Annotated in this window: 59 protein-coding genes and 2 pseudogenes (1 of these 61 cut by a window edge); 29 read left to right on the forward strand and 32 right to left on the reverse strand. The window is 52.0% G+C overall.

Annotated features, from left to right (window positions below; genetic code table 11):
- Window positions 1-653, reverse strand: a 653-nt coding sequence (gene psb29, locus P3X23_RS00665; protein ID WP_300872108.1) for a photosystem II biogenesis protein Psp29, incomplete at its 3' end; no start/stop codon positions are given.
- Between the two features lie 71 nt (window positions 654-724).
- Between psb29 and P3X23_RS00670 the strand changes: the two genes are divergently transcribed.
- The 5 genes from P3X23_RS00670 (at window position 725) to P3X23_RS00690 (ending at window position 6,916) form a co-directional block, all read left to right on the forward strand.
- The gene (locus P3X23_RS00670; protein WP_300872110.1) at window positions 725-1,093 is read left to right on the forward strand and encodes a DUF309 domain-containing protein; all 369 of its coding nucleotides are present in this window, start codon (window positions 725-727) and stop codon (window positions 1,091-1,093) included.
- A gap of 155 nt (window positions 1,094-1,248) precedes the next feature.
- On the forward strand, window positions 1,249-4,074 hold the full coding sequence (locus P3X23_RS00675; protein ID WP_367186453.1) for a cation-translocating P-type ATPase: 2,826 nt from the start codon (window positions 1,249-1,251) through the stop codon (window positions 4,072-4,074).
- Window positions 4,075-4,106: 32 nt separating this feature from the next.
- Window positions 4,107-4,787 carry a two-component system response regulator RppA gene (gene rppA, locus P3X23_RS00680; protein ID WP_300872114.1) on the forward strand — a complete coding sequence of 227 codons (681 nt, stop codon included), beginning with the start codon at window positions 4,107-4,109 and terminating at the stop codon, window positions 4,785-4,787.
- Between the two features lie 12 nt (window positions 4,788-4,799).
- Window positions 4,800-6,173, forward strand: a complete 1,374-nt coding sequence (locus P3X23_RS00685) for an ATP-binding protein (RefSeq protein WP_300872116.1) — start codon at window positions 4,800-4,802, stop codon at window positions 6,171-6,173.
- 131 nt (window positions 6,174-6,304) lie between these two features.
- Entirely contained in the window at window positions 6,305-6,916 is a 612-nt protein-coding gene (locus tag P3X23_RS00690) for a hypothetical protein (protein WP_300872118.1), read from the forward strand.
- Here the strand turns inward: P3X23_RS00690 and thrC are convergent.
- Window positions 6,913-7,974 carry a threonine synthase gene (gene thrC / locus P3X23_RS00695; RefSeq protein WP_300872234.1) on the reverse strand — a complete coding sequence of 354 codons (1,062 nt, stop codon included), beginning with the start codon at window positions 7,972-7,974 and terminating at the stop codon, window positions 6,913-6,915. The two genes, P3X23_RS00690 and thrC, sit on opposite strands and share 4 nt — an antisense overlap.
- A gap of 154 nt (window positions 7,975-8,128) precedes the next feature.
- On the opposite strand from thrC, the gene P3X23_RS00700 reads away from it, so the two are divergent.
- Together P3X23_RS00700 and P3X23_RS00705 are read left to right on the forward strand one after the other, a co-directional pair.
- Window positions 8,129-8,743 (forward strand): histidine phosphatase family protein, encoded by a 615-nt coding sequence (locus P3X23_RS00700; protein WP_300872120.1) that lies wholly within the window; start codon window positions 8,129-8,131, stop codon window positions 8,741-8,743.
- A gap of 518 nt (window positions 8,744-9,261) precedes the next feature.
- Entirely contained in the window at window positions 9,262-9,546 is a 285-nt protein-coding gene (locus P3X23_RS00705; RefSeq protein WP_300872122.1) for a DUF427 domain-containing protein, read from the forward strand.
- On the opposite strand, the gene P3X23_RS00710 is transcribed toward P3X23_RS00705, so the two are convergent.
- Together P3X23_RS00710 and glmM are read right to left on the reverse strand one after the other, a co-directional pair.
- Window positions 9,500-10,432: a methylenetetrahydrofolate reductase gene (locus P3X23_RS00710; protein ID WP_300872124.1), complete on the reverse strand. Its 933-nt coding sequence runs from the start codon at window positions 10,430-10,432 to the stop codon at window positions 9,500-9,502. The two genes, P3X23_RS00705 and P3X23_RS00710, sit on opposite strands and share 47 nt — an antisense overlap.
- A gap of 41 nt (window positions 10,433-10,473) precedes the next feature.
- Entirely contained in the window at window positions 10,474-11,844 is a 1,371-nt protein-coding gene (gene glmM, locus P3X23_RS00715; RefSeq protein WP_300872126.1) for a phosphoglucosamine mutase, read from the reverse strand.
- A 183-nt stretch (window positions 11,845-12,027) separates the two neighbouring features.
- Between glmM and rfaE1 the strand changes: the two genes are divergently transcribed.
- Window positions 12,028-13,050 carry a D-glycero-beta-D-manno-heptose-7-phosphate kinase gene (gene rfaE1, locus P3X23_RS00720; RefSeq protein ID WP_300872128.1) on the forward strand — a complete coding sequence of 341 codons (1,023 nt, stop codon included), beginning with the start codon at window positions 12,028-12,030 and terminating at the stop codon, window positions 13,048-13,050.
- On the opposite strand, the gene P3X23_RS00725 is transcribed toward rfaE1, so the two are convergent.
- A complete protein-coding gene (locus P3X23_RS00725; RefSeq protein ID WP_300872130.1) occupies window positions 13,047-14,741 on the reverse strand; it encodes an N-acetylmuramoyl-L-alanine amidase in 1,695 nt (564 codons plus the stop codon). The two genes, rfaE1 and P3X23_RS00725, sit on opposite strands and share 4 nt — an antisense overlap.
- Before the next feature lie 437 nt (window positions 14,742-15,178).
- Here P3X23_RS00725 and P3X23_RS00730 point away from each other — a divergent pair, with 437 nt between their 5' ends.
- Window positions 15,179-15,403, forward strand: coding sequence for a replication restart DNA helicase PriA (locus tag P3X23_RS00730; RefSeq protein WP_300872132.1), 225 nt, complete (start codon window positions 15,179-15,181; stop codon window positions 15,401-15,403).
- 68 nt (window positions 15,404-15,471) lie between these two features.
- Entirely contained in the window at window positions 15,472-15,750 is a 279-nt protein-coding gene (locus P3X23_RS00735) for a hypothetical protein (RefSeq protein WP_300872134.1), read from the forward strand.
- Here P3X23_RS00735 and P3X23_RS00740 read toward each other — a convergent pair.
- Together P3X23_RS00740 and P3X23_RS00745 are read right to left on the reverse strand one after the other, a co-directional pair.
- Window positions 15,747-16,946: an anion transporter gene (locus P3X23_RS00740; RefSeq protein WP_300872136.1), complete on the reverse strand. Its 1,200-nt coding sequence runs from the start codon at window positions 16,944-16,946 to the stop codon at window positions 15,747-15,749. The two genes, P3X23_RS00735 and P3X23_RS00740, sit on opposite strands and share 4 nt — an antisense overlap.
- Entirely contained in the window at window positions 16,947-17,120 is a 174-nt protein-coding gene (locus P3X23_RS00745; RefSeq protein WP_300872138.1) for a hypothetical protein, read from the reverse strand.
- A gap of 273 nt (window positions 17,121-17,393) precedes the next feature.
- On the opposite strand from P3X23_RS00745, the gene P3X23_RS00750 reads away from it, so the two are divergent.
- Both P3X23_RS00750 and P3X23_RS11865 read left to right on the forward strand, forming a co-directional pair.
- On the forward strand, window positions 17,394-17,699 hold the full coding sequence (locus P3X23_RS00750) for a DUF3155 domain-containing protein (protein ID WP_300872140.1): 306 nt from the start codon (window positions 17,394-17,396) through the stop codon (window positions 17,697-17,699).
- A 742-nt stretch (window positions 17,700-18,441) separates the two neighbouring features.
- Window positions 18,442-18,690, forward strand: a pseudogene (locus P3X23_RS11865) (transglutaminase domain-containing protein); the annotation flags it as partial.
- 23 nt (window positions 18,691-18,713) lie between these two features.
- Here the strand turns inward: P3X23_RS11865 and cax are convergent.
- Both cax and P3X23_RS00765 read right to left on the reverse strand, forming a co-directional pair.
- Window positions 18,714-19,769, reverse strand: coding sequence for a calcium/proton exchanger (cax, locus tag P3X23_RS00760; protein ID WP_300872143.1), 1,056 nt, complete (start codon window positions 19,767-19,769; stop codon window positions 18,714-18,716).
- A gap of 97 nt (window positions 19,770-19,866) precedes the next feature.
- On the reverse strand, window positions 19,867-21,306 hold the full coding sequence (locus P3X23_RS00765) for a DUF3084 domain-containing protein (RefSeq protein WP_300872145.1): 1,440 nt from the start codon (window positions 21,304-21,306) through the stop codon (window positions 19,867-19,869).
- 87 nt (window positions 21,307-21,393) lie between these two features.
- Here P3X23_RS00765 and xth point away from each other — a divergent pair, with 87 nt between their 5' ends.
- Window positions 21,394-22,179 carry an exodeoxyribonuclease III gene (gene xth / locus P3X23_RS00770; RefSeq protein WP_300872147.1) on the forward strand — a complete coding sequence of 262 codons (786 nt, stop codon included), beginning with the start codon at window positions 21,394-21,396 and terminating at the stop codon, window positions 22,177-22,179.
- Here the strand turns inward: xth and surE are convergent.
- Window positions 22,165-22,968 (reverse strand): 5'/3'-nucleotidase SurE, encoded by an 804-nt coding sequence (gene surE / locus P3X23_RS00775; RefSeq protein WP_298615173.1) that lies wholly within the window; start codon window positions 22,966-22,968, stop codon window positions 22,165-22,167. The genes xth and surE overlap by 15 nt on opposite strands.
- Window positions 22,969-23,148: 180 nt before the next feature.
- On the opposite strand from surE, the gene P3X23_RS00780 reads away from it, so the two are divergent.
- From P3X23_RS00780 to lpxC, 4 genes are all read left to right on the forward strand, one after another.
- Window positions 23,149-23,385, forward strand: coding sequence for a hypothetical protein (locus P3X23_RS00780; protein ID WP_300872149.1), 237 nt, complete (start codon window positions 23,149-23,151; stop codon window positions 23,383-23,385).
- A 485-nt stretch (window positions 23,386-23,870) separates the two neighbouring features.
- A complete protein-coding gene (locus tag P3X23_RS00785; RefSeq protein ID WP_300872151.1) occupies window positions 23,871-24,452 on the forward strand; it encodes a thioredoxin family protein in 582 nt (193 codons plus the stop codon).
- A 114-nt stretch (window positions 24,453-24,566) separates the two neighbouring features.
- Complete coding sequence (locus tag P3X23_RS00790; protein WP_300872154.1) at window positions 24,567-26,537, forward strand: BamA/TamA family outer membrane protein; 1,971 nt, start codon at window positions 24,567-24,569, stop codon at window positions 26,535-26,537.
- 11 nt (window positions 26,538-26,548) lie between these two features.
- Window positions 26,549-27,406 carry a UDP-3-O-acyl-N-acetylglucosamine deacetylase gene (gene lpxC / locus P3X23_RS00795; protein ID WP_300872156.1) on the forward strand — a complete coding sequence of 286 codons (858 nt, stop codon included), beginning with the start codon at window positions 26,549-26,551 and terminating at the stop codon, window positions 27,404-27,406.
- Between the two features lie 258 nt (window positions 27,407-27,664).
- On the opposite strand, the gene pstB is transcribed toward lpxC, so the two are convergent.
- The 4 genes from pstB to P3X23_RS00815 all read right to left on the reverse strand — a co-directional run bounded on the left by pstB (window position 27,665) and on the right by P3X23_RS00815 (window position 31,584).
- Window positions 27,665-28,468 (reverse strand): phosphate ABC transporter ATP-binding protein PstB, encoded by an 804-nt coding sequence (gene pstB, locus P3X23_RS00800; RefSeq protein WP_300872159.1) that lies wholly within the window; start codon window positions 28,466-28,468, stop codon window positions 27,665-27,667.
- A gap of 27 nt (window positions 28,469-28,495) precedes the next feature.
- Complete coding sequence (pstA, locus tag P3X23_RS00805) at window positions 28,496-29,455, reverse strand: phosphate ABC transporter permease PstA (RefSeq protein WP_300872160.1); 960 nt, start codon at window positions 29,453-29,455, stop codon at window positions 28,496-28,498.
- Complete coding sequence (gene pstC / locus P3X23_RS00810; protein ID WP_300872162.1) at window positions 29,455-30,468, reverse strand: phosphate ABC transporter permease subunit PstC; 1,014 nt, start codon at window positions 30,466-30,468, stop codon at window positions 29,455-29,457. The genes pstA and pstC overlap by 1 nt, the downstream gene beginning before the upstream one ends.
- Before the next feature lie 99 nt (window positions 30,469-30,567).
- Window positions 30,568-31,584 (reverse strand): PstS family phosphate ABC transporter substrate-binding protein, encoded by a 1,017-nt coding sequence (locus P3X23_RS00815; RefSeq protein WP_367186456.1) that lies wholly within the window; start codon window positions 31,582-31,584, stop codon window positions 30,568-30,570.
- A gap of 257 nt (window positions 31,585-31,841) precedes the next feature.
- On the opposite strand from P3X23_RS00815, the gene P3X23_RS00820 reads away from it, so the two are divergent.
- Window positions 31,842-32,729 carry an alpha/beta hydrolase gene (locus P3X23_RS00820; protein ID WP_300872235.1) on the forward strand — a complete coding sequence of 296 codons (888 nt, stop codon included), beginning with the start codon at window positions 31,842-31,844 and terminating at the stop codon, window positions 32,727-32,729.
- Here the strand turns inward: P3X23_RS00820 and P3X23_RS00825 are convergent.
- The 3 genes from P3X23_RS00825 to P3X23_RS00835 are packed head-to-tail and all read right to left on the reverse strand — an operon-like array spanning window position 32,726 to window position 34,647.
- Window positions 32,726-33,517 (reverse strand): YdcF family protein, encoded by a 792-nt coding sequence (locus tag P3X23_RS00825; RefSeq protein WP_300872167.1) that lies wholly within the window; start codon window positions 33,515-33,517, stop codon window positions 32,726-32,728. The genes P3X23_RS00820 and P3X23_RS00825 overlap by 4 nt on opposite strands.
- Window positions 33,517-34,248 (reverse strand): photosystem II S4 domain protein, encoded by a 732-nt coding sequence (locus P3X23_RS00830; RefSeq protein ID WP_300872170.1) that lies wholly within the window; start codon window positions 34,246-34,248, stop codon window positions 33,517-33,519. Before P3X23_RS00830 ends, P3X23_RS00825 begins: the two co-directional genes overlap by 1 nt.
- Complete coding sequence (locus P3X23_RS00835) at window positions 34,249-34,647, reverse strand: hypothetical protein (protein WP_367186459.1); 399 nt, start codon at window positions 34,645-34,647, stop codon at window positions 34,249-34,251.
- 65 nt (window positions 34,648-34,712) lie between these two features.
- Here P3X23_RS00835 and rpmI point away from each other — a divergent pair, with 65 nt between their 5' ends.
- From rpmI to lgt, 3 genes are read left to right on the forward strand one after another with little or no spacing between them, the layout of a single operon-like run.
- Window positions 34,713-34,910, forward strand: coding sequence for a 50S ribosomal protein L35 (rpmI, locus tag P3X23_RS00840; protein ID WP_300872175.1), 198 nt, complete (start codon window positions 34,713-34,715; stop codon window positions 34,908-34,910).
- Between the two features lie 32 nt (window positions 34,911-34,942).
- Window positions 34,943-35,293 carry a 50S ribosomal protein L20 gene (gene rplT, locus P3X23_RS00845; protein WP_300872177.1) on the forward strand — a complete coding sequence of 117 codons (351 nt, stop codon included), beginning with the start codon at window positions 34,943-34,945 and terminating at the stop codon, window positions 35,291-35,293.
- 14 nt (window positions 35,294-35,307) lie between these two features.
- On the forward strand, window positions 35,308-36,114 hold the full coding sequence (gene lgt, locus P3X23_RS00850) for a prolipoprotein diacylglyceryl transferase (RefSeq protein ID WP_300872180.1): 807 nt from the start codon (window positions 35,308-35,310) through the stop codon (window positions 36,112-36,114).
- On the opposite strand, the gene P3X23_RS00855 is transcribed toward lgt, so the two are convergent.
- From P3X23_RS00855 to P3X23_RS11870, 3 genes and pseudogenes are all read right to left on the reverse strand, one after another.
- Window positions 36,111-36,701 (reverse strand): chromophore lyase CpcT/CpeT, encoded by a 591-nt coding sequence (locus tag P3X23_RS00855; RefSeq protein WP_300872182.1) that lies wholly within the window; start codon window positions 36,699-36,701, stop codon window positions 36,111-36,113. The two genes, lgt and P3X23_RS00855, sit on opposite strands and share 4 nt — an antisense overlap.
- Before the next feature lie 62 nt (window positions 36,702-36,763).
- Window positions 36,764-38,284, reverse strand: coding sequence for a uroporphyrinogen-III C-methyltransferase (gene cobA / locus P3X23_RS00860; protein ID WP_300872184.1), 1,521 nt, complete (start codon window positions 38,282-38,284; stop codon window positions 36,764-36,766).
- A 3-nt stretch (window positions 38,285-38,287) separates the two neighbouring features.
- A pseudogene (locus P3X23_RS11870) lies at window positions 38,288-38,674 on the reverse strand (M23 family metallopeptidase); the annotation flags it as partial.
- Window positions 38,675-40,236: 1,562 nt separating this feature from the next.
- Between P3X23_RS11870 and P3X23_RS00870 the strand changes: the two are divergent.
- Window positions 40,237-40,707, forward strand: coding sequence for a hypothetical protein (locus tag P3X23_RS00870; protein WP_300872190.1), 471 nt, complete (start codon window positions 40,237-40,239; stop codon window positions 40,705-40,707).
- On the opposite strand, the gene ribD is transcribed toward P3X23_RS00870, so the two are convergent.
- Together ribD and P3X23_RS00880 are read right to left on the reverse strand one after the other, a co-directional pair.
- Window positions 40,679-41,818 carry a bifunctional diaminohydroxyphosphoribosylaminopyrimidine deaminase/5-amino-6-(5-phosphoribosylamino)uracil reductase RibD gene (gene ribD, locus P3X23_RS00875; RefSeq protein ID WP_300872193.1) on the reverse strand — a complete coding sequence of 380 codons (1,140 nt, stop codon included), beginning with the start codon at window positions 41,816-41,818 and terminating at the stop codon, window positions 40,679-40,681. The genes P3X23_RS00870 and ribD overlap by 29 nt on opposite strands.
- A 9-nt stretch (window positions 41,819-41,827) precedes the next feature.
- Window positions 41,828-42,142: a DUF6679 family protein gene (locus P3X23_RS00880; RefSeq protein ID WP_298615754.1), complete on the reverse strand. Its 315-nt coding sequence runs from the start codon at window positions 42,140-42,142 to the stop codon at window positions 41,828-41,830.
- Window positions 42,143-42,429: 287 nt separating this feature from the next.
- On the opposite strand from P3X23_RS00880, the gene dnaK reads away from it, so the two are divergent.
- The 4 genes from dnaK to P3X23_RS00900 are packed head-to-tail and all read left to right on the forward strand — an operon-like array spanning window position 42,430 to window position 47,139.
- The gene (dnaK, locus tag P3X23_RS00885; RefSeq protein WP_300872196.1) at window positions 42,430-44,454 is read left to right on the forward strand and encodes a molecular chaperone DnaK; all 2,025 of its coding nucleotides are present in this window, start codon (window positions 42,430-42,432) and stop codon (window positions 44,452-44,454) included.
- Between the two features lie 49 nt (window positions 44,455-44,503).
- Window positions 44,504-45,484, forward strand: a complete 981-nt coding sequence (locus tag P3X23_RS00890) for a J domain-containing protein (RefSeq protein WP_300872199.1) — start codon at window positions 44,504-44,506, stop codon at window positions 45,482-45,484.
- Complete coding sequence (locus P3X23_RS00895; RefSeq protein WP_300872201.1) at window positions 45,444-46,580, forward strand: acyl-CoA dehydrogenase family protein; 1,137 nt, start codon at window positions 45,444-45,446, stop codon at window positions 46,578-46,580. Before P3X23_RS00890 ends, P3X23_RS00895 begins: the two co-directional genes overlap by 41 nt.
- Window positions 46,570-47,139 carry a DNA-3-methyladenine glycosylase gene (locus P3X23_RS00900; RefSeq protein ID WP_300872237.1) on the forward strand — a complete coding sequence of 190 codons (570 nt, stop codon included), beginning with the start codon at window positions 46,570-46,572 and terminating at the stop codon, window positions 47,137-47,139. The genes P3X23_RS00895 and P3X23_RS00900 overlap by 11 nt, the downstream gene beginning before the upstream one ends.
- Here P3X23_RS00900 and P3X23_RS00905 read toward each other — a convergent pair.
- On the reverse strand, window positions 47,130-48,821 hold the full coding sequence (locus P3X23_RS00905; RefSeq protein ID WP_300872239.1) for a SulP family inorganic anion transporter: 1,692 nt from the start codon (window positions 48,819-48,821) through the stop codon (window positions 47,130-47,132). The genes P3X23_RS00900 and P3X23_RS00905 overlap by 10 nt on opposite strands.
- Before the next feature lie 287 nt (window positions 48,822-49,108).
- Here P3X23_RS00905 and P3X23_RS00910 point away from each other — a divergent pair, with 287 nt between their 5' ends.
- A complete protein-coding gene (locus P3X23_RS00910) occupies window positions 49,109-49,408 on the forward strand; it encodes a DUF6825 family protein (RefSeq protein WP_300872203.1) in 300 nt (99 codons plus the stop codon).
- Here P3X23_RS00910 and P3X23_RS00915 read toward each other — a convergent pair.
- From P3X23_RS00915 to P3X23_RS00925, 3 genes are read right to left on the reverse strand one after another with little or no spacing between them, the layout of a single operon-like run.
- Window positions 49,405-50,160 carry a DUF429 domain-containing protein gene (locus P3X23_RS00915; RefSeq protein ID WP_300872206.1) on the reverse strand — a complete coding sequence of 252 codons (756 nt, stop codon included), beginning with the start codon at window positions 50,158-50,160 and terminating at the stop codon, window positions 49,405-49,407. The genes P3X23_RS00910 and P3X23_RS00915 overlap by 4 nt on opposite strands.
- The gene (locus tag P3X23_RS00920) at window positions 50,141-50,905 is read right to left on the reverse strand and encodes an EI24 domain-containing protein (RefSeq protein ID WP_300872209.1); all 765 of its coding nucleotides are present in this window, start codon (window positions 50,903-50,905) and stop codon (window positions 50,141-50,143) included. The genes P3X23_RS00915 and P3X23_RS00920 overlap by 20 nt, the downstream gene beginning before the upstream one ends.
- Window positions 50,906-50,944: 39 nt before the next feature.
- Window positions 50,945-51,121: a hypothetical protein gene (locus tag P3X23_RS00925; protein WP_300872211.1), complete on the reverse strand. Its 177-nt coding sequence runs from the start codon at window positions 51,119-51,121 to the stop codon at window positions 50,945-50,947.
- A 204-nt stretch (window positions 51,122-51,325) separates the two neighbouring features.
- Between P3X23_RS00925 and P3X23_RS00930 the strand changes: the two genes are divergently transcribed.
- Window positions 51,326-51,757: an NfeD family protein gene (locus P3X23_RS00930; RefSeq protein WP_300872213.1), complete on the forward strand. Its 432-nt coding sequence runs from the start codon at window positions 51,326-51,328 to the stop codon at window positions 51,755-51,757.
- On the opposite strand, the gene P3X23_RS00935 is transcribed toward P3X23_RS00930, so the two are convergent.
- The 4 genes from P3X23_RS00935 to P3X23_RS00950 all read right to left on the reverse strand — a co-directional run bounded on the left by P3X23_RS00935 (window position 51,744) and on the right by P3X23_RS00950 (window position 53,331).
- The gene (locus P3X23_RS00935) at window positions 51,744-52,154 is read right to left on the reverse strand and encodes a ferredoxin (RefSeq protein ID WP_300872215.1); all 411 of its coding nucleotides are present in this window, start codon (window positions 52,152-52,154) and stop codon (window positions 51,744-51,746) included. The two genes, P3X23_RS00930 and P3X23_RS00935, sit on opposite strands and share 14 nt — an antisense overlap.
- Before the next feature lie 24 nt (window positions 52,155-52,178).
- Window positions 52,179-52,565, reverse strand: coding sequence for a DUF1257 domain-containing protein (locus P3X23_RS00940; protein WP_300872217.1), 387 nt, complete (start codon window positions 52,563-52,565; stop codon window positions 52,179-52,181).
- A 20-nt stretch (window positions 52,566-52,585) separates the two neighbouring features.
- Entirely contained in the window at window positions 52,586-52,795 is a 210-nt protein-coding gene (locus P3X23_RS00945; RefSeq protein ID WP_300872240.1) for a DUF2997 domain-containing protein, read from the reverse strand.
- A gap of 362 nt (window positions 52,796-53,157) precedes the next feature.
- Window positions 53,158-53,331, reverse strand: coding sequence for a hypothetical protein (locus P3X23_RS00950; RefSeq protein ID WP_300872220.1), 174 nt, complete (start codon window positions 53,329-53,331; stop codon window positions 53,158-53,160).
- A 131-nt stretch (window positions 53,332-53,462) separates the two neighbouring features.
- Between P3X23_RS00950 and P3X23_RS00955 the strand changes: the two genes are divergently transcribed.
- Complete coding sequence (locus P3X23_RS00955; protein WP_300872241.1) at window positions 53,463-54,158, forward strand: Crp/Fnr family transcriptional regulator; 696 nt, start codon at window positions 53,463-53,465, stop codon at window positions 54,156-54,158.
- Here the strand turns inward: P3X23_RS00955 and P3X23_RS00960 are convergent.
- Together P3X23_RS00960 and P3X23_RS00965 are read right to left on the reverse strand one after the other, a co-directional pair.
- Complete coding sequence (locus tag P3X23_RS00960; protein WP_300872222.1) at window positions 54,129-54,647, reverse strand: hypothetical protein; 519 nt, start codon at window positions 54,645-54,647, stop codon at window positions 54,129-54,131. The genes P3X23_RS00955 and P3X23_RS00960 overlap by 30 nt on opposite strands.
- Before the next feature lie 2 nt (window positions 54,648-54,649).
- Window positions 54,650-54,892: the end of an HAD family hydrolase gene (locus tag P3X23_RS00965; protein WP_300872224.1), read on the reverse strand. It continues 348 nt past the right edge of the window; only the last 243 of its 591 coding nucleotides appear in the window; its start codon lies beyond the right edge, outside the window; its stop codon occupies window positions 54,650-54,652.

The following is a 54,892-nucleotide window of genomic DNA, read 5'->3' on the forward strand; positions in this document are numbered from 1 at the left end:
GAACTGGCATCCAGGGCGGGTGGGGGAGAGGTCTCCTGAGCACGGCGCTTGCGTTCTTGCTCGACAAGTTCCTTCATTAGACTGCGAGCCTGATTGATTTTGTCGAGGTTGCTGCGGTAGAGTTCGAGATCGCGTTTGACTTTCTCGATGGGCAGTTTAATCACGGGAGCGAGTTGATCCAATGTTTCGTTGAGAGTTGTCGTTACCTCTGCTGCCAACTCCTGAAGAAAGGCATACAATCCCACGGCATGGAGACGGCTATATTTGCCCTCATGGTTGAGACTGTTGAGGGGGGCACTGGGTTGACCACTGTTGAGTTCTTCAAGGATTTGACTCAAGGAACGGCCTTGGTATTGCTGCCAACTGGCGGCATCCTCCTTCAGCTGTTGCGGGTTCATTTCCTCAGCCACACAAAGGGCATGAAAAATATTGGCGCGATCGCCCTCGGGCTGATAACCCTCCATAAACTGGTTAAAGGCGGTAACCACCCCCAAGGCAAATAGGGGAGAGTAGCGAAACTCTACATTGACGCGCAGCAGATGGATTTCAACCAGCAGTTCTTCAATAAAGCGACGGTAGATCGAATGAATGGGTCGCCTGTGAGTGGCATAAAAGGCGCGTTTGGTATCAGAGACAGTTCGAGGATATTGCACAAGCTCTGCCGATATTCGTTAAAAAATGTCATGATTCTTTACTATTATTGCCTATTGCGCTTTCCCAATCAATGATGCGTCCTGAGCTTGCCCTCGCCATTACTCAATTCAACCGCGGCGAATTCTATGCCTGCCACGACACCCTTGAAGCCCTCTGGTTAGAGGCCGATGAACCTGAGCGCAGGTTTTACCAAGGCCTGCTGCAAATTGCTGTGGCCTGCTATCACCTAAGTCGGGGTAACCAACGGGGAGCAATTTTGCTGTTGGGGGAAGGGCGGCGTCGTCTTGAACAGTGTGATCCGGACTTTTGCGGCCTAGACTTGACAACCTTTTTGATGGCGGTGGCGGAGTTGCAAGCGCAGCTTCAGACCCCCCTTGACCTCAAAACCTTAGCTCCCTTGCTACTGCAACATCGTAGCCCCCTCGATCAGGATACTTGAGCCCCAGGACACACCCTCGTGGAGTTTTGGACGCAGTCTGAGCCGCCCTTGGCACTGAGGGCGCGCTATGAGCACTATTGGCAGTGTTTCGCCACAGCTTCAACTAAATCCCAGAGATAAAGAGAGAATAAAAATAGTTCATTTCCTCACTTGCCATGACATCTTCCAATATGCCCTCCAAAATGAATCTTGAATCAGTCTGGCATGCGCTCAGTGCTGATGACGTGGTTGCTCGCCTTAGGAGCGATCGCCAGGAGGGGCTAAACCTAACAGAAGTGCAACAACGACAAGCACAATACGGCCGCAATGAACTCACTGACAGTGGCCAACGCCCCCGCTGGCAAATTTTCATTGATCAGTTTCGCAATATTATGCTGATCATGCTGCTGGTGGTGGCTGTTATCTCTGGCACATTGGAGATTCTCGAATCCCTTGAAGAAAACGCCCTGCCCTTTCCCAAAGATGCAACCGCAATTTTATTGGTGGTGATTCTCAACGCCATTTTGGGCTACGTCCAAGAATCTCGTGCCGAAGAGGCCCTAGCAGCCCTGAAAAATATGGCAGCCCCCAAGGTGCGCGTCCGCCGCGAAGGAAAGGTCATGGAAATTGACTCCCCTGACCTTGTTGTCGGGGACATTTTCTTTCTAGAGACCGGGGTCAAAGTGGCTGCCGATGGCCGCCTCCTTGAGGCTGTGAATTTGCAAATTCGCGAAGCCGCCCTCACAGGGGAAGCAGAAGCCACCAGTAAAAATGCCGAGAAAGTTTTGCCCGTTGACACAGAAGTGGGCGATCGCGTCAATCTGGTGTTTGCCGGTACTGAAGTCAGCCAAGGTCGAGGGATAGCGGTCGTTACCGCGATCGGCATGGACACTGAGCTAGGGAAAATTGCCGCTGCTCTCCAAGGGGTGGAACAAGAACCCACGCCGCTGCAAAAACGCATGACCGAACTGGGCAATCGCTTGGTCTGGATTGCCTCGGTGCTGGTGGCCATTGTGGTGGTTACCGGTAGTCTCTACGATGTTTCCCTCCTCAGGGAACTGATTGAAGTATCCCTCAGTATGGCCGTAGCAGTGGTACCCGAAGGCTTGCCCGCCGTAATTACCGTCACCCTCGCATTGGGAACGCAGCGGATGGTCAAACGCCATGCCCTGATTCGTCGTCTGCCGGCAGTGGAGACCCTAGGGAGTGTGACGACTATCTGTTCAGATAAAACGGGTACCCTCACCCAAAACAAAATGGTGGTACAGGCGATCGCCACAACCAGTTATCGGGCAAAGGTGAGCGGCAATGGCTATGAACCCAAGGGGGAATTTTACGACGCGAACACCAACGATGCCTCAGCCCTCTATGAACGGCAACTGCTCCTTCTAGCTGGAGCACTGTGCAATGATGCGCTGCTCAAACAACACGCAGCCGAGTGGGTAATCCTCGGCGATCCTACGGAAGGCTCCCTCCTGCCTTTGGCCATCAAGGGGGGAATTGATCTCAAAGCATTGCAGGAAAAGGCTGAGCGAGTGGCGGAATTTCCCTTTGATGCCGACCGCAAGCGGATGAGTACGTTCTACCGCAGCGAATCCATTCCTGAGCTTTCCACCCAAAAACCCTACTGGATGATTACCAAAGGCTCCCCTGAGCTGACACTGGAGCGCTGTCAATGGCGACAGGTGGGGCAGGACGTTCAACCCCTAACCTTGGCGGAGCGCCAGGAAATTTTAGCTGAAAACGATCGCTTTGCCGCCCAAGGCCTGCGGGTTTTGGGGATTGCCCATCGTTACTGGTCAGCATTGCCAGCGGCGGAGAGTGTCGATACCAGTGAGCAGGAACTCATCTGGTTGGGGCTAGTGGGTATTCTTGACCCCCCTCGGCCAGAGGTATTGGAGGCTGTTGCCACCTGTCGCACAGCAGGGATTCGTCCAATTATGATTACGGGAGATCATCAACTGACGGCGCAGGCGATCGCCAGTCAACTTGGCATCTGTGAGTGGGGCGATCGCGCCCTCACCGGTCGAGAGATTGAAAAACTCAGTGCTGAGGAATTGGATGCTGCCACCTCCACTGTGAATGTTTATGCGCGAGTCTCGCCAGAACATAAGCTGCGCATTGTCAAATCCCTCCAACGCAACGGTGAGATTGTGGCTATGACCGGGGATGGTGTCAATGATGCCCCTGCCCTCAAGCAAGCAGATATCGGTGTAGCAATGGGAATGACAGGCACTGATGTTACCAAAGAAGCCAGCGATATGGTGCTCTTGGATGACAACTTTGCCACCATTGTGGCCGCTACCGAGGAGGGGCGAGTTATCTACTGCAATATTCGGCGCTTTATCAAATACATTCTTGGCTCCAACATTGGCGAAGTGATCACAATTGCCTGCTCACCCCTACTGGGCTTAGGAGGTGTCCCCCTAACACCTTTACAAATTCTCTGGATGAACCTAGTCACCGATGGCTTGCCTGCCCTTGCTCTAGCCGTTGAACCGGGAGATCCTAATGTCATGAAGCGGCCGCCAATTAAACCCAACGAAAGTATTTTTGGCCGTGGTTTGGGTTCCTATATGATTCGGATTGGTCTGATCTTGGCCATAGTTGGCATTTCCCTTATGGTATGGGCCTACAGCTACACCTCCGAACACGTAGAAGGGGGACTCGATCCCAGACGTTGGACCACCATGGTGTTCACTACCCTCTGTTTGGCTCAAATGGGCCATGCCCTTGCTGCTCGTTCCAGTACACGGCTGACGATCGAAATGAACCCCGCCTCTAACCTCTTTGTTTGGGGATCAGTTATCTTGACAACCATCCTACAACTGTTGCTTATTTATGCTCCACCCCTGCGGCGGTTCTTTGGCACCTATCTGCTCTCTGAGACTGAGCTAGCCGTGTGTATTGGCTTTAGTACCCTCGTCTTTGTGTGGGTAGAGTTAGAGAAGCTGGTGGTGCGGCTGCTCCATAGGGGGCACACATTACAATTAGGGGAGTAGTTTGCAGTGGCAAAGCTAACTGTTCTTGTTCGATGCGTATCCTATTAGTGGAAGATGATCCTGAGCAGTTGGAACCCCTAAAAACCATTCTTGGCCATCAAGGACACCTAGTCGACGGCGTAAAAGAGGGTGAAACAGCCCAGTGGCTGCTGCAGGAAAAAACCTATGACCTAATCATTTTAGACTGGATGCTGCCGGGAATGAGTGGCTTAGAACTTTGTCGAAACTATCGGCAAGCGGGAAAAGAGACACCAATTCTACTGCTGACTGCCAAGGATACCACCGGCGACAAGGTCATGGGATTAGACGCCGGTGCCGATGACTACCTAATTAAGCCAGTGGAGGTCATGGAACTTCTAGCTCGGGTGCGAGCCTTGGGTCGGCGATCGCCCCGCTGGTTGGGGGATCAATTAAGACTGAACGATTTGGTTTTGCATCTCTCCTCAATGACTCTCCAACGGGGGGCAAAAACCATTTCTCTGTCCACCCGTGAATATCAGTTTTTAGAGTTTTTTCTGCGCCATCCCGGCCAAGTGATTCGCCGTGAGCAATTGGAACTTCATCTTTGGGAGTGGGACAATCAGCCTGAAAGTAATGCTGTGAGCACCCAAATTCGCCGCCTGCGCCTGCGTTTAGAGGAATTAGGTTGTGCCGAGTGGCTCGAAACCGTGTACGGGATGGGCTATCGCTTACAGGCACCCTCCTCGGTATAGGGATAACCACCAATGAACCGCAGGCGGACGTTTACATTTCAAGGATGGCCTCAACTTTCCCCCCAACAGCGGGGCTTTCTCATTATTTTGCTGCCGGTGTTTTGCCTTGTGAGCACCGTTGGTATATTTGTCTGGCTCAGCATGAGCATGAGCGATTACGAAAAGGCGGTGCGCCATAGTCAGCGAGTCCAGTTAGAGGCACGGGAGCTACTGAATCACCTCATTGATGCAGAAACGGGAATACGCGGCTATCATCTCACGCAGCGGGCAAGTTTTCTAGAGCCTTATCACACAGCCCTTGCCCAGTTGCCTGCAACTCTTGAGGAAATAGAAACTCTTCTTAGTTACTCTCCGCAACAGCTAACTAATTTTCAGCACTTGAAAACCCTAGTTAACAGGAGTATAGGGCTACTAACGGCGCAAATGAACCCTCCCCCTAGCGATCGCTGGCCCTTAATTCAGGAAATTGAGCAGTCCAAGCGGGTAATGGATCAGACACGGGCAGCCATCAATGCCTTTATCACAGCAGAAGAACGGCTCTTGGTGAATCGCCAGCAGCAGTTGGAAAGCCTGCGGCAAATGCATGCGATCGCGCTTATTTTAGCGGTTATGGTCGGCTTTCTTGGCAGTGGCCTAGCCGTTCGCCTCTTTGCCAAACTATTTCGGGAACTGGAGCGGCGGCGTCAGGAGTTAGAAGCCGCCTGCAATCGCCTGTCGCAATTTACCGCCAATGCTTCCCATGAATTGCGGGCGCCAATCGCCGCTATTTTAAGCCATGCACAGGTGGGGATTTTGCTGGGTCAACAGCAGCCTGAACAGGCGCTCCTTCGCCTTGAGAAGGTGGCTAGCTTAGCAAAGTCCATGGGACAACTGGTCAATGATTTGCTGTTTTTGGCTCGCCACGAGGGGGTATCGCCCCCGGATTTTACCACTCCCCTTGAGGTAGGAACCTTCATCCAAGCCATTGCTCAGGAATGGCGAGAAACTCATGCCCAAAGCCATACGTTTCATCTGCAACTGCCCTCTGTTCCGCTGCTTATCAAAGGCGATCGCGACATGCTGAAGCAGGTGGTGCTCAATCTCCTCAGTAACGCTGAGCGCTACACCCCCGCCGGTGGCACCATTACCCTACAAGTCAGTCAACGGGGAGAGGAGGTAGTGATTGTAGTGGCGGATACAGGTATCGGGATTAGTGCAACGGCACTGCCGCATATTTTTGACTACTTCTATCGAGATGAGCGGGTACAGCGACGGGGCATTCGTGGCGCCGGTCTGGGGCTGGCCATTGTGCGACAAATTGTCCAACTCCACCGCGGCAGTGTTTTGGTTGAAAGCCAAGAGAATCAAGGCTCAACCTTTACCGTGAAGCTGCCGCTGGCAACCTAGGGGATGTGTCATTCCTCTGTCATTTTTAGGGGGTACGCTGAGGACAGCAGCGGTAGAGAGACAACGGTTCTTTGACCAGTCTCAATTCTCAATCCGCATCACTTTTCCCACTAATTTAGGAGAATGCCCCTATGCTTCGCCAAAATCGATCTCTTTTGGTAGCAACCCTTGTCGCGCTGGTGTTGCCCTTAACAATGGCGCCAACAGTTACTGCCCGTCCCCGTATTCAAGGTTCAGCCGCTGTGGAGCAAGATGCTGAAAAAGCAGTTCGCGATCTATCTAAAGCGCAGTATGAGGCCATGCGGGCAAAGTCTACCCCCAATGCGGATGGCAATCTCTTGAGTTTGGGCGATCGCCTTTTGGCTACGGCTCAATCGCTAGAAAAGGGCGGCAACTACTTCAAGGCCAAAGAAACTGCCAAGGCGGCTGCCCGCGTTTATGAAGCAGCGCGCAATTTGGGAGAAGCCCGCAGTGGTCAGGCACTGCTCTCGCGCAGTTACTACGATGCTCCTTTCCAAGTCGAGCGGGAACGCAGTCGCACTCAGGCGGAAATGACTTACTTTGGTAAAGAAAACGCAACGGTTCGCCAACTCTTTGACCGTGCCCAGCAACTGGCGCAACCCGCCCGCTTAGCCGAGCCTGTCAGTTCTGCTGCCAATGTTGCTGCCCTAGCAACCAATCGCGCGGCCGTCCAACTATTTAAGGCTAGCCGCCATTTGATGCGGGCTGAGCTGGGGTTTTAGAAGCCCATGACCTTGGCAACCGTTTGCTCAGTGGCTGGAATGTGGCGGTGAAAGCGATCGCTCTCCTGTTTAAGGGCTGTGTCTGGATCTTTTAGACCATTCCCAGTGAGCACACAGACCACCGTAGCACCGCTGGGCACCTGATCGGCCAATTTTAAGAGGCCAGCCACCGAGGCGGCGCTGGCGGGTTCACAGAAGATGCCTTCCTCAGAGGCAAGCAAATAATAGGCCTGGAGAATCTCCTCATCCGTCACGGCATTAAAAGCCCCCTGGCTGGCTTCTTTAACGGCGATCGCCCGTTGCCAATTGGCCGGATGACCAATACGAATAGCAGTGGCAATTGTTTCTGGCCGAGTGACCACTTCCCCCTTGACAAGAGGTGCCGATCCCGCCGCTTGAAACCCCATCATGCGCGGCAGGCGATCGCAGCGGTTTTGTTCACGGTACTGACAAAAGCCCATCCAGTAGGCGGTGATATTCCCCGCATTGCCCATGGGGATACAGAGCCAGTCGGGAGCATTGCCCAGACTATCCACCACCTCAAAAGCGGCGGTTTTTTGTCCCTCTAGGCGGTAGGGATTAATGGAGTTTACCAGAGTCACCGGATAGGTTGCCGCCATTTGGCGCACAATCTCCAAAGCCTGATCAAAATTACCTTCAATGGCAATGACTTCCGCTCCATAGAGGAGAGCCTGAGCTAATTTGCCCTGGGCAACATAGCCTTCGGGCACCAACACATAGGCGCGCAATCCCGCTCGGCGAGCATAGGCAGCGGCCGCGGCGGAGGTATTGCCGGTGCTAGCGCAGATCACAGCTTCAGCCCCCGCTTCCTTAGCCTTAGAAATGGCCATCGTCATGCCGCGATCTTTGAAACTCCCCGTGGGATTAAGGCCATCGTACTTAACATAGACGGAGACATTGCGGCCAATACGGGCGGCAATTTGGGGCACTGGAATCAAAGGGGTATTGCCCTCATAGAGCGTCACCACTGGCGTGCGATCGCTGACGGGTAAAAAGGCACCGTAGGCGTGAATCAGGCCATGCCAAGCAGGACGGATGGGGGGGGCAGAAAGTGTTACAGGCACAGGTACGTAGTCAAGAAAGATGAATAAATGAATTTGAGGCTGAGGATAGAGTGCAGCCACGCAGTAGGATAATTTTAGCGATCAGGGGTTGCACTTGCCAATTACTGCCCTAGGGGAGAACTACACGATGCGCCTAATTTTGATCCGCCACGGTGAAGCTGTTGGGAATGCTTCAAAGGTCATGCTGGGACGGCAAGATGTGCCCCTCACCGAACGGGGACGGCAGCAAGCCCTTGCCCTGCGGGAAAAACTCCCACCGCCGAATGCCATTTACACCAGTCCACTGCAACGCTGCCGCGATACGGCGACACTAATGAACCCCTGTCCTGACTTGAAGATTCAAGAGCTAGCGGAGTTGATTGAAATTGATCAGGGGATTTTCACAGGCCTCACATGGGCACAGGCTCAAGCGCAGCATCCCGACCTCTGTGCAGAACTGGAGGAAAGTGATTACCTGATTCCAGTCCCCGAGGCAGAGTCCATGGCCATGGCTTGGCAGCGGGCAAAACAGGCTTGGAAAAAACTGCGGCGTCACAGCGATGAGGACTGCGTTTGGTGTGTTAGCCATGGCGGCTTTCTGCAGTGTCTCATTAGCGTTGTGCTGGGGAGCGATCGCCTATGGGGAATAGAAATCCCGCCCGCAGCTTGGTTTGACTTCTCAGTACGGGTGGATCTGGATGGTCGCTTTGAAGCAGAAAATATCCACTGGTGGCGCATTAATACCTTCAATGGCTGTCCTTAAAAAACACCACCCCTTCTTGCCAGAGGTTTTGGCGAGTAAAATCACTTCTTCTTAATTGAGCGCCTGCGGAATCATTAACCAACAATTGGCGTTATCAACGTTAGCAGAAGTGTTGAATCTTGTACCAAAACTTAATACTCTCAGCCTGCGTCGAGCGGATGCGAGAGGCCACAAGTAACTCTGGCTGCCAATCAAAGCTGTAATCCACTATTGAACACCTGTATTCCTGAGCGATTCAGGCGATAAAACAAGGCGCTCATGCTGTTCAAGTTGGGGTCTAGAACATAGGTCAGCCGGATTTTGCCCAGCAGTTGTGAGTGCCCCACAGGAGAGTCGCAAGGGCTGAGGTGTTTGAGGATAGACTTGACAATACTTGCCAAAGAATGCAACGGTATTTTTTTGTTCTTATTTTTAAGGGAAAATACACTACTTCTTCCTTTTTTTCTCGTCTCTCAAGCTATCGCTCAACACTTCTGTACCTGCCCTATCCTAAAAAGGGAGCAACCGAGAAAAAAGCAATGGCAAAAGCAGTTTGGAAAGGCGCCACCTTGGCCGAGAGCGATCGCTATGAAGTGGTTGAAGGCAATGTTTATTTTCCACCAGAGACGATTAATCAGGTCTATTTTCAGCCCAGCGACACCCACACCGTTTGCGGTTGGAAAGGCACAGCCAGCTACTACCACATTGTGGTCAATGGGGAAGTAAACTGTAATGCGGCGTGGTACTACCCCGATCCGCAGCCGGCGGCGGCCCATATCAAGGGCTATGTGGCGTTTTGGCGAGGGGTGCAGGTGATCCGCTGAGGGGAGGAATCCCTGCGCGGTTGAGAATTTCCGGAATCAAATCCTCACGGCGCACCGCCATTAAGTGCACCCCTTGACAAAGTTCCCGTGCCTGTTGGACTTGTTCGGCAGCAATGCTCATCCCTTCGTCGAGGGGATCAGCGGCGGCAGCGAGGCGGTCAATAATATGCTGGGGAATTGAAGCCCCCGGCACGGCTCGATTGATAAATAGAGCATTTTTGGCAGATTTGAGAAGAAAAATCCCCGCCAGAATTGGCCGACCACAGCCGGCGGCAATCCGATCCATAAATTTAGCGAGCCGCTCAAAGTCTGTAACTAACTGAGTCTGGAAAAACTGGGCACCGGCAGCTAACTTGCGTTCAAACCGTTGTTGGAGACCCGACCAACTGGCAGACTGGGGATCAACGGCTGCTCCTGCAAAAAATTGGGTGGCGCCATCGGGTAAAGGCCGATCTTCGCTATCCACCCCTTGATTCAGTTGGCCAATAATGCGCAAGAGCCGTACAGACTCCAAATCAAAGACAGGTTTGGCTTGGGGATGATCGCCCGCCTTGACAGGGTCACCTGTAAGTGCCAAAATATTATGTAAACCAAGAGCAGCAATCCCCATGAGATCGGCCTGCAGGGCAATGCGGTTGCGATCGCGACAGGCCATTTGACAAATGGGTTCAAATCCCTGCTGTTGGAGTAAATAGGCAGCTGCCCAGGAACTCATTCGCAACACTGCACGACTACCATCGGTGACATTGACAGCATGAACTCGCCCCTTGAGATGGGCTGCTTGGCGCAACATCGTACTGGCATCTCTACCCTTGGGGGGGCAGACCTCTGCAGTAATTAGAAACTCACCCCGCTGACAGGCAGCTTGAAAACGCGAGACGGACAAGGAAATAGCTGGAGCGCGACTAGGCAACTATCATACCCTTCCTAGGCGGCCAAGTGGGCAGTTACCGTCTGCACCAAGGTCTCTGTCCAATAGTCAGCCAGACGCTGCTGCTCTGCCTCCACCATGATGCGAATGACGGGTTCTGTGCCAGAAGCACGCACCAAAACTCGTCCGCGATCGCCCATGTCTAGTTGGGCTTTGGCAATCATCTGTTGCAGAGGTTCACACTCTTGCCAGTGGAGTCGCCGCTGCCGGTCTTCAACGCGGACATTACGAAGAATCTGAGGATAGGGGGTGAAACTTTGGTCGCGCAGTTGTGCTAGCGAGAGACGGGAATCTTGGACAAGGGTTGCTAAGTGTACTGCTGTGAGCAGGCCATCTCCACCGACACTATAGTGACGGCAGAGAATGTGTCCCGACTGCTCTCCCCCCAGCATGGCACCGTGGCGCACCATTTCCGCATGGACGTATTGATCGCCCACCGCCGCCCGCACCAGTTGTCCACCCCGCGCTTGCCAAGCCCGTTCAAAGCCCAAGTTAGACATGACCGTAGCCACAATTAAATCCTTCGGCAGTTGGGCCTGGGCCTGGAGGCGTTGTCCCCAAAAGTAGAGGATGTAGTCACCATCCACCACCCGTCCTTCACTGTCCACCGCCAGCACGCGATCGGCATCCCCATCAAAGGCAAATCCCATAGCGGCGCGGGTTTCACGAACAGCCTGCTGCAATGGCTCTAAATGGGTCGAACCACAGTTGACATTAATGCGATTGCCATCGGCACGATCGTGGAGAGTAATCACCTCAGCCCCTAGGGCATGAAACACCGTAGGCGCCACTGCAACCGCAGAACCCCATGCCAAATCCAACACCACTCGTAGTCCCCGCAGGGGCTGACGCTCCTGAAGGGGTGCTTGCACCGCATGGCGATAGCGCTGGAGTAGCTCTGGGCGATGATGCAGATGCCCCCAATGCTCAGTAGGGGGAAGGGAGAGGCCCGCATTTAAGTGTGCTTCAATTTCTTTTTGTAGATCAGGGCTAAGCTTACTACCATCGCTGCCAAAAATTTTAATGCCGTTATCAGCGGGTGGATTGTGACTGGCGGAAATCATCGCGCCACCCATCGCTTCTGTAGTAGCCGTCAAATAGGCAATACAGGGAGTCGGACACAACCCCACATTCCACACTTCAAAACCAGCCGCAGTTAGCCCTGCAGCCAAAGCCGTTGCCAACATATCGCTGGAGTTGCGGGAGTCTTGGCCAATAATAAAGGGACGGTTGGGGGTATCTGTTGTCTGCCGCAGGACTTCTCCTACCCAATATCCCAAGCTCAAGGCCAAGTTGGGAGTTAGCACATCTCCCGCGCGTCCACGAATGCCATCGGTTCCAAACCGAATCGGCTGCTGCCCGGTCATGGTTAATTCCTCACGCCACACCAACACTCACTATTTTCTAGTCGATCTCCTTGGCTATGCAGGAGGCGATTCTTAACATTAATTTACTTCCTTTGGACTATAGCATCTCTATGAACCTTTGCTGCCGCATCAACGTCCCCCCACAGGAGTATTCTGGATCAGCGGGAACTGAGGACACATGAAATGCTACCACCAGAATTGCGTCAGCAATTGCAATTGTCCCAAGGGCGACTCCTGCACCTTCTGGAGTCCTTTTCCTCGGCACGGGTACTGGTGGTGGGAGATCTCACTCTCGATGAATTTCTTACGGGTCAGGTGGAGCGCCTCTCGCGGGAAGCCCCTGTCCTAATTTTGCGCCATGAGTTTACCCGCCAAGTCCCCGGTGGCGGTGCCAATGCCATCTACAATCTGGCCAAGTTGGGTGCTCGGGTGCAGGCGGTTGGTCTAGTGGGTACAGATGCGCAGGGAGAGGCACTCTGTGGCATTTTTCAAGGGGCAGGGATTGATACTCAAGGAATTTTCCGGGATAGCGATCGCCCCACCGTGACCAAAACACGCATTTCTGGCCATGCTCGCCAATCGGTGACTCAGCAAATTGTGCGGGTAGATCGCAAGTCCGATGCGTTACCTGCCCCAACCCTCCAGGAGGCACTTGCTGCTTTTATTCGTTGTCAGTTGGGCACCGTTGATGCCGTAGTTTGCTCCGACTATGGGGATGGCGTTTTTACCCCCCCTGTCATTGCGGCAGCCCTAGAACATGAGCGCACAATTGTGGATAGCCAACGAGATTTAGGGCGCTATCGCGGGGCTTTCCTATTCACGCCAAATCTACCGGAGGCGGAGGCAGCGGTGGGTTACCCGATTCGCACAGAGGCGGAGGTGCTACGCGCCGGTGCAGATTTGCTGGCGTTGACAGGGGCCAAATACATCCTGATTACGCGGGGCGATGCCGGTATGAGTCTGTTTAGTCGGGAGGCTCCGCCTGACCATTTGCCCGCCTTTAACCGCACCGATGTCTTTGACGTAACCGGAGCGGGGGATACCGTTGTGGCTGCCTTAACCCTCGCCATTATAGCGGGTGCTAGTCTTTGGGAGGCAGCGGTTTTAGGCAATTTGGCCGCGAGTATTGTCGTACGCCAGTTTGGCACTGCAACAACTTCCACCGCAGAGATGGCGGCAGCTCTCCATCATTTGTTAGAAGACTAGTCTCCTGTGGCCTGCTGTAACCACCTGAGAATCCCTTGGGCAAGGGTATGGGCAAGCTCAGCTTGGGCTTGGGGGTTGACAATCCACTCAAACTCCTCGGGGTGAATCATAAACCCCAGCTCCAACAACACAGCAGGGGCGATCGCAGGACGGGTAAGAGCCAAGTTATTCCAAAACACACCATAGGACTGTCGCTTGAGCCGCCGACTTAAATACCCCTCTAGAAAAACAGCGAGACCATGACTTTGGGGGTGATACCAAAATGCGCCAATCCCCTGAGTATTGCGGGCATCGCCGGCATCGGGGAGGGCATTGTAGTGCAAACTCAAAGCAAGGGTTGGTTGGGCTGATTCAATCGCCAGAAGGCGATCGCGCAAGTCCAGATCAATATCCTCTGTGCGTGTCAAAATGACTGTTGCGCCAAGGCGCTCTAGCTCAGGTGCTAATTTTTGTGCCAGCGCCAATGTCACGATCTTCTCTGGGGTGCCATCGGGGCCACGTGCCCCCAAGTCCGCAGACCCACCATGGCCGGGATCAAGGAGAATTTTAATGCCTCGCAGGGGTTGTGCGCCCTGTTGCAGTTGCGGTGGATGACGCAGTTGCAGCACCAGTCGATTCCCTTCATAGGCCACGCGATAGCCCCACTGTTGGCGAGGATGGAGGGTAAAGCGATACTCCACCCGTTGGGGTTCAAGGGGGTACCAATCAAGGCGTTGGATGACAGGATCGGCATCGAGGCGAATGATGTCGGTTTGGGCAATTGTGTTGTGCAAGGTTAGCGTGAACTGGCGATCGCCCTGCTGAATGGAAATCGGCACCGGCACATCCAAGGGAAAACGGATTTCTGTCCAATCCGCTAGGCGGCGACTGGTAATACTGCGGATTGTAGCCGTCGTGGGCATAGCACTCGGCAGAAAGCGCACTTCATTGGCGCGGATCCAGCCCCCATAGTCCAAATGCAGCCAATCCCCCGTTTGTCCGTGCACCCGTGCCCGCGTTCCCATGGGTAAGGGAGTCAGCCGTGAATAATCCGTGCCGGGGCCAGTGCGAGCAACCCCTTCTGGGGAGCGGGTTACTTCGACAACTGGCAACTGCGTTGGCGCGACTACGCGAATGCGGGCACCCCGTTGGCGTTGGTTTTCAAATTGCCACTGGATTGAGCCATAGTCTCCCACTTGGGTAAGTTGCAGGCAGTTGCGGTACAGCGGCGGACGCGGCGTCACGAGGTCGGCTTGATCAATCAGCGCAGCGAGATTAGGGGGCAGTTGCACTTGAGGGGGGAGGGGTTCTAAGGGCAAAATGTGTTGACCCACTTGGACTGTAGGGGAGCGATCTCTGGGAGCAGCAGCGGTAAAGCAAACAATTTCATTGGGCAAGCGCACCAAATCGGCCGTTGGCTCTAGGGGTTGTAAGGTGGTCGGTACTTGGGGCACCGTGCGGGTAATGGCAAAATCAAGGCGTTGATTTCCTGCCTGCAGCGTGATGTGGTTCAAGCCGGGTTGCAGGGGAACTGTGCGGGCAAAGTGCCCTTTTGGAGAGCGATCGCCAATCACTTGACCATTGAGCGCCACCATTACCTGGGGCGGTGCCGTGCCAATAAAGAAAATTTGCTGGGCACTGGTGGTGTGTTCTCGCGGCGGATAAACCACTTGCAGCGAACCCTGTGCCATGACTGGCTGGAGCCAACTCACTATCAGTGCACCAAGGAGACTAAAGTTGAACCCCTTCACCCCCAACCCTCATACATTTCTTAATCCTTTCTTTAGATTACAGTGCTTTTCTAAAGTGCAGGGTACCCATGATGCTGTTTTGTTGATATGGGATGCCATTTAATCCTTGGGAAAAGGGCTGTTATAAAAGTCAATCACTTCTTAGAAAAAAGAAGAACTTTTCTTTTGAGCGGGTTAATTGAATTCGTTGATCCCTATCTAGTTAGCACATTTTTTAACATTGGGATCATTGTCATCTCTAGGAAATCCATCCATAATAAAAAGTGTCCTCTCCTATAAATTCCCTTAATGTTGCGCAATACTATTTCTTTGGTCTTGTTGTTTTGAAATATAAGTTTGCGCAGCAGTTTTTATCACAAGTTCGTGTCCATCAAAAATAATTTAAGGATTATTTAACTATGGTTACGATGCAAACGATTCACTGTCCTCACTGTGGTAAATTAGCCCTCCGTCAACGCTATGGCTCCGTGAGTCACACCCAGTGTCCCCACTGTGATTACGTCCTAACGATGTGCGATCGCACCGGGCGGGTACTAGAGGCTTACACACCTGAAATCACCCATGTGGGTTGGTATGGCGCTAACCTCACCTGCACCATAGAGCGGACAAGGACACTCTGCTAACAGAGATTTATTAGAAGAATCTAAAGATTGATGAGGAAAATCCTGAGAGTTGTTAAGATAGTTTACATATGGCTATCTTACTTCTACTGGTACTGGCATTGGTGCTGTGGTCGGTGCGACTCCTCCACGGTGCCTACCGCCTACGGGATTTTTCCTTACTGCTGGCCAGTGGCCTTGTGGCCATTTCAGCGGGCGGTGTCATTTTTGTCTATAGCCTGATGAATGGCTGTGTCGGCTATCTCAGTCAAGGGCAGTTTATTCCAGAGTCTGATGCTTTTGTCCTTGAGTCAGATGTGGCCTACTTTGAGAATGCCTCTGAAGCAGCCGCCTCCCTATCAAGCCCCTAGGTTTGACTCACAATCCAAGCGTAGGCGATCGCCAGCGTCAAAAGTGTGAGGGGAGCACCAAAGCGCAGATGCTGCCAAAATGAAAGCCGTCCAGAGCTGGCAGCAGCTTCAACTGTGATTAAATTGGCCACCGCTCCGAAAAGCGTAAGATTACCCGCAAGGGTGCTCGTAGCTGCCAGTAAGTACCAGAGTTGATCGGCCCCTTTGGGAATAAACTGCGCTAAAAGTAACACCGTGGGAACATTAGAAATCAGGTTTGACAGCAGCGTGGTCAATATCACTAAAGGCAATGGCTGGTTCAACCAAGGACGCAAAGTGGCCAGCAAATCAAAATTCTGAATACAGCGGGTGAGAATAAACAGGCCGGCAAAGAGCATAAGGAGGGATCCATCCACCTGAGCAAGAACCCGCTCTGGCTTGAGACGACGGGTCACCAATAAAGTAGCCGCTGCCAATAAAGAAGATTCAGCAAGGGGAAAGCCCAGCAGAAAGGCCAAAAACATTAGCCCAGAGACAATCAGTGTTTTGTGGAGTAACCCTTTTTGCACCTGCGCCGGTTGGAGAGTAGCCAATGTACAGGACTGGCGCGATCGCACCTCCGGGTAGAGCCACCACAACCAAGCCACTTGCAGCCCTAACCCCAGCACCGCCACAGGTGCCATCACTTGAGCAAACTGAAGATACCTTAGGTTAGAAAACGACCCCACAAGGATATTTTGGGGGTTACCGCTGAGGGTAGCCACAGAGCCAATATTCGTTGCCCCGGCGATCGCCAGCAGATAGGGGACTGGATTCAAGCCCAAAGCATGGGTAATACGCAAAGTTAAAGGCGTTGTTACAAGGGCAAGGGTATCGTTGAGAAAGACCGCCGACAACATTCCCGTTGCTCCAGTGAGGAAGATCAGTAATCCCAAGGGACTGCCACTAAAGCGCACGATGGTTACCATTGCGATTTGAAAAAAGCCGCTAAAGCCCAGATAAGCATTAACAATCATCATGCTCAGTAAAAACACAATGGTTTGGGGATCAATGGCTTGCCATGCGCTGGGCAGATCAATCGCTCCTAGGGCAATCAAAAGAGCGGCACTCACAAGGGCGATCGTTGCTCGATTCATGCGTAGCCGCGGCACCCCCCCTAGAGCCAAGGCACTGTAGCTGAGGGCAAGGATCAGGAGTTGTAGAACAGACCGCAGCACCTACTGTTGGGTTTGAATGTTCTTGGCCTCTAGGGCCTCTAGTAATTTCTCAAGGGCAGCCATATCATCACCGTCATATTCCCGCTTCCACGGCAGTTGGGAAATTTGGTTTTCAGTGGCTGAAGTGAATACTAGGGTTTCAAGAACCCGTTGCACTAAGCGTTGGAGCATCATTGGGATTCAGCAGCTTAGACAGTTGTTTTTTAGGGTAGCCCATTGGCTGTAGAACAAATCGAAGGAACCACTTTTTGAAATGGCACAATTTGCTATAGGGGGGGCACTGGGATCAGCAAAGCGTTGATCCTAGGCTGGAGATCGTTGTCCCGTCAATAAATCGTATTTCGATAAATTAAGGAAAGTTGAAATTCGAGAATACACCAGATATACTAAAGGGCGACTTTTGTAAACTCAATAACAGTTCTTTGAAGGCAAAGGAGGTAGGGCAACTTGGCCAGAAGACGGAAGCGGAAGAGCCGGCGGCGTCTCGAAGGACGCAAAATTCTTGAGTGCGTACCTCAATATAGCATCGAAAGTGGCGAAGATAAACCCGTAACGGCGGCACGAAAATTTATTCAAGCCAAGGGGATCACTCCGCCCGCTTTACTTCTTGTTAAGCGGAATGAGCACACCACTGATCGCTACTTCTGGGCAGACAAAGGCTTGTTTGGTGCGCAGTACGTTGAAGAAAATCACTTTTTGTTCCCTAGCCTAAGGGAACTTGCCGAAGAAAAAATGGCAGCCACCACTCGTTAGGCTGTTTTTTACAAAAAAACATTTTACAAAGAGTCAGAAATTGCTTCTGGCTCTTTTTGCTTTGTCAGGGGGAGGCTCTCAGGTATGGGTGACATACACCCTCACGCTTTGCGTAAAGGGCGGACTTCTCCAGTCTTTCCACCTTCGCGTTTTATAGTGAGCTGATGCCCCAGACCCACTTTTTTGACCAGACTTTGCCGCCTGACCGTCGGGTAAGAACTCGCCACCTTTACCTAGCTTCGGTTTGCAGCGGCGGGTTATGTTGGCGACTTGCAGATCCTTCACAAAGATCACATCGGTGTTGGTAGGCTTTCGCATACGCTAACTATCCCACTGCAAAGGCACGACGACCTGGTTTCAAGCGGGCGATCGCAACCTGGGACTCTCGCCACAAAGTGTTCACTCCACATCCTGTTTTGGCGCTGTCCAAGTTTACTCACAACCTGAAGTCTGTCTGCGGCAGTTCTATGGATTGCCAGTGGTGGAGCGGTGGAAGCGGTATATTGAGTACCAAGATTCCCCTTCGGAAGAGCGCGGCGCTTCCTGCCAATGAGCTAAGGATTTGATCTTTTTGCGCCATTTACTTATGGCAATTTGGAAACTGTCCCCTACAATAGAAATAGCGGAGACGCACGTTTCCGTTCACTCCTCACACCACACCCCGCCTGAACGGTTATTAGTTCGGGCGGCTTCCTTTTAGATATGAAATGGAATACCGCATCTGTTATCTCACGAGACAGCCGTCTTGTTTATGTATGCCTGTCGGGCTGCGGGCTTAGCAGTACGGTTTGTCAGTGGCTATCAGGAAGGAGATTTAAAGAACGCCGAACGACAGCTTGGGTAGAAGTGTATTTGCCAAAGTAGGCTAGCGCGGGTATGATTCCACTCGCGGTTTAGCGGTGAGCGATGCCACATTGTCCTTGTGGCTGCTGATCCAGCAAATGCCGCCCCTGCCCTAGAGGGACAAGGGGGCGCCTCAGCTTTGACCTAACAACTATAGATTCAGTGCCTCTTCTAGGTATGGAAGAAGAAGGCGGTGCCAAGAATTCCATAGGTGGCCAACAGCAGTGCCCCTTCTAGCCAATTGGAGCGGCCATCCAAACTAATCACATTGGCAATCACGACTGCAATAATCACCGTCACCACTTCAAAAAGACTGAAGTTCAAATCCATCGGCTGACCAATGAATTGGCCAATGAGTACAAGAACAGGTGCTACTAAGAGCGCCACTAAGAGGGATGAACCCAGGGCGATGGAAACGGACAAATCCATGTTGTTTTTCAGGGCAACCCCCACCGCGGTGACATACTCTGCTGCACCGCCCACCAACGGTAGAAGGATCACTCCGGTAAACAGCGGTGTTAGACCCAAATCCGCCGTGGCTGCTTCAACGGCACCGACAAAGATTTCCGACTCAAAGGCCACCCCAATCGTGGCAATCATCAGTACGGTGATCCACAGGGGGAGGCTCGGTCTCTTTTCATCTCCTAGTTCCACTTGACTGACATCGTAGAGATAGCTGTGAGTTTTCAAAGAAAAGAGTAACGTTAAACCGTAAACAAGTATAAGAATGATAGCTGCCACCACCGACATTTTAGAAATCGCTGCCTGCGGCACACTGGTGGAGGTATAAATCACCATTGCTGGCAAAAGAATGGCCGCGATCGCCACCGTCATCGAGGAAGCATTGACCCGTGCCACCACTGGAGCAAAGGATTGCTCTTTGTAGCGAATGCCCCCCAGCAGCATAGACAACCCCATCACCAGCAAAAGGTTTGCCATGAGGGTTCCCGTAATACTGGCTTTGACAATATCCACTAAACCTGCTCGCAGCGCCACAATGGCAATAATCAGTTCCGTGGCATTGCCAAAGAGAGCATTCAATAGGCCACCGATCGTCGGCCCTGTGGCGAGTGCCACCTCCTCTGTTGCTGTGCTCAACCAAATCGCCAAGGGGACGATCGCCAGTGCTGCCAAAATAAAGACTGTGAGGGCGCCCCATTCTAGTTTTTCAGCAGCAAAAGAGAGGGGAATAAACACCAAAAAACCAATTGCAACTAGTCGCTTCACGGGCGCACCCCTGACAGGATGAAAGGAGAAAAATCTCCTCTATCCTAGCCTGCGGTTTGCGCGTTCCATTCCCAGCGGCGAGAAATAGGATTGGTGGCTAGCCACTGCGGAGGATAACGCGCTGATTTTGGCGCGCCACAAGGGAGAGGGTGAGGGGGCCAGCAGTATAAACGGAGGTGGGCGTAACTGCGCTAATATCAATTGTCCCTTGGTGATCCTTAAGGTCAAGGACAAATTTTACCAGTTCAATTTGGCGAAAGGAGCCAACACTACCAGTGACGGGATCTGGGAGCACACCGGAGGCGATCGCCCGCTGATTACTCACCGTAAACAACTGATCCAACCGCTGCAAAATTTGCTCATCGGTCATCTGGCTCGGATCCAAGGAAATCGTAGCCAGATTCTCACCTTCGCGGAAAACCTGCTGATTGCGTGCCACCTGGGGCACCACGAGAATATTCCTTTCCCCCTGTAGATAGTTGGCCGCCGCTAGGATACGCACCACATAGGGCTGACCGTCACTAATTTGGCTGCGCAGGCGGTTCACGTCTTCAGTGGTAATTTGAATCACCTGATCTGTCGGTTTGACATTTTGGGGATGATTAAGAACAATGGCATTGCGACGTGCCTCTCGGAGCAATTCTTCAATCACTTGGGTGGCTTGATCCGGATCTTTGACATTTTGAATCACAGCAGAGGCTAAAACCTGCCCTGTACGAATGGCAATCGTCCCGCGTCTTAGTCCTAGTAATAGGATGCTCACGTTCTCCTCAAGGCGTTGGCGACTGGCCTCAAGGGCAGCAATTTCCTTTTGGAGGCGGCGCTGTTGATTCCGTAGTACCTGCTGCTGCTGATTGGCCACGGCCAGTTGATCCTGAATGCGATCAATCTCTGCTTGGAGACGATCTTTTTGACCTTCAACCTCGGCAAGGCGCTGTTGAGCCGCGCGAATGGCAGTTTCTAGGGCTGCTTTTTGGCCAGCCACGTTTTCGAGGCGGCTTTGAATCGCCTGTCGTTCCCGTTGCAAACGCTGAATTTCTTGCCGCAGGCGCGCTCCTTGGATTTCAAAGTTCTCAAGTTCTGTTTGGGCTTGGGTGTAGCGGTCTTGGAGTTGCTTCAGTTCTGCTTCCGTCAGGGTTTGGCGATTGACGGCCTGCTCTAAAATTTGGTTGGTTTGACTGAGGCGTTGGCGGATGTTGGCCAGTTCAATTTGCGATTGCGCAAGTTCCGCTTCAATTTTATCCTTTTGGGCACGGGTTTCCGCTAGTTCTTGTTCGGCAGCCGCCTGTTGACGGCGAATCGTATCAATGCGCAGCACACCATCGCGCAATTCACGGCTGAGGGCAAAGAGGATGGCAAGGGTTGAGGCAGAAATTAAGCTTCCCGTGAGGATTGTAATCAGGACAGCCGTCTGTCGAGGCCGCAAATTAAACCAACTCAATCGGGCTTTGCCCACTTTGGAGCCAAGGCGATCGCCCACCGTCGCGATCGCGCCTCCAAGAATAATCACGGCCAAGACCAAAACATACCCAGCCATATTTCGGGTACTGTTGCCACTCCCCAACTATACTTTCTACAGTATGTGCCGATGCTGCCCCCTATAACGATCTGGGCAAATACACCGATGCCAAAAATTGCTACTTGGAACGTCAACTCAATTCGCACTCGTCTTGACCATGTGTGCCAATGGTTGGATAGCACTGGGGTGGATTATCTTTGTCTTCAGGAGACTAAAGTCACAGATGCTGAGTTTCCGCGTCAGCCCTTTCTGGATCGTGGGTATCAAGTTTATTGTAGTGGTCAAAAGGCCTATAACGGGGTGGCCATTCTCAGTCGTCAGCCCCTTGCGGGAGTAGCAGCAGGCTTTGCACCCCAATTGCCAGGCCACAGTGAGTTGGATACGCAAAAACGACTCATTCGCGCCCAATTAGCCCCTGATGTAATCCTGGTGACTGTCTATATTCCCAACGGCGGCGAGTACGACAGTGAAAAATACCACTACAAGCTGCACTGGTTAAAAATCCTCCATGTCTATCTCGATCAGCTCACCGCCCAAGGGGATGTAATTCTCTGTGGTGATTTTAATATTGCCCCTGAAGATAAAGACCTCTTTGATGCTAGCGATCGCGCCACAAAAGTAGGGGCGACCGATGCCGAACGAGAGCTTCTTGCGGCCATTCGCGACCTCGGCTTCCACGATGCTTTTCGGAACTTTACCGACGCGCCAGGCCACTACTCTTGGTGGGATTATCGGGCGGGTGCCTTTCGTCGCAATCATGGCTGGCGCATTGATCACCTCTACATTACCCCCGGCGTCAAAGCCCGTGCCTGTGGTTGTCACATTGATATTGCCCCTCGGCGCTTACCCAAACCCAGTGACCATGCACCTGTAATTCTAGAGATTGAATAGGGGCTGTACGGTGGGTTGACGCAGCCACTCGGTTAAACTCTGAACCCCTTGGCCGTAGGTAAGATCAAAGGTCAGCGGTGTGATACTGATTAGGTTTTGGGCAATGGCTTCCACATCCGTGGGCGCTTGATTGGGTTCTTGGGGATATTCTTCAACCACTTCACCTGCAAGCCAGTAGTAGGTTTTGCCACGGGGGTCAATGCGCTTTTGGAAAAGGTCATGGTAGCGGCGAATCCCCTGCCGTGTAATGACAACGCCAGCAATTTCACTAGCAGGTAGGGCAGGCACATTCACGTTGAGGAGCATCTTTGGAGGAAGGGGGGCTGCTTCGAGTGCCTTGAGGAGACGACTGGCAAAGTCAGCGGCCGGCTGAAAGTCATGGACTGTGAAACTGGTGAGGCTAATGGCAATACTGGGAATTCCCTCAATGACTCCTTCCATAGCAGCAGATACCGTGCCGGAGTAAAGAATATCCGTGCCAAGGTTGGAGCCTTGGTTAATCCCAGAAACGACAAAATCTGGGGGTTCCTCGAGGAGGGCACCAAGGGCTAATTTCACACAGTCGGAGGGGGTGCCGGAGCAGGCCCACGCCTTAATACTGGGGTGAAAGCGATCGCTGACAACTTCTGCGCGAATCGGATCAAAAACGGTGAGGCTATGCCCTGTAGCAGAGCGTTCGCGATCGGGGCACACAACCACAACTTCATGGCCAGCGATCGCCAGCGTGTCTGCCAACGCACGAATTCCAGGGGCAAAGACCCCATCATCATTGGCAATGAGTAACCGCATTTTCCGCCCCCTGAATCGTAAAGTATTGGCCAAACATTACAGTTGATTGCAAATTGCAGCACACTCCCTGAGAAATGTTAACCTCTAAAAGGGTCAAGCGGCGCACTGCGTGACCCACCCTGCTAAACAGTGTGAACATACCATTCCTGACATGACCACTGTTGGGGATTGACAGGAGTTATGAAACACCTACTGAACCATCAGTTGAAGGAGAACATTGTGTCTGTGCATCAAAGTCATCCGCTACTCCGTGAAGACCTCAGCGAATACGTTGCCCATTTGCAACTGCACATGGCACTCCAAGCGCGTAATTTAGTGCCTGCCCTGAAACACACTGGCGACAGCCGCGAGCAACTTCTCCATCAAACCCAAGCCAACTTTGAGAAGCACGTTTCCCGTCAAAGCTATTTTGGTTAAGACAGTATTCCTTTGTTCTTAAAAATCAAACCTACAATCCTTAGGCAGCAGTTATCGGGCTGCCTTTTGCGTTGATTAGAGTAGTTTTGGTATTCGTTGCAGTCGTAATATCGCACCACTTTGAGCAGTGCCACCGCGCATCTTATTCATGAACGCGAAGCCTCATATTCCCAGTTTCCCAAAGGCAGGGTGTAGGCTTTTTCTGAGAATCACCCGATTTGTAAACGTAGGGCACAGGCCAAAAGTTGGCCTGAACAATTTCAACCCCAAACCCACAGGCAAAAATAACCTAGGGTACTGCAAAGGCAAACGTTCCTAGTAGTAGGCGAAAGCGCCGCCTCCCTCTTTGATCACAGGATTGGGAAGCTACGATTTAATTTCGAAGCAATAAATCGCTAGTTGCGTTCACGAACGATCGCAACAGAGTACACTAGGGACGATATTACTGATTTGTAACACTCTTGCTAGCGTTCTCAGGAGGTTTTATGGCACGGACAGAGTCCACGATGCTTGCCCTTGGTACTATCGCTCCCGATTTTCAACTGCCCGATGTGGTGAGTGGCCAAACAATTTCCCTCAGCACCTTTGCCGACAAGAAGGCGCTACTGGTGATGTTTATTTGTCGCCACTGCCCCTACGTAAAACACGTTCAAGAGGAACTGGCAAAGCTGGGGCGCGACTACAAAGACACGGACTTAGGCATTGTTGCTATTAGTGCCAATGACGCTGCCAACTATCCCGATGATGCTCCAGAGTCCTTGAAGGCGATGGCCACAGAACTGGGATTTACATTTCCTCTTTGTTACGACGAGAGCCAAGAAACAGCCAAAGCTTACACAGCAGCCTGTACACCCGACTTTTTCCTCTTTGATGGCGATCGCAAACTCGTGTATCGCGGTCAACTCGATGACAGTCGTCCCCAAAATGGCCTACCCGTCACTGGAAAAGACTTGCGTGCTGCCATTGATGCGGTCTTAGCCGGTCAAACCCCCAGCGAAGATCAAAAACCCAGCCTCGGTTGTAATATCAAATGGAAACCGGGGAATGAACCCGCCTATTACGGCTAAAGTTGGAAAGTTTAGATAATGGCACTTTTATTGCCCCTTCTCAGTCATTAGCCTACTGTAATCAATGCCAATGGGTTTGGCTGTGTTGACGCGATTTGTTTTTAGGTGTGAGCAGTGAATAATCAACTTTTTTCGCCAGTGCGGCTGCAGCCAATGGGGGCTGCCCTGAAAACGGTAGCAGTGGCAATGGCAACTGTAGCAATTGCCGTCGGTTCTTTAGGTTCTAGCCGTGGTCAAGAAGCCCCCACGCCCCCTGAAAACCAACCTGCGGAAACTCCTCCGGCACCTCCTCCTGTGAGTCAGCCCCCCGCCGACGAACCCCAAGTGCTGATTGCTGAAGTGGTGGTTGAAGGAGCTACTCCTGAACTGGAGCAGCTGGTGTATCAGGTCATTAGCACTCGACCCGGCAGTACCACCACTCGCACGCAACTGCAACAGGATACCAACGCCATCTTTGCCACGGGCTTTTTTGCCGATGTCAATGCTGTTCCCAGCGATACTCCCCTTGGTGTGCGAATTACATTTGTCGTACGTCCCTATCCGGTACTGCGAGCTGTTCAAGTGGCTGGCAACCAAGTCCTCAGCCAAGAAAAAGTCAATGAGATCTTTGCACCACAAATTGGTCGGAGGCTGAACTTGCGAGAGCTACAGTCCGGCATTGAGAAAATCAATACATTTTATAAAGAGAATGGCTACATCTTGGGGCAAGTGGTCGGTACCCCCCAAGTAGATCCCGATGGGGTCGTGACATTGCAGGTGGCTGAGGGGGTTGTTGAACAGGTCACCTATCGCTTTCTCAATAAAGATGGGGAATCAACAAAACAGCGTACCCGTGACTTTGTCATTAGCCGTGAAATGGACACGCAACCCGGTGTTGTTCTCAACCAAAATACCGTGCAAGCAGATTTGCGCCGCCTCTTTGAATTGGGGCTATTTGAGGATGTACAAGTTGCCCTTGAACCGGGTCAAGATCCGCGCAAAGTGAATTTGATTCTCAATATTAAAGAGCGCAATACCGGCAGTATTTCCGCTGGGGCGGGTTATAGTTCTGCCTCAGGTCTGTTTGGGACAGTGGCATTCCAGCAAAATAACCTCTTTGGCCGCAACTGGAAATTTAGTGTTGAAGCCCAAGGAGGAACTGAAGGGGAATTTCTCTTTGACATTAACTTTACCGATCCTTGGATTAAAGGAGATCCCTACCGCACTTCCTATACCGTCAGTGCCTTTAACCGCTTAAATGTGCCGTTCACCTTTAGTAATGGTCCAATCAATGTGCCCTTAGCCAATGGCGATTTGCCCCGCATTAACCGTTTGGGATCTGCAATCTTCTTTACCCGTCCATTTACCAAGGATCGGGATTTGATTCGCACCGCTTGGACCGGTTCCCTTGGTCTGCAATATCAGCGGGTGACATCCATGGATGGCTCCTTTAATCAAACAGCCACAGATATTCAGGGCAACTGTTTGACCTTTCCAGAGAATGGTGTGTGCCGGGGTTTCAATGACCTGTTTACGGTACAGGCAGCGATTCTGCGAGACTTGCGCAATGATCCTTTACGTCCAACCAGTGGCCAAGTGATTCGTTTGGGGGTGGATCAATCGATTCCCATTGGAGCGGGGAGCATTTTATTCAACCGAGTGCGCGGAAGTTACAGCTTCTATATCCCGGTGAAGTTTCTGCGGATTGAGGGGCCGCAAACCTTTGCCTTCAATATCCAAGCGGGCAACATTTTTGGCGATTTGCCCCCCTATGAATCTTTTACGATTGGAGGGGCTAACTCGGTGCGCGGTTGGGAAGAAGGGGCAATCGGCTCCGGGCGCGCGTTTGTTCAAGGAACGGTTGAGTATCGCTTCCCGATTTTTAACATCGTTGGCGGGGCGCTTTTTGTGGATGGGGCGAGTTTGCTCGGTACCCAACGCAGTGTTCCCGGTCAGCCAGGGATTGTGCGTGGTAAACCTGGAGAAGGTTTAGGCTATGGCGCAGGGCTGCGGGTGAATACGCCCTTGGGGAATATCCGCATTGACTTTGGCTGGAACAATGAAGGGGGCAGCGCTTTCAGCTTTGGCATTGGTGAACGCTTTTAGGAGAAAGTTGAATGATCACAGCCTCTGTAGCAACCCCATTGGCGGCGGCAACTCAACAGACTCTTGGAGGGGTTGCCCAATGGTCAGGGGTCGGCTTGCATTCAGGTCAACCGGTTGAGGTTACCCTGCGGCCAGCACCCGTCAATACAGGACGCCAGTTTGTGCGCCTTGATTTAGAAGGACAGCCCGTAATTCCAGCTCAGATTGAGGCGGTAAAATCCACTCAGTTGGCTACAGAGTTAGTTGCTCATGGTGCCAGTGTGCGCACGGTTGAACATCTTCTAGCAGCGCTAGCGATCGCGGGTATTGATAATGTCACGATTGAGATAACAGGTGCTGAAGTACCGATTCTCGATGGTTCAGCGCAGTCTTGGTTAGACGGTATTCAAAGGGTAGGTATTGTCCCTCAGGAGGTTCCCCGGCCGGCAGTCACCTTGAGCGAGCCTATCACTGTTTATGAAGGAGAAGCCTTTGTCAGTGCCATTCCTGCTCCTGAGCTGCGTCTTACCTACGGCATTGACTTTCCCTATACAGCCATTGGTCGGCAGTGGTGTAGCTTTATCCCTTCCGAGCTAGCGGCGGCCGTTGCACCCGCCCGCACGTTTGGTCTTGCTGAACAGGTGGAGTATCTCCGCAGCCAAGGTCTAATTCAGGGGGGCAGTTTAGAGAATGCCCTTGTGTGCAGCAAGAGTGGCTGGGTGAACCCACCGTTGCGCTTTGCTGATGAACCAGTGCGCCATAAGTTACTGGATCTCTGGGGAGATTTAGCCTTGCTAGGAACGCCCCCCATTGCCCACTATGTAGCCTATCGGGCTAGCCATCATCTGCATACCCAGTTGGCACAGGCGATCGCCCGCCAAATGGTTTAGCAGATCGGCGGGAAGCCCCGCGCTTTTCCGAATAGGGCTTAGGCTCTAGCGGCAAGGCGGAGTGCTAATTTGCGGCGAGCGATCGCCTGAGGGCAAATCCACTCCTTCCTGACTGTTGACTCCAGCAATGCCACCAAAGTTGCACTCCTAGAGCTAGAACAAATAACTACTAGCCCTAGGGTAGCGATCCATCCACAATTGCAGGTTGCCCCTTAGACTACATTTTCAATTTCAAGTAGACTTGAAGCACCAAGGCAATCAACCAAAACGGCCACTGACGTAATCCGCTGTTTTCTGCTCTACTGGCTTGGTGAAGATAGACATCGTGTCGTTGAACTCTACCAATTCCCCAAGATACATAAATGCAGTAAATTGGGATACCCGAATGGCCTGTTGCATGTTGTGGGTAACAATCAGGATCGTCACCTGATCCTTCAGTTCTACAATTAAGTTTTCAATGTTAACAGTGGCAATGGGGTCCAGCGCCGACGTTGGCTCATCAAACAGGATAATTTTTGGATCGGTAGCAAGGGCACGGGCAATACACAGGCGCTGCTGCTGTCCCCCTGAGAGTGAAGTTCCCGGTTCTTTTAACCGATCTTTGACTTCATCCCAGAGAGCAGCATTGCGCAGGGATCGCTCCATCACTTCATCCAGAATTGCTTTATCCTTGATACCCCGTACCCGAAGGCCATAGACAATATTTTCATAAATTGACTTAGGAAAGGGATTGGGTTTTTGGAAAACCATGCCGATTTGCATCCGCACTTCAATTGGATCCATTTCCAATAGGTTGCGCGGCTGATCTGCCCCTAGCAAAATTTGCCCCTCATAGCGGTTTCCCGGATAGAGGTCGTGCATACGATTAAAACAGCGAAGTAGGGTGGTTTTACCGCAACCTGAAGGACCAATTAGAGCCGTGACTTTTTTTTCATAAATCGGCATGTTGATATTTTTAAGGGCGTGGTTGTGACCATAGTAAAAGTTTAAGTCCCGCACTTCAGCTAGTTTTTTAAGCGGCTCTTGTTGAGTAACCACAGCTCCCTCTGTAGGCTTAACCATTGTGAATACGTCCCAAAATGCAACTTCCTAGAACTTGATACTCTTCCTAAAACGATAGCGCAAATAGATGGCGATTGAGTTCACTAGTAGTGTCAGCACCAAAAGTACAACACCAGCTGCTGCAGAATTGATCTGAAAGGCTTCCTGGGGGCGTGAAACCCAGTTAAACATTTGAATGGGCAACACAGTGAAAGGAGACCATAGCCAATTGAAAGAAATGAAGGGCGGTTCTGCCTTGATTGGTGCATCGGGCAAAAAGGTAATAAATGTTAAAGCACCAATTGTAACCAGGGGAGCAGTTTCGCCAAGGGCACGGGAAACCCCTACAATAATGCCAGTGAGTATCCCCCCCATTGAGTAGGGTAAGACGTGGTCAAAAATAGTTTGCCACCGACTGGCTCCTACTGAATAGGCGCCCTCGCGAATGCCTATAGGAATAGCGCGCAAAGACTCACGGGTAGTTACAATCACTACCGGCAAAATCAACAACGCCAGCGTACAACCAGCAGTGAGAATACTCTCGCCCCAATTGAGGATATAAACAAAGAAACCCAGCGCCAAAAGACCGTAAATAATTGAAGGAACCCCTGCCAAGTTGGTAATGTTGATCTCAATGAAATCTAAAAGCCAGTTTTTAGGAGCGTATTCCTCTAGATAAATGCCAGCGCCAATGCCAAGAGGAACAGCGACCACAATGGTTACTAAAATAACCAATAGACTCCCCACCCATGCTGTGAGAATGCCCGCTTCCTCTGGATCACTACTGGGAGGAGACGATAGAAATTTTGGGAGAAAGTTTGGGTTCAGCAGTGGCCAGCCGCGAATCAGCAGATCAGCAACTAGAACCACTAGCGTTAAAAGGGCAACCAATAGGGAAAACCAACCAAGCAAAATAAAAATCTGTTCCCAACGTTTTCGCTGCTGAATTGACTCAGCAATAGCAACTGGGTTGTGGAGAACAGCTACTAGCTTTGGGTTGTGTACCATCAGTAAACCTCACGATAACGCCGACTGAGGAAGTATCCAAGTACATTCATGAACAAGGTCGCTAAGAAGAGCATGATCCCTGCAGCAAAAATAGACTGGTACTCCAAAGAGCCGTGGGGTAAATCCCCTAGGCTGACAGAGACGATAAAGGCCGTTGTGGTTGCTGCTCCTTCCAAGGGGTTAAAAGTAAATTTTGGTTGCAAACCAGCAGCAACCGCCACAATCATTGTCTCACCCACTGCCCGCGAAAAACCCAGAATGTAGGCAGCAACGATGCCAGAAACAGCGGCTGGAATAAGAACACTGAGTGCGGTTTGAATGCGAGTAGCTCCCATAGCATAAGAGCCTTCCCGCAACTCTAGTGGCACTGCTTGAAGGGCATCTTCCACCAGACTGCAGATATAGGGAAGAACCATAAGGCCTACTGAAATCCCTGCCCCCAGCATGTTGAATCCGGGGAGTTGAAAGTAATCCCACTCCTCCCTGCCGGGGAAGAGGAACTGTTGTACCCCCAAAATGATTTTTTGCAACACTGGAGTAATCACCAGGAGAGCAAAGTAGCCATAGACAACCGTAGGAATGCCCGCCAAGATTTCCAGTATGGGCTTGAGAACCTCTCGCACTTTTGCTGGTGCAAACTCACTGAGGTAGATAGCGGCAATTGTCCCCAAGGGCACAGCAACAAAAAGAGCAACAAAGCAGGTAGTCAGTGTTCCAGACAGCAGAGGCAAAATACCAATTCCCAGCGGCTCGATCAACGGGGACCAGTCGGTGCCCGTGAAGAACTCTAGCAGTGCCTGCCAGAGGGACATCTGATCTAGCTCTATGACCTTTTCAAAGAAGATTACTGTTTCCGAGAAGAGAATATAGATAATGACAAGTGTGATCAAAACAGAGGAAATGGCTGCCAGAAATAAAACGCTGGCAATGATTCGTTCACGCCAGATTCGCGCTGTGCGCGAAGGCAGGACAAGGGGAAGATTTGTCTTGATTGAAGAAGAACCTTCTGCCATAGAAGCTGTTCCAAGCTCACTCTTTTAGACGACTAGAAAACAGGGTGCTGGCCGCTACCTGACCGAACACCCTGTTCGGCATAGCAAAACTCTGCCTCCTTACTGAAGACCGCGCTTCATCAGATCATCCAGCTTCAGACCAATGGCTTCTTTGCCGCCAAAGGCAGTACCCACTTGGTTTTTATCAAACTTGGCCAAGATTGTTTTGTAGGCACTGCCGGGCAGGGGCACATATTTTGCTTTTTTGACGATTGCTGGGCCATTGCTGAGGTAATAGGTAACAAATTGCCGCACTTCTGGCCGCTTCGCAGAGTTGGCGTTGACGTAGATAAAGATGGGGCGCGACAGCGGCTGATAGGTACCGTTAAGAACGGTTTTATCCGAGGGCATAACCGGACCTTTGCCGTTATCAATCGCTACCGCTTTAAGTTTGTTTTTGTTCTCTACATAGTAGGCATAACCAAAGTAGCCAAGAGCACCGCGATCGCGAGTAACTCCCTGCACGAGGACGTTGTCATCCTCACTGGCGGTGTAGTCTTTACGGCTAGCTTTAGCTTTACCGTTGATAGCTTCTGTAAAGTAGTCAAAGGTACCGGAGTCTGCACCTGGGCCAAAAAGTTTTAAGGGTAAATTGGGAAAGCCACTCCGAACTTGGCTCCAGTTATTGATCTTGGAATCAGGTTCCCATATTTTCTTTAGCTCTTGAACAGTGAGGGATTTGGCCCAACTGTTCTGAGGGTTGATCACCACTGTCAGGGCGTCATAGGCGACAGGCAACTCGATGTATTGAATGTTATTTTTCTTACATTCCTCAATTTCTTTGGCCAAGATCGGACGAGAGGCATTGGAAATGTCGGTTTCACCGCGGCAGAACTTCTTAAAACCACCGCCTGTCCCTGAAATGCCGACAGTGACGCGAATTTTACCGCCTTGTTGCTTTTGAAATTGTTCGGCGGCCGCTTCAGTTACAGGATAAACGGTGCTGGAGCCATCAATCCGAATAACCGGTGCACTTTGTTGAGAAAAAGCAGCAGGAACTACAGTGCTGGAGATGGCTGCAATGGCAGCGACCATCCCTAGTCGGGCAATGTTCTTGGCTGAAATAGACATAGTCATGTTTCCTAGCGGAGTAAACAACGTTTTGTCAATGCTACGGACATCAACGGTGGAACGGTTGCATAGGAAATAAGGGCAAACCGACAGAACCACCTTCCACCTACAATAAACAAACCTTCAAAGAACTGAGGTTAAGAGAAGGCAAAGATTTGGTTAAAAACGCTACTAAAAGTTAGAAATCAGAGATATTTCAAGAGGGATCAGTGTCCCCTCTAAGACCACCTTGCTAACCACCTTACCAATGAGGAGTAACAGTGATGCAGCAATTGACGGCAAAAACTTATCAGTGGCAGGGACTGACCTGTCATTATTGGCTTACTGGGGCAGGTGGGAAAACCCCGCTTCTTTTCATTCATCCTGTAGGCGTTGGTTTGTCGGGTTTATTTTGGGATCGCTGTGTTGACCATTGGCAGAGGTTGGCGCAAAGCTACTTGTTCTATATCCCAGACTTGTTGGGATGTGGCCAGAGCAGCTTGCCCCACTTAGCTTATTATCCCGAAGATTGGGCAGCACAGTTACAGTTTCTCATCGAATCTGAAATAGCTCAAGGGGTGGTACTAGTGGTACAGGGGGCTGTGTTGCCAGTGGCTTTGGAATTAGTGCGCCTTGCTCCGCAAAAGGTAAAAGCGCTAATTCTCAGTGGTCCACCTACAGGAAGCTTGATTTCGCAGAATACCGGTGCCCTTTGGCAACGGCTGCGTTGGCGTCTTTTTGATTCGCCCTTGGGATGGGCATTCTATCAATACGCGCGCCAAGAGAGGTTTCTGCGGCGATTTTCTGTCAAGCAACTCTTTGCAAAACCGCAAGCGGTGGATCGGCAATGGTTGGAAATGCTCACTCAAGGCGCTGCCAATTTAGAGACTCGCCATGCTGTGTATTCCTTCCTTGCAGGTTTTTGGCGACGGGATTACCGCCCCATCCTCCAAACTGTTGCTCAGCCGGTGCTGGTGGTAATGGGCGATCAAGCCTCTAGTATCAGTCGCCAAGGAACAGCTGAGTCTCCCCAAGAGCGACTGGCCTTTTACACGGAACTCTTGCCCAATGCAGCGGGGGTGATTATTCCAGGGCGCAATGTCCTCCCCTACGAATCTACGGCTGCGTTTGTTGATGTCTGTCAGCAATTTTTAATAGCGCACAGTCTTTAAAGCCAACCCCGTAACTTGTAAATAAGGAGCCCTTGATATTCCCGCAGAACATCCGTTGTAAGTTTGATATTAGATGCAGTGGGAATGAGGCTTAAAAGTACATTTTGCCAAGTGAAAGAGCGGGCAACTGAGGGCCAGCGATAGTCAGTGGGCACAGGAATGACCTTTAGTCCCAAGTGTCGAAAAATGGCAACAGCCCGTGGCATGTGGTAGGCGGAAGTTACTAGGAGGAGGTCTCCTTGAATCTGATGGGCTTCAATCAGTGCTTTGACGTTGCGCGCGTTTTCATAGGTATTCAAGGAGGTTGTGTCTAACAAAATGTTCTCTTTGGGAATGCCACAGACTTGGGCAATCTCCGCCATATCTGCTGCTTCTGAGCGCTGGAATATTTCCCCTAGCCAAGGAATGCGGCCGCCACTGAGGATTAGATAGGGAGCATAGCCCTGCTGAAAGAGGTGGATACCGTAGAGAAGGCGATCGCCCCCTTCTGTGACCTCTACCCAAGGACGGGGTTTCTGTTGCGGTACAATGACACCGCCTAACACCACAATCGCTGTCCCGTGGGGGATGGGCTTTGGCGGCAAATATTGCTCTTCCAAAGAGCGCAGGAGCGCTACAGTAACATAGTCATTGCCACTGAGAAGCAGTAAAGTCAGGGCAGTAACTAAGGCGATTGCCGCCTGTTTAGGCGCTCGCCAGAAACGGAAAAGGGCAAACAGAAGTGCCCAGCACGCTAAGGAAAGGGGATAAAACAGGGGGGGGAAAAGTTTGGCGAGGAGCAAATCCATTAACGCCGCCGCTCCATTTGAATGCGATAGCGATCCTTTTTGGTTTTTTGAATCTCTTGAACTAAGAGTCGCCCCCTCCCCCGAATAGCCACTAGATCATTGACCTTAAGAAGATGACGCGGTTGTTGCACAATTTGCCAATTGACCCGCACCAGTCCCTGGCTAATCCACTCGCTCATTTTGCTGCGGGAGACACCAAAGCCAGCAGAGGCAACGGCATCTAGGCGCAGTGATGCTTCCACCGTGCTGAAGGACTTTACTTGAGGCGGAGCAACGGCCAGCTCTGACCAGGGGCAGGATGCAACGGTGATGGGTACGGTTCGCACTTGCTTTAACCCCTCTTGTAAGGTAGGGACTTTCTCGGGAATGAGAATTACCTGTGCTCCCCGCTCCCCAAGGAGAATGACATCCCCATAGTCGCCCTCCTCGAGGCCAGCGGTGGCGATCGCTTGCTCAAAATCGCTGTAGGTGGCGGGATCAAAAAGAAAGTTGCCTGTGATTCGCACCAAGGCAAGGGGGGGGCGCTGCTCCTCAAGATTGAGTTCCCGGGGGGCGATCGCCAGTCGGCCGCGTTCTGCCTGAGGGTAGCCACCCCAGGCTAGACCCTGGACATCTACCCGCTGCTCAAGGGTGCTGAGTGCCTGCACCAGGCGATCTGGAGACAAAAAGGGTGTATGCACCACTGACCAAGTTTTAACGGCTCTATCAAGGGCTGTCCCTAAATCAAACATTTAGGCCTCAAGAAATTCCGGCAGTTCCAGCCACTGAGCTAAGTAGGCTCTCACCTGTTGGCAAAATTGGGGGCGATCGCCAAATTTCTCGGTGCGGATTGTTTTGCGCTGGGCATCCAATGTCCAGCCATAGTCACTACTAAGACGGATTTTGCCCTGCCAGTCGGCAATTGAAAGCATTAGCTGTGGAGCAGGGCTATTGTCCACCCCCTTGACACGAAAGACATAGTTAAAGGTGTTTTGCTTGGCGGCGGCAACAGTGGAGGCTTGACCAAACCGCTCCTTTAAGCGCGATCGCACCCGCTCTACCAATGCCGCATCTCCCAAATCTTCTAGGGTGCGCATGGCCAATGTAAGGGCAAAATAAAACTCCTCAACAGGAATAAACTCCAGTTCCATGCAGCTTGCCAAGACTCTCTCTAAAATAGTACACTAGTAAGCTGTGTCTAAAACAGGGCAAAGCCATGCCAAAGCTAAAAACACGTCGTGCCGCTGCCAAACGATTTCGGAAGACAGGCAGTGGTAAGTTTATCCGCCGTAAGGCCAACAAAAACCACTTACTCGAACACAAGGGGAGCGATCGCAAGAATCGTCTATCTCACAAAACTCTCGTCGATCCACGGGATTTTGAACGAGTATCACTGATGCTGCCCTACGCTTAAATTTTTAGTTTTTGATCAAGGTAAGTTGAACTATGGCAAGGGTTAAACGGGGTAACGTTGCCCGTAAACGGCGTAAAAAAATTCTCAAACTGGCCAAAGGCTATCGTGCGGCGCACTCCAAGCTCTTCCGCACCGCCAATCAAGTAGTCATGAAGGCACTGTGCAATGCCTATCGCGACCGGCGGCGACGCAAACGGGACTTTCGGCGGCTCTGGATTGCACGGATTAACGCCGCTGCGCGTCAACATGGTATGAGCTATAGTCAACTCATGGGCGCCCTGAAAAAAGCTGAGATTCAACTAAATCGCAAAATGCTGGCTCAATTGGCTGTGCTCGATGCTGACGCCTTTGCCACTGTCATTCAAACTGCCCGTGCTGTTTAGAACCCGTTCTAGGCATGATCGCCACCTTCCAATCCCCCGGTGCTACCCTTGAGCTAGGGTTTATTACCCTGCGATGGTACGGGCTACTCATTGCCGCAGCTGTTTTGATTGGCATTTGGCTCAGTCAACGCTTGGCACGCCGGCGGCAAATCAATCCTGATCTGATTGCCGATCTCTCGATTTGGCTAGTTGTTACGGCCATTCCCGCTGCGCGGCTCTATTACGTCGCCTTTCATTGGGGCTTTTACCAAAACCACCTAGATCAAGTGGTTCAAATTTGGAAAGGGGGCATTGCTATTCACGGAGCCATTCTGGGCGGTCTGCTTGCCATGGCAATCTTTACCTATGTGCAGCGGCTATCCTTTTGGCAAGTGGCGGATGTTGTTGCCCCTTCCTTGATTTTGGGACAGGCTATTGGTCGCTGGGGCAATTTCTTTAACTCTGAAGCCTTTGGTGCTCCTACTGATCTACCGTGGAAGCTCTATATCCCCCCGTCTCAACGTCCCCCAGGGCTAATCAACGAAGCCTACTACCACCCCACGTTTCTCTATGAATCCCTCTGGAATCTAGGGGTTTTTGTGCTCCTGCTGTGGCTCTTTCGTCACCCCCGCTATCAAAAGCCAGGAACGCTCCTGCTGGTCTATGCCATTGCCTACAGCCTCGGTCGCCTTTGGATTGAAGGCCTGCGCATGGATAGCCTGATGTTGGGGTCTTTGCGAATTGCCCAAGTGGTGAGTTTGCTGTCAATTGTACTGGGGGTTTGGGGACTCTTCCGCCTGTATTACCAAGGAAAGCCTCTGCCCGATTGGCAAACGGCTTAGGCAACAATTTCATCGGCAAAGCTCTGCCAGCGAACAAAGTAAAAGGGACCCGCCACAGATCCCCAAACATGTTCATCAGTCTCTAGATCCCGTCCGCGATCGTGGCTAATGAAGCGATCGCCATCAATTTCAAACGTACTATCGAGATAGGTTTCTCGTCCTTTGCGGACTACTTTACAGGCTTTACCCGGCTCTACTTCACCCCGAAAGCTGTGACCTGTCCAGTAAGTGAGCATGTTACAGCCACAAAGGAGTTCAAGATCATCAGCCGTCATGGCTTGAAGCCGCTGGCGATCGCGAGCCGCGCCAAAGAAGCGTTGTTCATCCTTGAGGACGTAGTTTTTAATCACAATGTGATCAGTGGCGGGCACCAGTTCCAAAACCCGTGTGCGGTAAGGAACCCCGAGGAGATAGTCATAGGCCTGTTCCACATAAAGGGCAATACCCTCCAAAAGACCAGTGGGAAGGGGACGCATACACACTCGAATATGGGCGTAAAAGGGAGGATTCTCAAAGGCTTGAGCTTGGTTACTAAAATCCGCTGCCATCCAACGGCCAAGGGTCACCACATCAGTTGCGTGCGTCATGACTCCACAGTTGCCTTAAAACAGTCCTTTTTTCAGACTAATGGATGAGTGTACCCAAAGCACTAAGTCATCTGTAATAGGGCTTGAACAAGTCCCTCAAGCGTATATTCTGTAGCTTCAACGTCCACCCGTCCCAAGAGTTGGCGGCAAGTTTGCGAGGTTTGCGGCCCAATACTGACAATCTGAACGTTGCGCAGCAGCTCGGCTGCCTTGGCACCGACCAATTGGCAAAAATGTTGCACTGTTTTGGAACTGGTAAACGTCACCATATCCACTTGGCCGGCTTGCAGCGCTGCCAACACTTCAGCATCAACCCCTTGGGGACAGCGAGAATTGTAGGCGGGTACTTCAACAACCTCCGCCGCTGCGGCTGTGAATGCCTCCACCAGGACTGCTCGGCCTCCCGTTTCGACCCGTGGAAAGAGAAAACGCAAGCCAGCAATAGGTTGAGGAAATTCCGCCACAAGAGCATCCGCCACAAATTCACTGGGCATAAAGTCGGCCATTAATCCATAGCTGCTGAGGGTTTGGGCAGTTTTTGAACCCACCACAGCAATTTTGAGGCCTGCAAGGGCGCGACTGTCCTTGCCGTGGTGTTGCAATCGCTCCATAAAAAAGGTGACAGCATTGTGGGAGGTGAGCACCAGCCAGTCAAAGGTATCCAGTTGCGCCAAGGCCTGATCTAGAGGCTGCCAGGAACTGGGAGGGACGATCTCCAGTGTGGGCATTTCTAAAACGCTGGCACCGGCGGCCTTAAGTTGCTCGCAAAAGGAACTGGCTTGGCTGGCCGCGCGGGTGACGAGAATGGTTTTGCCGTGGAGCCGAGACATAGACACTGGAACAGTGCTCAAAACGTCAGGGAGTGCCCAGGGGAGGCTAGCCAAAGGATAACGTTTTTGGGCGATCGCGCCAATCACAACAACAGCGGGTGCCATGTCTGGAAAGTGGGGCGTATTTAGATACCCCTCTAAAGTGCCCAACCAAAACTGTTGCTGCGGTTGCCCTACCCATTGTAGAATCGCCAATCCCTCAGTGGGCGATCGCCCCTGCTTTAACAATTGCTCAACAATAGAGCGCAGGGAACGGGTAGCCATCAAAAAAATCAGCGTCTCCATTTGGGCGATCGCAGACCAGGGCAGGGTTTCTGGCGCATGACCCGACAGAATCGCCACCGACTGACTCACATCCTTTGCCGTTACGCACAGACCCGCGAGTAAAGGCGCTGCCAGCGCCGAGGACACCCCCGGAATCACCACCGCCTCAAGGTCTGCCTTCAGCACAGCCTCAAGTTCTTGGTGTAAGCGGCCAAATAGCCCCGGATCACCACTTTTGAGACGAATTACCCGCCGATACTGCCGGCCGTAGTTCACTAAAAGCTGGTTAATTTCTGCTTGGGATAATGCCTCAGCCCTTGCCCGTTTTCCCACCGCCACCCGCAAGCACTCACGGGGTGTGAGTTCTAGCAGACTAGGGGAGATCAGGGCGTCGTAGAGAACGACCTCCGCCTGCTGGAGGCACGTCCATGCTTCGAGGGTAAGATGGCGAGTGGAACCCAGCCCCGCACCTACAAAATAGACAGTCAACGATTAGCCTTGGACACGTTGCAAGAAAAGCATTGGGTTCACTGCACCCCGACCTGGGAGATGCACTTCAAAGTGGACGTGGGGACCGGTGCTGCGGCCAGTACTTCCCATTTCAGCAATCTGCTGACCCTGCTCAACGTACTGCCCTACCCGCACCAAATTCCGTTGGTTGTGAGCATAAAGGGTAAGCGCCCCATCGGCATGACGAATTTCCACAAGATTGCCATATCCGCCGTCGTTCCATTGGGAGTAGGTGACAACCCCAGCAGCAGCAGCATAAATGGGGGTGCCTACAGGAGCAGCAATATCAATGCCTCGGTGCATCCGTCCCCAACGGGGGCCAAAGCCAGAGGTCAAAACTCCACGAGCCGGCCAGATAAAGTTTGTCGTCAGGCTGGGGAGGAAGCGATCCGAGTTGGGTAGGGGGGGCAGGTCGAGATTCCTGGGTAAGGGTGGAGCCACAATTGAACGTGCCACCTGAACAGGTACAGGAGGAACAATGGGCTGAACGACAGGAGGTGTTGGTGCAGTTACCGTTGTTGTTTGCAGGTGACTGACCACCGTTGGCTGAGGCAGCGCAGAGCGGGCAGGGGCTTGTGGGGTCGCAACGGGGGAAGGGGTGGTGCGACGCTGCTGCTCAGAGACACGACCAAAAGACAGCGGTGTTACAGTTGCAGTTGATCCAGAGGGGGATACTCCTTGGGAGTTAACAAAAGCCACCCCCTGGAAGCGTTGAGGTGTGTCATCTTCGGCTAACTCGGGTTCCACTTCCGTTGTGGTTTGCTCCAAAGACCCGCCCATAGCTAAGGGGGGATGAATGGCTAAGGAGGCAACGACAGAGGTGGTCGCTCGAGTCACCAGATCTGCCAAGCTATGGGTACGACCGCGACGATCCACCACTTTGAAGGTGGGTTCAGAAGGCTGGCTGAGACGCTCAAAGGAAGCAAAGGCAGAGAGAGTCGGGGTAGGGGCTTTTAGGGTCAACGGTGCAAAACCCACCTCCACTGGGATCGTGCGTTGCCATGCCGCTTGGCTCACATCCAAGAGTGAGTTAGCTTTGTCACTGGATAAAAGATTTTCTAGCTCAGCAATCGAGTCTTGGGTTTCAGTGCCAAATAGGGAGGGAAGTGTTAGGGGATTCGTGCGAATGTTGTGTGAACCAGCTTCCCGACCGCCCGCAAGAGTTGTCAAATCAAGGGCTTGCGTCGGCTGAATTAGAGCAAAAGCGCTCAGTAAGGGCAGACAGGAACAAAGGGAGCGCAGCGAACGACCAAGCAGGAGAGCAGATGCAAGGGGTGCATCCGGAGAGGCGTTGGGGGTACGACTATCGTTGCTCAAGGTAATCCTCCTCGCACACGAAATTGACAGTGATTCGACAAAGCAGTGAATCGAGAACACACATCATGAGCAATTGTCCAGGGGAGCCAGAGGCCACTCGCCGCGTTTATGCCTAAAACTGTCCCAATCTGTGGTTTATGCAAAGGGTGTTTTGGCACCACGACGAAACTTCTAGGTGACTTTACCCAATCCACAGCCAAATGACAAGACACTTCCCTTCGTAACCCTGCTATCTCTGGGGAGCAAATTATTTGCTACAAGACAAAAATACGAATTTTCTACCTGCTAGCTAATAATCAAAAAACTTGAATTCATCACAATTTGGGCTTAATTGTCCTCAATGGAATAAAAATCGTTATTGCCAATAAATAAATAAGTAAAGTAAAGTTTTTGAATCAGTGCGTATAGTTTTTTTTAATAATGCGAGTCAGTTGACATCCCTTCCACCAGTGCTCACCGGACTTAAATTGTCCCACAGTAAATGTGCCAAATTGCGCCAAAAGTGTCACATATCAATCCCCTCTCTCAGAGGCGATCAGCGCCAGCTTGCTTGGTAAAATAAACGAGTTTGTAAAGATTTTTGGCGATCGCCATTCTGACGGAGCTTTGTCCCCATGACTTACCACAAGCTGTGGTTTCAACAAACAGCGAGCCACCTCAAAGTCTTGCGTCCTTTCCCCCCTTTTGAGGTTGTCCAAAAATTTATCCGTGAATATCTCCCCGACCTCATCAGCTACATGGATGGCCAAGGATTGGATCTCAAGGATCCCCAGCACTGGTGGGAAAGTATTCACATTGACGGCATTTTGGAATTAGAAAATAGCGAAGGGGAAACCCTGCGGGTTGCGGCTGGAATTATTGAGCAGTGGCACAATGCCAATGCCGCTTTCCGACTCGTTACCACTGCCGCAATGGCCAAACTGCGGCGAGAGTCCCTCAATGTGAGCCAGCATTGGCTCTTTTATGTTTCTAGTCGCAAGCCCTATCCAGAGTCGCTGTGGATTGATTTGCTCTATGAGCAAGCGGATATGCCCCCCACAGAAACGGGCTGCACCATCATTGAAGTGACGGAACCAGAGACCTAGACGGGAGATAGCCCACTGCCAGAATGTCTGCACCGACAGTTTGCCAACTCACCTCCTCTAGGCATAGAGCCTCATTCATCTGGGTTAAGCCTAGATCGGCGACTGGGGCGGGAGCATGGCAACCACCAATAATTTTTGGTGCAATAAACGCCCATACTTTTTGTACCATTCCTTCGGCGATCGCTGCTGCTGCCAAGGAACCGCCGCACTCCCAGAGCACAGTCAGCATTCCCCGTTGATAGAGCTGGTTCATCACCGTTGTCGGTGTTAACGGCTCCAAGTGTAGTACCTCCACCCCCTGGGCCTGTAGTTGGGGAATTAGAGGATGCTGGAGCGAAGCGGAAGTGACCACGAGTGTCGGCGCCGTCGTTGTTTGCCATAAAGAGGCATTCAACGGCAAATTCAGCGTCCGACTCATGACTACCCGCAGTGGATTACGCTCATGGCGTGAGGTCAACAGAGGATTATCCCGACGAACGGTATTGCCCCCCACAATGACAGCATCACATTCGGAGCGCAGTTGATGCACCATCGCTCGTGCGGCTTCGCCACTTATCCAGAGACTGTGACCCGCACTAGAGGCAATTTTGCCATCCAAGGTCATAGCGTATTTGAGAATGCCAAAGGGACGCCGGTAGCGCACCCGATGCACAAAGGCCTCGTTCAGGCGCTGACATTCCGCTTCCCTTACGCCCACGGTGACTTCTATGCCCGCTGAGCGCAGGCGTTCCACCCCCGCTCCCGCCACTTGGGGATTAGGATCAATCATGCCCACCACTACCCTAGGAATGCCCGCCGCAATAATTGCTTCGGTACAAGGAGGCGTACGGCCATAGTGGTTACAGGGTTCAAGATTGACGTAGAGGGTAGCTTGACTGAGGAGCGGGCGATCGCTCTCCCTAACACTGCGCAGGGCAAAGACTTCTGCATGGGGTTCTCCCGCTTTGGGATGAAACCCTTCACCAATTATCCGCCCCTCAGCCACAATCACGCACCCCACGAGGGGATTGGGAGCTGTGCAGCCCTTAGCGCGGGCAGCTAACTCAAGGCAGCGCCCCATATACTGGGCATCAATCGCAGCTATCTCCTCCACAATGGGGGCTGAGCGCATGAGGTACCACTAACGCTCGTGTTCAGTTTCCGAAGAATGCTTAGGCAGTTGCTCTGCCTCTGGGCACTCATCGGCAATGGGTAGTTCTGCACTGCCTCGGGGAACTGCCGCCAGCCGCCGCGAAATCGAGCCAATACTTTCGATGTTGACAATCTCCTCCCAAGCGCACACTTCGTCGTCTTCCTCCGTTTCGTAGCGGATGGTTACCACGTTTCCTTCAATATCGACAATGCGTGCCCGGTCAATCAGGCGCTGTTGATCCCGCAAGTAAATCCAGACTTCTTGGCCGTCGGTATAGAGTTGATAAAGCTTGCGGTGTAACATAGAACGGTCTCCTTCTCGGAATTGGGCGTAGCAACAGTTGATAAGCTGTGCTGCAACCTCTTGCCTGTCATCTTACTGCTAAAATTCACACATAGGCAGCGGTAATCGTGAGGCGTGAGCACTGAGGCTGTCCCTATCGTTGTAGCGATCGCGCAGCACAGGGGCAAGAGTGACTCTGACGGTCTGGAGCAGATCTCGTACAATCGAATAAGCGTAACAAAGGATAAATAATCCGTTACTATAACGCTATTCATTTATTCTAACCAGTGCGGAGTCGTTCAAACGGCATGGGCAAAATTGTTGGCATTGATCTGGGAACAACCAATTCCGTCATTGCTGTGTTGGAAGGGGGAAAACCCGTTGTGATTGCCAATGCAGAAGGCTCCCGCACCACCCCTTCTGTGGTGGCCTTTGGCAAAGATGGTGAACGCCTTGTGGGTCAGTTGGCGCGGCGGCAGGCGGTGCTCAATCCCCAAAACACTTTTTATGCCGTGAAGCGGTTTATTGGCCGCGAATATAGTGAACTTACGGCTGAGTCTAAACGGGTACCCTATACCATTCGCCGCGATGAGTCAGGTAAAGTGCGCATTAAGTGTCCACGGCTGCAACGGGAATTTGCCCCTGAAGAGATTTCAGCCATGGTGTTGCGCAAACTGGTGGAGGATGCCAGCCGCTACCTAGGGGAGCCTGTCACCGATGCGGTGATTACTGTACCCGCCTACTTTAATGATTCACAGCGGCAAGCTACCCGTGATGCTGGGCGTATTGCGGGTCTAAATGTGCGCCGTATTATTAACGAGCCGACGGCTGCCGCCCTTGCCTATGGTCTTGATCGCCAGAAGGAGCAGACAATTCTCGTCTTTGACCTTGGCGGTGGTACCTTTGATGTCTCGATTCTCGATGTTGGCGATGGCGTGTTTGAGGTGAAGGCCACCAGTGGCGATACCCAATTGGGGGGCAATGACTTTGATAAGTTAATTGTGGATTGGTTGGCAGAGGACTTCTTGGCTAAAGAAGGAATTGATCTGCGGCGCGATCGCCAGTCGCTGCAACGGCTCACCGATGCCGCCGAAAAAGCGAAAATTGAACTTTCCGGGTTACTGGAAACCCATATTGATCTGCCCTTTGTCACCGCCACGGCGGATGGGCCAAAACACATTGAAACCACCCTCAGTCGCCGCCAATTTGAAGACCTCAGCCAAGACCTGCTACAGCGGCTGCGCTATCCGGTTGAACAGGCGCTGATGGATGCCCATTTAACCCCCAGTCAAATTGATGCCGTGGTGCTCGTAGGTGGTGCGACGCGGATGCCTATGGTGCAGGACTTGGTGCGGCAGATGATTGGCCGTGAGCCTAACCAAAACGTCAACCCCGATGAGGTGGTGGCCATCGGTGCCGCCATTCAAGCAGGCATTCTCGCCGGCGAGATGAAGGATATCTTACTGTTGGATGTGACGCCCCTCTCCTTGGGTGTGGAAACCGTTGGCGGCGTGACGAAGGTACTGATTCCCCGTAATACGACGATTCCAGTGCGTCGCTCCGATATTTTTTCAACTTCAGAAAATAACCAAAGCCAAGTGGAAATCCACGTGGTTCAAGGGGAGCGGGAACTGGCGGAACACAACAAGTCCTTGGGGCGCTTTAAGTTAACGGGAATTCCCCCAGCGCCGCGAGGGGTGCCGCAAATTCAAGTGTCCTTTGACTTGGATGCCAATGGTCTGCTCCAAGTGGTGGCTTTGGATCGCTTTAGTGGCCGCGAGCAAAGTGTCGTCATTCAGGGGGCATCAACGCTGAGCGAAGAGGAAATTCAGCAGATGCTCTTGGATGCCGAATCCAATGCTGCAGGCGATCGCCAGCGGCGGGCACGCATTGAAAAGCGCAACCGCGCTCAAGATTTAATCAACCGCGCCGAACGGCAACTGCGGGAGGCAGCTCAGGAATTTGGCTATCAATTTGCCGCCGATCAACGTCGTGGCATTGAGGCCTTAGTGCGGCAATTGCAGGAGGCCATTCGCAATGAAGACGATCGCCAGATTGACCTCACCTATGCTGCCCTTGAAGAGCGGCTCTACGACTTTGTCCGTCAACTGCGCCTGAGCGAAGAGGAAGCAGAAGATAATGAGGATTTCTTTAAGCTTCCCAACCTCAGGGAAGCGGTAAACAAAGGTCTTGATGCAGTGCGGGGTCGAGAGCGGCGGCGCGACGATTATGAAGATGAGTGGGATCAGCCCCTCCACCCACGGCGTTCCCGCAGCTACTCCCAGCGCAGTGATTCGGCGGCATGGGAGGATTGGGATGACGACGACTGGTAGAGCTTCTTTACAGTGTTTGCCGCAAATGGGAGTGTAGATAGGACTGTCGATGCGTAATTTTCGAGATTACTACCAGCTTTTGGGCGTGGATCGAGGAGCCAGCACGGAGGAGATTAAACGCGCCTATCGGCGACTGGCGCGGCGGTATCATCCCGATATGAATCCGGGCGATCGCGCTGCTGAAGAGAAGTTCAAAGATATTAGTGAAGCCTACCAAGTCCTGAGTGATCCGGCTCGCCGTGAGCAGTACGATCGCTACGGTGAATATTGGTCACAACCCGGTTTTCGCAGTCGTCCTTCTCAGCGGACCAGTGTGGCTCGCCGTAATGGCACCAGTCTCCGGGATGAACCCGATCTCAGCGAGGATAACTTTCAAGAGTTTTTGGATCAACTCTTGGGTCGGCGCTCCCCCCGCACTTCTACAGTTTCAGCGGATCCTCCCCGTCGCCCGCCTACGATAGAGACAGACGAGTTTCGCCCTGGCACGGTCAAAAGCGTTTATACCGCTGTGAGTCGCCGCGACGCTGAAGCCACCCTAGAAATCCCTCTCGAAAAGGCCTATGAAGGAGGACGGGAGCGAATTCGCCTTGGGGATGGACGCTCCTTGGAAGTAACCCTACCGCCGGGGATGGTTACCGGTCAGCGGATTCGGCTGCGGGGTCAAGGTACGGCTGGGGGTGATCTCTATCTGAAAATTCAAGTGACTCCCCATCCCCTCTTTCGTCTTGAGAACTACGACATTGTCTGTGAACTCCCTGTGACCCCCAGTGAGGCTGCCCTCGGTGGGCAAATTGAAGCCCCTACCCTCGATGGTTGGGTAAAAATGGTGGTTCCAGCAGGGGTGCGCACAGGTCAACGTTTGCGACTGGCGGGCAAAGGCTATCCTCGTCCCGATGGCGATCGCGGAGATCAACTGGTGGAAATTGTGATTACGCTGCCCCCCCACCTGAGCGATGCTGAGCGGGAGCTGTATCGGCAGCTTCAAGCCATTGAATCCTACACTCCCCGTGCTCATTTGGCCTATTCCTGACCACACGATGATGAATGCCTTGGACTTTGCCGACCCAGAAGCGCAGCCCATCCTGACAGAGATTCAGACCTACCTCAACAGCTTTGTGAGCCCCATTGCCAACCGCATTGATCAGCAAAAGACCCTTTTATCCGAGAGTCTGCAAACTTTAGGCAACTTGGGCATTTTTCGCCTAGGTGTACCTAAGGCCCAGGGAGGATTGGGGTGCGATCGCCGTACCCTATGGCATTTAAGCTTGCAACTGGCGCAGACCTCCGGCGCCCTTGCCTTTTTAGTAGCACAACATCAGTCCGCCCTAGGCATCCTTCTCGAGCACACCGAAGGGAACGTTGCTCAAACCTACTTGGCGGACTTAGTGAAGGGGCAAGTGTTGATTGGGGTTAGCTTTTCCCACTTACGCCATAACCCAGTGGATTTGCAAGCTCAACCCACTAGTAAGGGCTATCGCCTACAGGGGATGTTGCCTTGGCTCAGTGGCTTTCAGCACATGACAATGTTTGTTGCCGCAGCTCCCCTGCCGGATCAGCGCATTCTCTTTGCCCTCATGCCCTTCATCAATGCCCAACAGGCCAGTGGCGGAATTTTACACCTCTCTCTACCCTTGCCCCTGGCAGCTGTACCCTCAACCCAAACAGTGCAAGCAGAAGTGGTCAACTGGTTAGTCCCTCCGGAAGATGTGGTGGGTATCAGTGGGGCAGATTGGATAGCCCTTCGCGATCGCCAGCAATTATTGCGGAGCAGTGCTGCCCCCATGGGTTGTGCCCGTGCGAGTTTACAAATCCTAGCCGAGCGGGCCGACGCCAAAAACCTCTATCACCACTTTCGCGATCGCTGGCACCGTCTCTACGACCAAATTCAAGGGGAATTAGAGAACCTCAATCCCCCCTACCACGCGCAACTGCGCGCCGCCGCCATTCACCTTGCTATTCAAACGTCTCAAGCTGCCCTAATTGCCAGCGGCGGCAGTGCCCTAGTGCTCAGCCACACCGTTCAGCGTCTTTATCGGGAAGCAATGCTCTACACCGTCTCTGGCCTAAATGCCCCCCTGCGCCATGCTTTGATGGAGGGTTTGCTGCTTGAAGGACATCGGCATTGAGCAAGAGAACTGCCTGCCCCTTGAATGGCTAGCGCGCCCTGCCCCAGTGGTGGCTCAAGAATTATTGGGGTGTCTTCTCGTACGGCAACAGCCCAATGGTCAACTTTACCGAGGTCGGATCGTCGAAACTGAAGCCTACATGGCCGGTGACCCCGCCTGCCATGGCTACCGTCGCCAAACAATTCGCAATGCCCCCATGTTTGCAGCACCGGGGACGATTTATGTCTATCAAATCTATGGCATTTACCACTGCTTGAATATCGCCAGCGATCGCCCTAATTTTGCCAGTGCCGTTCTCATTCGTGCCCTAGAGATGCTTAGTCCCTCATTGCCCCCCCGCAGTGCTGCTGGCCCCGGGAAACTCTGCCAAGTCTTGGGGATTGATCGCCGGCTTTCCGGCTTAATGCTAGGGAAAGAGAGCGGTCTCTGGCTGGCAAAGCCGCCCCGCCCCCTGACAGAGCCGGTGGTACAAACCACGCGCATTGGTATTTCCCAAGGGCAAGAGATTCCTTGGCGATGGTATGTGCAGGGCAACCCTGCCGTCTCCCGTTATTCGTAGCTGCCCGTTGTTACTTCTAGTAACTCCGCCGGTTGGTGGAGAAACTGGATGGCTTTTTCAAGGGCTTGTCGGCGATCGCTCACCACGTGGTCAGCGGGCACTCGATCCAAAATACGGAAGCGTTGTAGTCGCTGTTGCACCTTATTTACTGAGCCATTCACAAGAAAAATGACTAAATGGTGCTTTTGTGCTTCCTGGATTAAGGACTCAATAGCCAACGTCGCTGTTACCCCCAACAAAGGCACACTGCTGACATCGAGGATCAGCACCTTGTAGTCCGACATGATGGCCTGCCGTTGAGAAATTGCCCAAGCGGAACCAAAGCTCATAGGACCACCGAGGTGCAGCAGCAACAGTTGCCCCTTGGCCTGCCGAAAGAGCTCTTTTTCCTCTGGGGTGAGCGGCGTTTGATCATCAGCGTGCGTAATGGCCTTGACATCCTCCGATTGCAGATCTGCCAAGCGTTTGATGGTTAACATATTGGCAATAAAGACGCCGACCCCCACCGCCACAATGAGATCCACAAACACAGTGAGCAGCATTACCCCATACATGATGCAGGCAGCTCGCAAAGAGAGCACATGGGCGCGTTTGAGAAAATTCCAGTCAATAATGTCTATCCCCACCTTGATTAGAATTCCTGCCAGCACTGCCGTGGGAATTGGTTCCGTCAAAGGGGCAGCCCACAGCACCACCATCAACAGAATAACCGCATGGATCATGCCGGATAAGCAGGTACGCCCCCCCGCTTGGATATTCACCACCGTACCCATCGTTGCACCCGCACCGGGTAGCCCGCCAAAGAGACCCGATAGCAAGTTCCCAATACCTTGACCAATTAGTTCCTTATCCGAATCATGTTGAGTGCGGGTGATACTGTCGGCAATAACTGAAGTCAACAGGGAATCAATACAGCCGAGCATTCCCAACATTGCCCCATCCACAATCATTGTTTTTAGAGCCGGCAGCGTAAAGGTGGGGGGCACAAACTCTGGCAGTCCCGTGGGAATCGTGCCAATGCGGGTCAAACCGGCATCCGCAAAAAACACCATTGATAGAATAGTGCCCAAAACCAAGGCTAAGAGTTGTGGCGGTACAATCCGCCGAATTTTCTGGGGAGTGAAGTAGATTAGACCAAGCGTGAATAGCCCCAAGCTAAGGGCAGCGAAGTTCAGTGTTTGCACCCACTCTGGCAAGTTTTGCACTGTCCCCAGCACACCCCCCTTACTGCTATGACCCAACAGCGGGCCAATTTGCAACAGGATCATGATCAGGCCAATTCCTGACATGAAGCCGGAAATGACGGTGTAGGGCATGAGGGTAATGTACTTGCCCAACCGCAACAGGCCAAACAGGATCTGAAAACAGCCCGCTAGCATCACCACCGTAAAGGCCATGTATAGCCCTTGATCGGGATATTCACTGGTGAGGCGGGTGATCACTGCTGTCATCACGACCGTCATCGGCCCTGTGGGATTAGAAATGAGCGTTGGCGTGCCCCCAAACAGGGCGGCAAAAAAGCCCAGCAAGACCACGCAGTACAGTCCCGCTGTTGCACCCGCACCAGAAGTGACCCCAAAGGCTAAAGCCATTGGCAAGGCAACAATGGCGGCAGTTAGCCCACCAAAGAGATCGCCCCGCCAATACTTAAAGTGAACTCGATTCGCTAAATTTGTTAGCATTCCTACCCCTTTTGGCAAATCTAGAGAAATTTTCATAGCTAAGCCGTTATTCAGAGGAACCGCCAGCCCTAAGGGGGCATCCATGATTTATAGCTATGAAAAAGAAGTGTTTAATTGAAATAATTCTATGCTTTTGCGGGGACAATCTGTCTAGTCAAACGTTAAAAATCTTCTTATCTGTCCTATAGGCAAAAGGTGGAGAATCGGGGAAGAGCTAGACCTGTTTCTTGTAAAACTTTGTTACACTCAGGGATTGAAAGATGCAACTTATGAGGAATGACACTCCTATGAGTCAATCGCCGCTGGATGCCTTTTTCCTTGGTCGAGCCACAGCAACCCTCCTACGGGATCAGGCGCAGCATCTATTTGTGGAATTCCTGAGTCAGCTGGGGCGATTTGATGCCGAACAACAGCAGCGGCTCCATCAGTTCATGGAAGAGGTACAAGCTCGTGCCCGTCAAGAGGCAGAAACAGTGGTACCTCGACGGGAGCAGGGGGTGGATTGGCAAGCGCTGATTGATGATTTGCGTGCTGAAATTGCCGCTCTGCGCACGGAACTGCAACGCTACCGCAATCGTGAAAGTTAGCACCGGGGAATAACGATATACCCTGTCTTTAGGTAGGCGTCGGTTGGGGCTGGCTCTGGTGAAAAGGAGTCACTGCCCAGCACCCAGTGGCGATCGCGCCCCCAGTACCACCAATAGGCTGCCGTATAGGCACAGAGAACTGCATCCAGTTGATCCTCTAGGGCTTTGAGTTCTCGGCCGGTGGTGGGGATTTCAGTGGGTAGTTGCAGGGCTAAACGCGGCTCACGGTGGGGAAGATGGGTAGCCATTAACTCCCTCAGCCGCGCTAACCCTTTGGCTCGCTCTACAAGGCGGCCTTTTTTGTATTTGATGATTCGATCCAGTTGGAAGAGGGCGATCGCCGTCGCATGAGGAAAGACTTCAATTTGGAAGCGCCCTAGTTCTTGAGGAGTGAGGGTAGGGGCATGGCGAAACCCCCGTTGACTCAAGGCTTCACTAAAACCCGTCGTGTGGCTTGCAAAGGGGGATTGCTGATTTGCCGGATAACAGCCGGCGTGATAACGGCCAAGGACTTGATGGGACTGGCGATCGCAGGTACGCATTCCCCTTGGATTGGGAATCATTAGGGGGGCATCCACCGCCACCATTGCCACTTGCGCAGAGGGTGCATCGCGATCAATCCATGCCAGAAGTTCATCCGTATCACGGGAGCGATCGAGAGCGACCACCCCTAAATCTTGTCCCTGCCACTGCAAACAGCAGTACCCTGAGGCTCCTCCCTTCCACGCTAAATCAACGCCGAGAAACCGCATTGACTGCCATCAACTGGTCTTGCGGTGGATGATCTTGAATCAGTAAAGCTGCAGCCACAACCCCCACTGGCGGTACCAACACTAACCCCAGCAAGGGGATCAACAGCCCCAAAAACTGCGCCAAACCAAGGCCATAGATTTGTGGCCTATAGGCACGGGTTAAGAGTCTACGCTCCCTGAAAGAGGTACTGTGTTTCTCAAGGAGGTAATCAAAACTTCCTCGCCCCAAGAAATAGCTGCTGGCGATCGCCATCACAACGGGTTGCAGGGGACCTGTAAGAAACGAGAGCAGTAGGAAGAGCACTTGCAAAACTGCATCTCGCAGTGCAAACCATCCACCCATAATAGCGTTTAAGAGATCACGCCGCCACCCCACTTCAATGGTTTGTCCTACCGTAATTTTTTCAACCCGATTGAGCAACGCCCCCAGAAAAGGAATCACCACAAGGGGAATCAGCGTTTGGTAGCTAATCAAGGCCAAAAAGATGGCAATCAGGGTTGCCAACACATCAATGAACCCTTGGTAGAGCCACCGCCATTCCCCAGCAACAGACCAATGATCACCAACGACCTGAACAGCCCAGAAAGCAGTAATGAGGAGTATAATCCCTAGCACCAGACTCAAAAAGGCCGGTAGCAGCAGATAGCCCCAAAGGTGATAGCGGGCAATAAAGAAAAGGCCACGACCAAAGGCCAAGAAACCCGCTTGAAATAGTTGCCCTGCTAACCAAAGCTGCTTAATCACTAAAGTATTGTTTTTAAAAGTCCCTAGGAGAATCCTAGCCTATCCCCGACGGGGTGGCGTACCCTCATCATCCGGGGGAGGCGCATCAGCAACAAAATCGGGCGTATTGGCCTGTTCAGCACGAGAAATAGGGGTTGCCGTTGGTCGCCATAGCCAACTTGTCAACAGGCCAAGGGTGAGAAGTCCCACCAGCAGGGAGATCAATAGATCCGTCATTGTTGTTTGCCTCATTGAATTCATCCAGAATTGGAGCAGTCTCTTTTGAGTGCTAGCTCCCCTGACGCAGGGTGGTTTTTATAAGTTCCAGTACAGTTCTTTGCGCAGGAATAAAACCAAAACCCATTAAAACAGGTAAATTCACTCTCTGTAGAAAGGGAGTTTAAGCTATCTTTGAAGTAACCGTCTTGGGTGATAAGAGCAATGCCCCTGTCTCCCTTTTGGATTTGGTTAATTGTTGGCGTCATTCTTTTTGTAATGGAGCTTATCCTGCCAACAGCCTTTATGGAAGCGACGGCTGGACTCAGTGCCTTGATCGTGGCTTTTCTCTCCCCTCTGATTCCTAGCTTTTCAGCGCAAATTGTCCTTTGGATAGGGTTATCAGTAGCAGTGGTCTTCCTCTTGCGGCGGTACCAGCCCAAACGAGTCCCACCAGTTCTGAGGGAAACGGCCGAGGGAGAAACACTCACGAAAATTCCCGCCGGCGAAACTGGACGAGTGCTTTATGAGGGGATTTCCTGGCAAGCACGCTGTCACGACCCCCGTTTGGCTATTCCAGAGCATCAGCGCGTAATTATCGTTGGTCGTCAGGGCACAACGCTGATTGTGATGCCCGAGGATGTTATTCAGTACTAGGCACCAATCGTCGTTTTTTGCGGTAAGTGGTCGCCAGATCAATGGGAAAACCGGCAGGAGGAACCACTTGCTCAAGGCGTTCTTTCTCAAGCCGTTTTAATTCCGTGTAATCCACCCAGTGGATACAATCAACGGGACAGGTATCAATGGCTTCTTGAATTAGTTCAATCGGATCGCCATCTTGGCGCATCACCCGCGATCGCCCGTAGCTCGGCTCTATGTAAAATGTATTTCGCGCTACATGGGCACAGTGCTTGCAGCCAATACAGGTAATTTCATCTACATAGACACCGTGTTGGCGATGAGTTCCCCCCAGTTCCGGTTCATAGCCACTGCGAGGTGCACTTTGGCGCAGTTGACCGCCAAGTTCTGGTTCTAAACCAAGGGGCTGACCCATGGGTCTATCCATTCTCTCAAGCGGCTAGGAACGCCAGCGTTGCAGCACCAGCTTGACACTGCCATCGGCCTGCTGCTCTGTGGTCTGGACTTGAAAGCCCTGTTCCGTGGCAGATTGCAGCACTGCATGGTAGGCATAGCGCTGAGTAACTTTATTCAAAAAGCAATCCACTGACCACGCCTGTTGCCAAAACTCGAGATCGGCCACTAGTTCATACTCAGTGCCATTCCAGCGAAAGCCAATGTCGTAGCCATTTTGTTGAGGAATAACGACTTGAGCCGTTTGGGTTTGACCGCGAAACCCACGCACTTCTTGGCAACCAGAGTGCCATGGTAACCCCAAGTCTGTCAGGGCAGCTTCTAGGGCGGGTAAACTCCGAATTTGGGTTTTGATTTGGCTGAAGTGTGACATGGATCAACAATCCTCAACGACTACCACTGGGAGGGGACAGATTGAACAACCAATTGATTTTCTTCCTCTTGGGAAGCGTAGTATTCTGCAGTGGGCTGTTGGCTAATGACACACCCCAGTTGTGCTTCAATGGCAGCAGTCACCTCAGCACAAGATCTCCCAGCAATGCCTGTCACTGTTTCAATGACGCGGCCATCGGGATAAATCACAAATTCAAGGGTTTCTAGCATTGGCACAACCTACTCACTCGCAGTTATTACAAACCGCTCACGAGGATAAAATTCAAGTCTTAACCTATGGAACTCATTGTGACGAAGGCTAACCAAAGGAGTCAAGGTCTTTAATAAACTTTACACTCCACAGCAGTTTCCCCCGCAAGCTGGGAAAACTCAAGGAGCAGTTATCTATAGAGTCAAGTCTGCATCAAGAATTGATAAGAGATATTTACATTGCTTGACTGAACCAAACAGTGGCCTTAGGGCGATCGCTATTGGCCACTCTCAATCCTTCTAGAAAAGACTGTTTGACATCCTCCCCAGCCTGCAGGCCGGCATCTTGCGCACAAGTGGATGCAAAAACTCTAAACTGCTGCCTATTTGGCAATCACTTTGACTGAGCGTGGAGCATCGACATCCACAACTGCAAAAAGAGTTTCCGCCCAAAAAATGACAGGGGCGCAAAGCAATGTTTCTGAAATATTTCTAAGTGGGTAGGCGCTTACAAAGAGCATTTGAGCGACGGAAGTAATGGCAATATCGTTAATCAAGGGAGTGTTTGCTAAGTTTAAGGTTACCGATACATTGATTGTGATTATGGATAGCAATGGTAAGATCACAGGTGTCGGTTTCCCTGCAACGCCTGACGACCTATTTTTTCGCGCTCTCGGTCTTGACCTCTATGCAAGAACGGCGTAGTTCTCCTGCACCTGAACTATCTTTGCAAAATACGCCCTTTTTTCGCGATTTACCGCAGGCAGTGGTGGAAAAGGCACTTGCCCATGTGGTGACGCGGCAACATCCTGCCAACCAAGTGATCTTGCTGGAAAATGACTGGGGAACATCGGTTTACTTCATCCTTAGTGGCTGGGTCAAAATTCGCACCTACAACATAGATGGCAAAGAAGTCACCTTGAATATTCTTGGCCCAGGAGAACTGTTTGGGGAAATGGCGCCCTTGGAGGAAGTGCCCCGTTCAACGGATGTAATTACCCTAACGCCAACGGTGGTGGCCAATATGCCTGCAGCGGATTTTGTCAATCTGGTCAATACCGAACCCCAAGCTGGCATACGCCTTGCTAAGTTGATGGCTCGGCGGCTACGACAACTAAATCGGCGGCTGCGGTTACGGGAATCCGATAGTACGTCACGGGTGGCGGATATTCTGCTGTTTTTAGCGGATGGTCAGGGGCGACAGGGAGCCGATGGTCTAGAAATTCCCAATCTACCCCACCGTGAATTAAGTAGTCTCAGTGGCATGGCGCGGGAAACGGTGACACGGGTTTTGGGGAAACTGGAGCGCAAGGGCATTATTCGCCGCAATCAAGAGAGCCTGTGCATCACGAATCTACGCGCCTTGGAAAGTTTGTTGCTTTAGCCCCAACAGCAATGATGCTCCGTCTAGAGAAGAAGGTAAGTAGTGCCCAATACTCCAGCCAATAAATACCCCTAAAATCGCCATTGGAATCAGCACTAGCATAATCTGCCAGTTCTGGTAGCCGGCGGCTTTCATTTCAATACGCACAAGGGTTTCGGTGCTAATAAGAATGGCAATCACACTAAAGATCTGAAAGGCAATAATCGCAAGGGTAACGGCGGTACTCAGCACTAAGACGGTAAAAAGACTAGGGGTACCCATCCGCAGAATTAAGGTGGTGAAAATACCCTTGGGATTATTCTGTTTGGAGCGCAACAGACTAGAGGTACCACCTACGATAAATACTGTCAGAATAGCTGCAAAAAAACAGGCATAGGCTGACCACATCCAAGGATAGGCGGACAGATACCATCCTACGAGTACGTAGCCCAACACCACAAGGAAGAGTAAGGCTAGGGGAAACTTGGTATCGTTTGGCGATGAAGTCATCCCTAACGGGGCACAAGGTGAGTACAAATCCACTCTACGGCAGCGGCTAAATCCTCTGCAATGTAATCGGGTTGACTGGTGTGTTGGTAGCTCCCCTCAAGAACGCGATCGCCAAAGCCCGTCTGTACCAAAATGCCATAACAGCCAGCATTTCGCGCCAGATCAATATCAGTGGCCTTATCTCCCACCATCACACTGCGGCTTAAATCCAAATTGTGATCCCAAGCCGCTGCTACCAGCATACC

Source organism: Thermosynechococcus sp. Uc (assembly GCF_029335995.1).
Classification (GTDB): domain Bacteria; phylum Cyanobacteriota; class Cyanobacteriia; order Thermosynechococcales; family Thermosynechococcaceae; genus Thermosynechococcus.

What these genes read in the sequence shown, in the direction of transcription:
- ribD (WP_300872193.1), bottom strand. Translation starts at nt 41,818, where the DNA reads ATGCGCTCAGCCCCCATTGTGGAGGAGATAGCTGCGATTGATGCCCAG.
- P3X23_RS00745 (WP_300872138.1), bottom strand. Translation starts at nt 17,120, where the DNA reads ATGATGCTCCAACGCTTAGTGCAACGGGTTCTTGAAACCCTAGTATTC.
- P3X23_RS00870 (WP_300872190.1), top strand. Translation starts at nt 40,237, where the DNA reads ATGACTTACCACAAGCTGTGGTTTCAACAAACAGCGAGCCACCTCAAA.
- pstA (WP_300872160.1), bottom strand. Translation starts at nt 29,455, where the DNA reads ATGGTACACAACCCAAAGCTAGTAGCTGTTCTCCACAACCCAGTTGCT.
- xth (WP_300872147.1), top strand. Translation starts at nt 21,394, where the DNA reads ATGCCAAAAATTGCTACTTGGAACGTCAACTCAATTCGCACTCGTCTT.
- pstC (WP_300872162.1), bottom strand. Translation starts at nt 30,468, where the DNA reads ATGGCAGAAGGTTCTTCTTCAATCAAGACAAATCTTCCCCTTGTCCTG.
- P3X23_RS00940 (WP_300872217.1), bottom strand. Translation starts at nt 52,565, where the DNA reads ATGTCACACTTCAGCCAAATCAAAACCCAAATTCGGAGTTTACCCGCC.
- dnaK (WP_300872196.1), top strand. Translation starts at nt 42,430, where the DNA reads ATGGGCAAAATTGTTGGCATTGATCTGGGAACAACCAATTCCGTCATT.
- P3X23_RS00925 (WP_300872211.1), bottom strand. Translation starts at nt 51,121, where the DNA reads ATGACGGATCTATTGATCTCCCTGCTGGTGGGACTTCTCACCCTTGGC.
- P3X23_RS00820 (WP_300872235.1), top strand. Translation starts at nt 31,842, where the DNA reads ATGCAGCAATTGACGGCAAAAACTTATCAGTGGCAGGGACTGACCTGT.
- lpxC (WP_300872156.1), top strand. Translation starts at nt 26,549, where the DNA reads ATGATCACAGCCTCTGTAGCAACCCCATTGGCGGCGGCAACTCAACAG.
- rppA (WP_300872114.1), top strand. Translation starts at nt 4,107, where the DNA reads ATGCGTATCCTATTAGTGGAAGATGATCCTGAGCAGTTGGAACCCCTA.
- P3X23_RS00685 (WP_300872116.1), top strand. Translation starts at nt 4,800, where the DNA reads ATGAACCGCAGGCGGACGTTTACATTTCAAGGATGGCCTCAACTTTCC.
- P3X23_RS00890 (WP_300872199.1), top strand. Translation starts at nt 44,504, where the DNA reads ATGCGTAATTTTCGAGATTACTACCAGCTTTTGGGCGTGGATCGAGGA.
- pstB (WP_300872159.1), bottom strand. Translation starts at nt 28,468, where the DNA reads ATGGTTAAGCCTACAGAGGGAGCTGTGGTTACTCAACAAGAGCCGCTT.
- P3X23_RS00730 (WP_300872132.1), top strand. Translation starts at nt 15,179, where the DNA reads ATGGTTACGATGCAAACGATTCACTGTCCTCACTGTGGTAAATTAGCC.
- P3X23_RS00905 (WP_300872239.1), bottom strand. Translation starts at nt 48,821, where the DNA reads ATGCTAACAAATTTAGCGAATCGAGTTCACTTTAAGTATTGGCGGGGC.
- P3X23_RS00735 (WP_300872134.1), top strand. Translation starts at nt 15,472, where the DNA reads ATGGCTATCTTACTTCTACTGGTACTGGCATTGGTGCTGTGGTCGGTG.
- P3X23_RS00910 (WP_300872203.1), top strand. Translation starts at nt 49,109, where the DNA reads ATGAGTCAATCGCCGCTGGATGCCTTTTTCCTTGGTCGAGCCACAGCA.
- P3X23_RS00675 (WP_367186453.1), top strand. Translation starts at nt 1,249, where the DNA reads ATGACATCTTCCAATATGCCCTCCAAAATGAATCTTGAATCAGTCTGG.
- P3X23_RS00825 (WP_300872167.1), bottom strand. Translation starts at nt 33,517, where the DNA reads ATGGATTTGCTCCTCGCCAAACTTTTCCCCCCCCTGTTTTATCCCCTT.
- P3X23_RS00830 (WP_300872170.1), bottom strand. Translation starts at nt 34,248, where the DNA reads ATGTTTGATTTAGGGACAGCCCTTGATAGAGCCGTTAAAACTTGGTCA.
- lgt (WP_300872180.1), top strand. Translation starts at nt 35,308, where the DNA reads ATGATCGCCACCTTCCAATCCCCCGGTGCTACCCTTGAGCTAGGGTTT.
- P3X23_RS00815 (WP_367186456.1), bottom strand. Translation starts at nt 31,584, where the DNA reads ATGACTATGTCTATTTCAGCCAAGAACATTGCCCGACTAGGGATGGTC.
- P3X23_RS00785 (WP_300872151.1), top strand. Translation starts at nt 23,871, where the DNA reads ATGGCACGGACAGAGTCCACGATGCTTGCCCTTGGTACTATCGCTCCC.
- P3X23_RS00705 (WP_300872122.1), top strand. Translation starts at nt 9,262, where the DNA reads ATGGCAAAAGCAGTTTGGAAAGGCGCCACCTTGGCCGAGAGCGATCGC.
- rpmI (WP_300872175.1), top strand. Translation starts at nt 34,713, where the DNA reads ATGCCAAAGCTAAAAACACGTCGTGCCGCTGCCAAACGATTTCGGAAG.
- P3X23_RS00955 (WP_300872241.1), top strand. Translation starts at nt 53,463, where the DNA reads ATGCAAGAACGGCGTAGTTCTCCTGCACCTGAACTATCTTTGCAAAAT.
- P3X23_RS00670 (WP_300872110.1), top strand. Translation starts at nt 725, where the DNA reads ATGATGCGTCCTGAGCTTGCCCTCGCCATTACTCAATTCAACCGCGGC.
- rfaE1 (WP_300872128.1), top strand. Translation starts at nt 12,028, where the DNA reads ATGCTACCACCAGAATTGCGTCAGCAATTGCAATTGTCCCAAGGGCGA.
- P3X23_RS00690 (WP_300872118.1), top strand. Translation starts at nt 6,305, where the DNA reads ATGCTTCGCCAAAATCGATCTCTTTTGGTAGCAACCCTTGTCGCGCTG.
- glmM (WP_300872126.1), bottom strand. Translation starts at nt 11,844, where the DNA reads ATGACCGGGCAGCAGCCGATTCGGTTTGGAACCGATGGCATTCGTGGA.
- P3X23_RS00700 (WP_300872120.1), top strand. Translation starts at nt 8,129, where the DNA reads ATGCGCCTAATTTTGATCCGCCACGGTGAAGCTGTTGGGAATGCTTCA.
- rplT (WP_300872177.1), top strand. Translation starts at nt 34,943, where the DNA reads ATGGCAAGGGTTAAACGGGGTAACGTTGCCCGTAAACGGCGTAAAAAA.
- P3X23_RS00960 (WP_300872222.1), bottom strand. Translation starts at nt 54,647, where the DNA reads ATGACTTCATCGCCAAACGATACCAAGTTTCCCCTAGCCTTACTCTTC.
- P3X23_RS00780 (WP_300872149.1), top strand. Translation starts at nt 23,149, where the DNA reads ATGAAACACCTACTGAACCATCAGTTGAAGGAGAACATTGTGTCTGTG.
- P3X23_RS00765 (WP_300872145.1), bottom strand. Translation starts at nt 21,306, where the DNA reads ATGGCTGGGTATGTTTTGGTCTTGGCCGTGATTATTCTTGGAGGCGCG.
- P3X23_RS00835 (WP_367186459.1), bottom strand. Translation starts at nt 34,647, where the DNA reads ATGGAACTGGAGTTTATTCCTGTTGAGGAGTTTTATTTTGCCCTTACA.
- P3X23_RS00945 (WP_300872240.1), bottom strand. Translation starts at nt 52,795, where the DNA reads ATGCTAGAAACCCTTGAATTTGTGATTTATCCCGATGGCCGCGTCATT.
- P3X23_RS00930 (WP_300872213.1), top strand. Translation starts at nt 51,326, where the DNA reads ATGCCCCTGTCTCCCTTTTGGATTTGGTTAATTGTTGGCGTCATTCTT.
- P3X23_RS00935 (WP_300872215.1), bottom strand. Translation starts at nt 52,154, where the DNA reads ATGGGTCAGCCCCTTGGTTTAGAACCAGAACTTGGCGGTCAACTGCGC.
- surE (WP_298615173.1), bottom strand. Translation starts at nt 22,968, where the DNA reads ATGCGGTTACTCATTGCCAATGATGATGGGGTCTTTGCCCCTGGAATT.
- P3X23_RS00915 (WP_300872206.1), bottom strand. Translation starts at nt 50,160, where the DNA reads ATGCGGTTTCTCGGCGTTGATTTAGCGTGGAAGGGAGGAGCCTCAGGG.
- P3X23_RS00880 (WP_298615754.1), bottom strand. Translation starts at nt 42,142, where the DNA reads ATGTTACACCGCAAGCTTTATCAACTCTATACCGACGGCCAAGAAGTC.
- P3X23_RS00855 (WP_300872182.1), bottom strand. Translation starts at nt 36,701, where the DNA reads ATGACGCACGCAACTGATGTGGTGACCCTTGGCCGTTGGATGGCAGCG.